Genomic DNA, 57,671 nt, shown 5'->3' on the forward strand with positions numbered 1-57,671 from the left:
AATCAGAAGGCAAAGCTAAAAAACCTCTGATTCCCAACAGTGAATAGAATCATGTCACTGCTACCAATTAAGAATCAGAAGGCAAAGCTAAAAAACCTCTGATTCCCAACAGTGAATAAAATCCTGTCACTGCTACCAATTAAAAATCAGAAGGCAAAGCTAAAAAACCTCTGATTCCCAACAGTGAATAGAATCATGTCACTGCTACCAATTAAGAATCAGAGTCAAGCCAAACCAGTGATTGCCTTCAGTTCAAGCTCAAATTTGAAATTTCGGAGAGAAACAATGTCTAACATCAACAACTACGGAGTAGATATAAACAATAAAACTTTAGCAGAATTGAGCTTCAGCGCAGTGAAAGAACTTAGCGATGAGGTTGCTGCTACTTGTAGTGGAGGTAGTGTAAGTCTATTCCGGGATGGTAACTTTAAGGGAGGGGGTATAAGGTTTTCTAACAGTGATGCCAACCTATCTAATAACAATTTCAACGACGCAACCTCATCTATTGTTATTACAGGGAATCAAAAATGGAGGTTTTATAAAAATGCAAACTTTAAAGGGCCGTCTGTAACTTTGGGACGAGGACGATACCCTAGAGTTTCTGGAGGATTAAACGATTCAATTACTTCTCTCAAACGGATATCATAAATTTGACTTCTGTGCATCCGTTCTAGTAACTTTGCTTAGATAGTAAAATAGCCTCAGAATATTCATTCATTTCTGAGGCATTTTCCTATTTCATGCCTCTGTTAAAACTTCCCTTATTCCCTCTCTAATTTGCAATAGAGATGCCACAGGTGGAGTAAGAGCTTTTGCCAACTATCATCCGATTAACAATCAGAAGGCAAAGCTAAAAACCTCTGATTTACAGCTGTGAATAAACCAATCTCACTGCTACCAATTAACAATCAGAAGGAAGAAAACAAGCTTACCTTCAGTTCAAACCCCAATCTAAAACTCAGGGGAAAAACAATGTCTAACATCAATAACCACGGAGTAGATATGAACAACAAGCAAATCAAAGACCTCTACAGCATCGAAGCTGTGCAAGACCTTTCCCATGAAGCTGCTGCCACTATTAGTGGTGGTGCCTTAGACTTTTCCGACAAGAAGGATGGTGAAGGAGTGCGGCTAAATAATATCACAAACGCACGACGCAGTTTAGGCAGCTTTAACAATAGAGCATCTTGGTACGAGGTGACGGGTAAAAGAGATTGGATTGTCTACACTGGTGAGAAATTCACAGGTAAATCAAGGCGTCTGAAAGCAGGTACAAAAGGTAACTTCACCGGCCCTTTTAACAACGACATCGCGTCTGTCAAACTTGCATAATCAGCTCTGGTCTATTTCATACCGTGTACTCGAATCCTTCAAAACCTAAAAGAGAAAAGAATGCTCTCACCTTCGCTTTTAGCTGAGTAACATTCTTCTCTCCCAGTTCGTAGGGGCGAGGTCGTTTTCGCTCCTACTTTTTCATTCATATCAAGATAGCACAAATAAACGTAAACGGTGTTAACAGTCATCAGTTATCAGTTATTAGGTAGGAAACGGACTCGTCCACCTCTTGTTAACTGCGGCTGGTACTGTTAACTGCGGCTGGTACTGATTTTTTAAACAATGAAATACTACAGCATATTGCAACACAGTGAAGAAGATTGTGGTGCAGCAAGCCTAGCCACGATCGCCAAATACTACGGACGCACCTTTGCCCTCAATCGCGTGCGAGAAGCAGTGGGCACGGGAACGCGAGGAACTACACTATTAGGTTTAAAGCGGGGAGCAGAAACCCTCGGATTCCATGCCCGTCAAGTTCAAGCTACCCCAGAACTGCTTGAGAAATTAAATGAAGTCCCCTTACCAGGGATCATTCATTGGAAAGGCTACCACTGGGTAGTATTATACGGGAAAAAGGGGAAAAAATATGTCATCTCTGACCCTGCCTTCGGCATCTTGTACCTCACCTCCCAGGAGTTAATCGCGGGTTGGAGTGATGGTGTGATGCTGCTGCTGATGCCAGACGATAGCCGCTTCTATGAGCAAGGGGAAGATAAAATTGGCGGCTTTGGGCGCTTTTTTGCCCGCGTCTTGCCATATCGTAATCTTTTGGTTCAGGCGATCGCTATCAACTTCGCGATCGGGCTGTTGTCCCTGGCTTCCCCTTTAATGATGCAACTCCTCACCGATGACGTGCTAGTGCGGGGAGATACCCAACTGCTAACAACGGTGGCAATTGGTGTCATTGCCATGAACCTAATTCAAAGTGCCATTGGTTTAGTACAATCTCACCTGATTGGTCATTTTGCTCAACGGTTGCAATACGGACTAATTCTAGAATACGGCCGAAAACTGTTGCGCTTACCCCTATCATATTTTGAAGCACGTCGCAGTGGGGAAGTCGTTAGCCGGATTGCTGATGTTCATACCATCAATAATCTAGTTTCCCAAATTGTCCTTGGTTTACCCAGTCAATTTTTTGTGGCTCTGGTTTCCTTGGGTTTCATGCTCTTCTATAGTTGGCAACTGACTCTAGGTTCCCTCGCCGCCTTTGCGATCGTCACTCTTGTCAATCTGCTTTTTCTTCCCGCCTTGCGCCAGAAAACCCGCAGCCTGATCGTTAAAGGTACGGAAAATCAAGGCTTTTTAGTCGAAACCTTTCACGGTGTTCAAGTCCTCAAAACCACCCAAGCGACTCCTCAAGCTTGGCAAGAATATCAGACAAATTTTGGTCGCCTTGCTAACTTAGACTGGACTACGATGAAGTTGGAGCTTTACAGCAGCACAGTCACTAGTATTCTTTCGCATTTGACGAGTATTGGCATACTCTGGTTAGGTTCTAGCTTGGTGATTAATCAGACATTATCCATCGGTCAACTGCTGGCGTACAGTGGTATGAGTGGCAGCTTTCTTGGCTTTTTAGAGTCAGCAGTCGGGCTAATTGATGAATTTATCACTGCTCAAATTGTTGTTCAACGCTTGACAGAAGTGATAGATGCTACCCCAGAAGATGAAAATGACTTTAAAAAACCTTGGGCAGAAATTCCTGGCAATGCAGATATTAGTTGTTCTCAAGTTAACTTTCATCATCCTGGTAGAACTGACCTGTTAGAAAATTTTTCTTTAAGTATCCCTGGTGGTAAAGTAATAGCCTTAATCGGTCAATCTGGCTGTGGTAAAAGCTCCTTCGGCAAATTAATTACTGGTTTATATCAGGTTCAATCTGGTAATATCCGTTATGGTTTATACAACCAGCAAGACTTATCTTTAGATTGTTTGCGACAGCAAGTCGTATTGGTTCCCCAAGAGCCTCATTTTTGGAGCCGTTCAATTGTTGAAAATTTTCACTTTAGTTATCCCAACATTAGTTTTGAAGAGATAGTCCTTGCTTGCCAAATTGCTGGTGCAGATGAATTCATTAGCAAATTGCCCGATAAATATCAAACTGTTTTAGGCGAATTTGGTGCAAATATTTCTGGCGGACAAAGGCAGAGATTAGCGATCGCTAGAGCAATTGTTACTGACCCACCTGTATTAATTTTAGATGAATCCACAGGCGCTCTTGACCCAGTAAGTGAAACCAAAGTTTTGGATAGATTACTTAATCACCGTCAAGGTAAAACCACAATTATGATTAGCCACCGTCCTCAAGTTATCAAACGGGCTGATTGGATTGTGTTGCTAGAAAATGGACGCTTAAAAATTCAAGGGACTCCAGAAGAATTACGTCAGATTCCGGGAGAGCATTTAAGCTTTATTGATGAGATTTATCCTTCTCAGAATGGTTTTAAATCTTCTTTGGTTCTGCGGAATTAGTTAATGGTTATTGAGCATTTTACATATACTCAGGATTTATGATTAGTAACTCTCAAAAAATTTTTTTACCCTTAGTTCAAGACAACGACTTTCTCCCACCAATTAGCCGTTGGACTACATTTGGCGGACTATTTATCGTGTTTGCCTTGTCGTTAGCTCTTCCTGTGGCTGCGGTTGTTAAATATAAAGTTACCGTCATTGGGCAAGCGGTTGTCCGTCCTGCGGGTGAATTGCCAATTGTGCAGGCTGCGATCGAAGGACAGGTAATGCAGATTTATGTCAAAGAAAATCAAACGCTGCAAAAAGGAGATATAATCGCCACTATTGATGACTCTCGACTGCAAACGAAAAAAAACGAGCTGCAAACCAATATTCGACAAGCTAGGTTACAACTAATTCAAACCGTTCCTCAAATTAATGCAATAGATAGTCAAATTCGTGCTGAAAACGATCGCACTAATCGGACTATCGCCTCTGCGAAAGCGGAATTGCAAGGACGCGATCGCGATCATCAAGACAAAAATATTACCAGTATCACTGAACTCCAAGAAGCATCAGCCAATGTCAAAATGGCTCAAGAAGAATTATATGCAGGGCAAGCACAGTTAGAATCAGCATTAGCTAATCTCCACGCGACTGAGGCGGCTTTAGGAGCAGCGACATCAAAGCAGAACCGATATGAAAGTGCCGCTAAACAAGGGGCATTATCTCGCGATCAATTGGAAGAAGTACAGCTGGCTGTGAAACAGCAGGAACAAGCTGTACAGGCGCAAAAAGCAACTTATAAGGCCCAAGAAAAAACAAATGAACGGCTAAAACAAGCTGTTTTAGGAGCTATTGCTAAACGCGATCGCGCTCAAGTAGCTCTCAACCCAAGCAATGCAGAGGTAGCAATGGCGACTGAACACATTGCTCAAGAAAAAGCCTCTGGGGAAGTGAATAAAGCAACTTTAGAAAGAGAACGTCAAACACTTATAAAGGAGAAAATTGAAACTGAAAAACAATTAGAGCGCCAAGAGAACGAACTCAAGCAAGCTGAAATCGACCTGAAGCAAACTACTATTACCGCAACAGCAGACGGGATTATTTCCAAGCTAAATTTGAGAAACCCCGGTCAAACTCTCCGTGCAGGGGAGGAAGTTGTCCAAATTGTTCCCAGTCATGCGCCTTTAGTTATTAAAGCAGCTGTCGGTTCTCAGGAAAAAAATAAGATAAAAATCGGTCAAAAGGTGCAAATGCGAGTCACAGCTTGTCCTTATCCCGATTACGGTACTCTCAAAGGCAAAGTGAAAACGATTTCCCCGGATGCTGTTAGTCCGCAAAAAAATGATGCAGATGCTGATACAAACTCTACCCCCAAAGCAACTGCTATAGGCGCTTTTTACGAAGTCACAATTGAACCAGAAAAACTTGCTTTAGGTCGCACTACAAAGAAATGTCAAATTCAATTGGGTATGGATGGCAGAGTTGATATTATTACCCGCGAAGAAACTGTTCTGCAATTTTTACTCCGCAAGGCAAGGTTAATGACGGATTTTTGAAATCGTCAATCGTTATTTTTCAGTTGTAAAGGAAAATTTTATTCAACTAAGGGTTGTGAAATCGTGAAAAATTCCTGACGGCGTTGAATCAACACAACAACACCGCTTGCAACCACAGCAAAGGCAGAAGGAATAAATGGCAACCATAGCCCTTGTTTTAAAAGAGCGATCGCACAAACTCCATATAAAGTGACAACTATCGCAAAGATGGCGCATCCCTTATTTGACAGCGAACGAACGCGCCAAAGAATCAGACTCCCAACTACAGACCAGCCGCATATCCAGAGAATATCGCCCCAGTAAGGCAAAACCCAAAGAATTGGACGTTGGTCTAAAACTGCACTCAAAACTTGGCTAACCATTTGCGCTTGGATAAATACCCCTGATATTTCTTGGTAATCTTGCTGTCCAGTACTGTAGGGAGTTGACCAAGTATCGCTGATAGTGTTAGCTGTCACTCCAATGATCACTACCTTATCTTTAAGTAGATCAGCATTAACTTTATTGCTCAATATATCTTCAAGGGAAACTCTTATAAAATCAGTATTACGGTAATTGACAAGTATTTGATTTCCGCCTAAATTAACTCCTTGTTCATAGCCACCACTGCGACCAGGTTTTAAGCGTTTAAATACTTTAGAGCCAAACTGTACATAATCTTCATTAAATTTAGGTTGAATATTTTCGGAAGATAAGTAACGAGCAGCTAATTGCAACGAGAGCGAATAAGGCGTTGTACAAGTCGAAGAAGGTTCTTGTGCCATCATCAAAATTTGGCGACGCATGATCCCATCTGGGTCTTGAATTGCATCCGTAAAACCCTGGCGTTCTACAGGTACTTCTTTTGGAGGTTTAACACCTTGGGGGTCATATTTACTATCGCGGCTTTTGCAGACAGCAACAACATTATCTTTACTAAGTTCAGTAGAAACCTGTATTGGATTTAATTTATTTGGGGGGTCGGCAAAGTCTCTATAAATATCTAATCCAATAATTCGCGGTTGATACTTTTGTAATTGCTTAAGTAATGTCGCTAAGGTGCTATCCGAAATTGATTTCAACCCTAGCGTTTTTTCTTGTCGAGATTGAATATCTTTTTCAGTGATTTCTACAATTATCAACCTTGGATCTGGGTCTTCATTAGGCCGCAGTCGCAGTATTTGGTCAAAAGTTTGCAGTTCGATTTTCTCAAAGACTCCCAAATATTTCAAACCTATTGTTGAAATAGCCACAATCAAACTACTAAGTAGTACAGTCCTAAGTTTAGATTTTGGTGTCGCAATTTTACCTTTTGTTGGAACTTCACCGACAAATTTAGTATGATCAAAATTGCCACATAGTTCTTGCCACGTAGTCGGAACAGTTGTTGGATTTTGATAGATGACTGGTAACCAACTGGCACAAGGAAATTTATTTTCTAATCCTTGAAGTCTTTCTCGTGCTTCTCGCACAGCCAAGTAAAATGGTTTATTACCTGCAAAGGCGATAAGAAAGTGTTTTAAAAACTCCTGTGCTATGAAATCTGGCACACCTTCCCGCATTACAATCATTTGGGAAATGTTTAAATCAGCTAAATTTCGTGCTAAACCAATTCCGTCACAAGAATTGAAAATTGCCAATTTTAAACCGCGTGTAATTGCTGCTTTAAGAGCATTTTTAAACTGCAAAATTGTCAAATTTTCTGTTTGATTGATGCAAATTTCCCCTATCTCTCCGTCAGCAAGACTAGCGCTATGTCCGGCAAAAAATAGAATATCCCAGCCCTGATTCCATAGATACTCGTCAAGTTTTTGCCGTGTTGGTTCGACAAGAAACGTGGTTTGGGCATCTGTTAAACCTTGTAACAAAGAGCGGTCTTTATCAATATCAATACCAACTCTGTTGCCTAGAATTGCCAAAATTTTGACTTTACCTGTGGGAGATTTTTGTAATACCTGAGGAGATGCATACTGATGATTGCTCAAAGCTAGTTCCGCTTTGGGGTAATCTTCAAAAAAATTCCACAGACGCCAAGGCAACCGATGCAGTAGAACTATATCCGTTTCAATAATGACTCTAATTTCATCATCCCGACTGAGTAGAGTCCGTAACTGCCGCTCAATATTCTGAAATGAGTCAAATTTCAACCAAGCATTGATATTTGCTTGTAGCTGTTGACACACTTGATCGAAGTCATTCACAGAAATATTAGTTATGTCTTGCGAATGTACTTTTATACGTTGATTGCTACCAAAATGTTGATGGACAGCTGCATAGAGTAACTGCCATCTGCGGTAGAGTTCGCTTAGTTCTGGTACTGCTGGCAGACTCCCTGTTAATTTCACGGGTACAAATTGGTTATGATGCCAAAGTTGAGCCGTGACAACAGGAAATCCTTGATTTAAATCTCCTCCCAAGAAGCTGAAGACGACTAGTTTACTCATAAGTTAAGTGAATGCCATTCGTAATTAACTAATGACTAAATGAATGTTAATTCGACTCGGTTGGGCGCGGCTGTGAGAAAACCCGCCCAAGCTAGCTTTTAATAACTAAATCACGAAATTCTCTGTTATCTGGCAACTATCAAGAGCAACCTGGATGCTAAAACATTCTCCCACTTCTGCATCAAAGAGTTTCAATTGCACGTAGATATCTTGAATACTGGCTTGTACTTGTTGAATTATCTCCCCTTGATCTGAAAGTAAAACTAGCTTTATAGTAGCAGGTAAGTAAGGTTCATTATAAGCTGGATGTAGTTGCACGCGAATACTAACTTGTTGGTTAGCCTCTGGTATTAAGGCAACTAATAAAATAACTTTTTGAGCCTCTATTTCCATTCCCAAGTCAATCAGCTTGGCGCGTTTGATAGCGACAGCATTTAACCCAAAAGAACTACGAAAATTAAAAGCTAGGCTACTGGAGTTTGGCTGAAAAAAAGTCTCTATAGCTTGCCAAGAAGCATCGTAAATCTGCTCCAGCCAACGAGTCAGATTCACTTGTACTTGGGAAAATTGCCGCAGCCTTTGTTGGTGCAAACGCTGCCGCCACTGTTCATCCTCTAGTAGCGCTCCCCAAGTTGTAAATGGTACTGCCAGTCTCGGAAATGTTACAGAGGAATTACTTAACCGTTGCACAAGGTTTTCTGCTTGAGCAGTCGATAATTGTGGGAGTGGAGCGATCGCAACTTTCATCTCCTCTGTTCCACAAAATTCGTAGGTCATCCAAAAAGCATTAAGGTCTTGAATTAAATACCGTGCATCTATACAATAAGTCCTATCTACTTGGTCATAGCGTGCCAGTAATTTAAGTTCTTGATGGGTTATGTAGCCCCAAATTCTTACCGACTCGCCATCTGCTGTGACTTGTACTGCTAAATAATAGTCTGCTGCCCAATTTGGAATGTCTACCCATTCTTGAGGAACTTCTAACTCGCTATCATCAATTGCCTCACTGGGAATTAAAACAACTCGCCTTTCCTTTAACAAAATTGCTGTGCCATTGACAAATTCCCAAAAAGCAGGAATACCAGGGGAACTGTACCAGATACTTGCTTCTGGAACATATTCAGCTTTTACCCAATTCAAAAACGCATAAAGGCAAATTTGATTTATGTAAGCACGCCAGCGACTGCTAGGTGTGGCGTAAATTTGGCTTTCTTGCCAAGAACTTGTCTGTAGTAATGGCGATATTTCTAACAATAGTTGTTTCGGGTCTGTAAAAGCAGAACTCATTTTTATTACCTCCTGTCTCATAACGTCAGATAGATTTGCCATACTTAACTTTCAACCATTCTTCCAAAGCGGTACTCATATCTTTAACTAGGTTGGAAGTCACAGAAATATTAAAGGTTTCTTGACTCCATTCGAGCAATTTTTTCAGTAAGGATTCTCTAGCTTTGATCAGCCTGCGAGAAACAGTAGGCTGACTCATTTGTAGGCGTTGTACAATCTGTGGCTGAGTCAGCCCTTCTTGGTAGTAAAGTTTAAGTATCTCCTGGGATTGCACCTCAATGTTTTGTATAGCTTTTAACAAGATGTCTTGAATTTGAAATTGTTGATTTTGTCGGTTTTGGGTATCCTCTTGGGCTATCATGTCAGCGATTAATGAGTCAGAAGATGGATCTGGCAAATCAAAAGTTGTTGTGGCATCATCTTCTGATATCGCTAAATTTAGAGAACTAACAGGTGGATATAGATAAGCACGTATGTAGATAGCTGCCTGGGTTAACCAGTGTTCAATTTTCTCTCTGGTGCATTGTGGAGTAGGTTGAGTTAATTGAGTTTGTCGTTCGCTGTTGTAAAGGTTGACAATAGCTTCCCAAAGCTGGCCTTCTGGTTCTGATAGTGCCTTTGTACCTCCTGGTTGGTTTTGCACATACAGTTCTTGGAAACAAGTCCAGGCTAGCCGATATTGGACAATTACCGTAGGTGATAATCCAGCTTGAGAAAGAGCTTCTAAGAACTGCTTTTTGCTTACTTTGCGTAACAATGCCCAATTTGTGCAAATATCAGCTTCCTTGCGTTGGCGTAAAATATCTTTTAGCCGACTGGGGATTGCCATAGTTGCATAGGCTTTTAAGCTAGAAGATTTTTCTGGGTTAAAGTTTTTGAGAATCGTTTCGATTTCAGCATTAGCCATTTGAAAGTAATCTGCTAGGCTATATTGGCTATGTGTAAATCTGGCAATTGTTTTTTTAGCTGTCCAGTAACTTGGCTCCTGTAAATAAGCAGACAGATGCATTCTGGCAAGGCTATGAGATTGTTCTTGCCAGTGCTTATACCAATATAGTGCCCAAAAGTTTTCTGAGTTAGAGACTTCTTGTGAAGACTCCAAACAATTTTGGATGCTTCGACGCAGTTTGATATCAATCAACCATTTACTGAATCTGCCACTTTCCAACTCAACGAAGGTTGAGAACATCTCCGTAATTTCTTGGCGAGGATGCATAAGCAATTAAAAATCTAAATTGAGCCAACTTCAGTAATTATCACAGGGGTAGATAAATATCTAGCTCAATTTTAGAAGAAAGCAGGTGCGATCGCCTGATCTACAACGCAGTCAGAGTTTTATGCTTTAGTACAGCTGGCTCCTGACTGTGGCACAGGACATAAAACCAGATTCGGGCTAGGACAAACTCGGTTGGATTGGTTAGAGCAGCAGGCAAATCAATCAACTCAGTTGCAAACAAATCTGCTAGGACGAATTGAGTTTTAGCTAAAATACTCAAGTTGCCTCCCAGATTAAGTCCGCATAATTAGTTACGATAAAAGTAGGGAGTAAAAATATGACTTATGCCAAAACGTATCACTATAGCCGAGCATTCAAACATATCTGAATTAGAGAAGCTTTACAAACATGCTAAAGACGGAATAGAGAGTCGTCAGTATCAGATTATATGGTTACTAGCGCAAGGAAAGAAAACAGAGGAAGTACAGCAAATAACGGGCTACAGCAGAACATGGATCTACGCATTGGTGAAAAGGTATAACGAGTTGGGTATTTCTGGTCTATGCGATCGCAGGCAGAAAAATCAAGGTTCAAAGCCATTAATTAAGGATGTTGAGCTTTCCCGGCTCTGGCAGGTTTTACAAGGAAATGCCCCAGATGGAGGGCTATGGAATGGTCGCAAAGTTGCAGATTGGCTTACGTCTGTTACTGGAAAACACATCAGCAGACAAAGAGGATGGGAAATATTACGGCAAATGACTTTTAGATTGAGAGCGCCGCGTCCGTCTCACACTGAAAGTGGCTTGAAATCCAATTAAAAATTACCATTATTCAGAAACTGCAAAATATGTTGAGATGTGATTTGAGGCTGTTCAAGTTGAGGCGCATGACCGCAATTATTGAGCTTTATTAGTTGAGAGTTGGCAATGTCTTGCTGAAATCTTTCTGCATCTTCAGGTGGGAGCATATCATCAGCTTCTCCCCATAAAATCAGTGTTGGCTTGTCAAGAAGGGCAATTCTATTTGCCAAGTCACTATAACCACCAGTTTTGACATAAGAAATCATTGCATCATGCCAACCAGGCATTTCTTGGTGTAGCATCGCGCACTGAATAGCCAAAACTATTTTGGCATTAAAGCTAGGAAAAATACTGCCTAAATTTAACGCCAAAATGTGGCGTTGACGTAGGTATTCTACAGCAAAGAAGTCAAAAGGAGGAAACAAGTATTTGCTAAAGGCGGGAGCGCCAGTGTAACCTAAACTATTAATTAATACTAATGATTTTACAATTTCAGGGTAAGCGAGAGTAAACTCAATTGCAGTTGCACCTCCCATTGATGCACCTACTAGTATGATCGGTCTGTTGATTAAAGTTTTCCAAAAGTCGTAAAGGTGAATTTTTATTGCAGTTGGGCTGTAGCTTATTTCTTTTTGCCTTTGTGTAAAGCCAAAACCTAACAAATCTACTGCCCATGTTTCATTTTGAATGGCAAGTAATGGCAATAAAAGACGGAACTCTAGGATGGAACTATCGAAGCCATGTAGCAGCAGAATTGGTATTCCTCCTCTACCTTTGTGAATGTATGTTGTGAGGATTGGTTGTTGACTGAGGGAGGTTGCAAGAGCAGTTCTCTGGATACTTTGGACGAAAGCGATCGCCTCTAGGTCTGTTAGTTGATTAACTTGTGAGGGTAAAAAATTAGCAAACATTGGAGCAATCTAATAAGGTAAGGGCAGTAGCATTACTAGCGTTGTTATAAAGGTGCTGACGGTATACATCCCTGAAAGCGATGTCTGCGACGGGCTACACCTACGCCTAAAGTTTTAGCAATAAGCTTATTTTTAGCTCTATTGAGAATATATTTTGCTTATTGAGATAATTTGGTCGCCCTGGCGATCGCAGTTGGGAATTTTCATAAAATCAGCTTAACAAGAGCGCAGGCGATCGCTCAACACAAGTCGATTTAATTTATTAGCGATTGCAGATTGATTTAAGGTCAAGTAGAAATCAGTTTTTTACTTGACCACTTTTTGGTTAGGCTGCTAGAGGTGAACTGTCATAGTGTGTTAACAGGTCATCTGGATGATCGTAAATGGCGATCGCATTCTTTAATTGACTATCATCAAAACCACCACAACGAAACGCAATCACGCCAACACCAGCTTTATTTGCAGACTCAACATCGTAGGGAGTATCGCCCAGCATTACAACAGAGGATGGTTGGATATTCAATTTGCTCAAAGCAACTTCGACAATATCTGGGTCTGGTTTGGAAGCTTCGGCATCACTAGATGTTGCCGCCTCATCCTGACTCAGGAGGTCATCAACTTGTGCAGCTTTCAACAATACTGATAGTTCTTGACTCGTTGCTGAACTGGCGATGATTAGACGCAATCCAACAGATAGCATCTTCAATATTAGTTGCCGCGCACCATTGGTGGGAGTCAGATTTGTTACAAACTTGTTGATGATCAGTTCTTTGCGTTTGTCAGCGATTTCCTTACCCTTCCCTTGTTGATCAGAAAGTCCTGGCGCGAACTTAGGAATAACGTGGTCACCTCCCATGCCAATCAGTGGTCGGACTTGCTCGAACTTCACCTCATAGCCAAAGGCAGCAAATGCTTCTACCCAAGCTTGAGCATGGGCATCATTACTGAGAACAAGCGTCCCATCTATATCCAAAATTACGCCTTGATATGCCATTGAGAAATCTCTCGGTTACTTTAGTGTCTCTACCCTACTGAAAAATTGTTGCTATAACCTCTACCTCGGTTGTTACTTCCAATGGTAGAATCATCGTAAACAAACGTATCTTACGTTGAACAGATATGGGGTTGGACAAGCAGCAAACAGAGAAATTCCAGTCAAATTAGATGTAGTACATTAACTTATAACCAGAACTGTCGATAGTCCTCGACATACTGGCGTATGGTCAGGGGTGAATGATTGAGCAATTGCTCTGTATTAGATGTCATGCTGCCCGCCAATCCTAAACGAGCAGTTGTGTAGATTGTCACCATTACTAAAACAAAGTCTATTGGCAACCTTTTGGAGCGCATTTGTCGAACAAACTTTAGCGCATAAGGATTATAACGTATCGGTTTACCTAAAACCGATGTGAAGATTTCTGCGAAATCTGGGATGGTGCGTTAGCCTACGGCATAACACACCCTTGCATTACTAGAATTTAGCGTGATTTCATTCAACGACTGTTACTGAGGCCCCTTCAATTGATGGAGGTATACCGGGTAACTCAAGACAATATCCAGCACCATACACTGTCTTGATATAGCGAGGGTGACGGGGATCTGGTTCTAACTTGGTTCTCAAGTGGCGAATATGAACTCGAATCGTTTCAATGTCGTCATCAGGATCGTAGCCCCAAACTTCTCTGAGAATTTCGCTGGGAGAAACTGTTTGACCGTGGCGTTGCAGCAAGCAGTGAAGTAGCTCAAATTCCAGGTGAGTCAATTTCACCGTTTCATTGAACCAAATTGCCTCAAATCTTTCGGGAACGAGAGTGAGTGAGCCATAGTTGAGAATCTCACTATGCTTTGCTGCTTGGGGAATGCGGTCAGTACGCCGCAAAAGTGCCCGCACCCGCGCCAGCATTTCTTCAACTTCAAAAGGCTTAGTCAGGTAGTCATCTGCGCCAGCATTGAAGCCTTCCACCTTGTTTTGAGTTTGGCTCAAAGCCGTCAACATTAACACCGGAATCTCAGAGGTGCGATCGTCACGACGCAGGCGTTGACAAACGGTAAACCCATCTACTCTAGGCAACATCAAATCGAGCATGATCAAGTCTGGTTGTAGCTGGAGAGCCAGCGCTTGACCTTTGATGCCGTCTTCAGCTTGACTTACATCGTAGCCAGCCATTTCCAAGTTGACGGCAACTAGTTCTGAAATCGCTGGGTCATCGTCTATGACAAGAATCCTCGGCATTCTTAAAAAATTTTTACTACTTGATTAAGGATAAATAACAACCTTTGTATAGATACAAAGATTTTTGAGTCCATTATGAAAAGGTTTTTAAATCTTACATAAATATTAAGATTAAATGACTGTGAAATCAAGACTCAACTACACGAAATCTTATAGTCTATGATGTGTTATACTGCCCCCTACAATCCGTCTTGGTTTTTACAAAACGGTCTGATCATGACTGTATACACGGCCTTGTGGGGAAGACGTTACTGGGAAAGTACTACTCTATTACAAGAACCGTCTTATCACGAAAAAATTTTTACTGGTGGCCAAGGTGTGCCAATTTTTTGCTTGGTTGCTATCCCAGAAAATGCTCATAGCACGATTATCGGTACTTATGGCATTACTGGAGAGTTAGAGACAGAATGGTTTTTGAGAGTGCTAGGACGTAAAGCCTACGCTCAAGGATACGCTGTGGTGTTATTTGATTGGCGTGCCCACGGCAAAACTGCCCAATTGTCGCCGACTTTGACTTCTGATGGACTGTATGAGGGAGAAGATTTTGTTCGCATTGCCGCTGCTGCTAAGGCAATGGGATGTCCGGGAAAATTTTGGTTTACAGGGTATTCTTTAGGAGGGCAATTGGCGCTATGGGCGGTGAAAGTCGCTCTTGAGGTGATTAGGGAGCATGAAGATTTAGGACTAGAAGATAGCGATATTGGCGGTGGTATGGTAATTTGTCCGAGTTTGGATTCGGAGCGATCGCTATCTTATCTAGTTACAAAGCCCTTGGGCAGATATTTGGAAGCAGGGATTGCACAGAATTTAAAAAAACTGGCATGGCGAATACATGATGCCCATCCTGAAAGCATTGATCCAGCAGCGATTGAACGGGCGAATAGTATTTGGGGTTTTGACAATGAACTGGTAATTAAGCAACTAGGTTTTTCTTCTGTGGAAGCATATTACCAAGCTAGTAGTGCTTTACAAATATTGCCGCAAATCTCGAAACCGACTTTGATTTTATATGCTGCTGATGACCCACTTTTTGACCCAGCGATCATACCGGAATTACAACAAGCCTGCGATCGCAATCCCGTAATAGATTTGTTGCTCACTCAGCACGGGGGTCATGTTGGCTATTTGAGTAGTAAAGAGTGCCAACGCCAAGTAGAAGATTCTGACGCTTGGTGGGCATGGAATCGGGTTTTACAATGGTTGGAGCAACAGCGTAATTCGTAATGACGCTCTCTACGAGACGCTACGCGAATGGCAACAAGCAAGCTACGTAATTCGTAATTAAGATTAGTCAGATTAAATCTAATGGGGTATCCTTGGTACGTCCACTGCGTATACAAATGTAAACATGAGAGAGATGGTGAAATAAGAAGCTGGATACAACCAAATCCTAGTTTGATTGCATTCAAACTCTATGCCCTGCCGTATACACTTGCCTACTAATAGCAGCGTGATATTCTGTCCGTAAACATTCTTTAATTATGTTGATTTCTAATTTTTTTACGCCAAGCAATTACTGGCTTTTCAAAACAGAAAAAACCTACTGCTGAAAGAAATGTAGAAAATAATAGCATTAGCAAAATCCATTTTGAATTCCAGCGTATCGCTAGTTTTTCAAATTCAAAAATAACTAAGTAATGAGATAAAAATAATCCGTAAGATAGGTTGCCAAAAAACTCATCAAAATATGTTTTTTTAATTTTTATTAATAAAGGTATTATCAGAATCCCCAATATTAATCCTATTAATACTTCTCGATTGTAGGGCAATATTAAAGGGGTATATAAAAAAGTTGCTGCCAATAATAAACAAGAAAAAATTAATGTGTACTTTACTGGTTGATTTGTAGTAATGTTGTTATTTTTATATAAAAAGCTACCACAAAAAAATATAAATATTGTTCCAAATATTAATCTATAACCAAAATAATCTGTGTTAATAATTCCTAAGTAAGCCATTAAAAAAATCATATATGATAATAAGAAAAAAATCTTTTCTAATTTATATATTAAAAAAAAAGGAATTAAGATATAAAAACATCCTTCAAGACCCAGCGACCATGCAGGTGGAATAATCATGAATTTCTCTCCTATCCAAGGAATCATATAAAATCCCATAGGTATTATCAAAAGATTTTGTAATAATCCAATCCCTGTAGGTTTACTAAGATAATGTGAGTTTAATCCAAAGATAGAATAAATAATTAAAACTACTATTATGTTAAATAAATACTGCGGATAAATTCTCAAAATCCTATCGAGATAGAACCAAACAATTTTTTTAGGATCAAAATAATTTTTAGATATCAAGGCTGTCATTACATATCCACTTATAATCAAGAATGAGATTACGGCTATCACGCCGGGGTTTAAGCCGTTTATAAGTACTCCTGTATGACTTATGGCAACAAAGATTGATAATAGGAAACGATAGATTCCCATTAGACGTCTCCAAAAATAAAATTGTTTAGCATTATTCTAGTATAATTAATCACCAATAAAAACCCAATCCAAGTTAATCTCACACTCCATTCGCAATCCGCTAAGGGTCAGATAGGAGTTTACGATCGCACAAATATTCAGGAGGCAGGAGGGAAAAGGGAAGAGGGTTTTAGCCTAGTTTATCTTTATTTACATAGTTTGGTTTTATTATGCCAACTTAACTTAATTACAAATTACGAGTTATCATGACTGCTGATCATCTCTGGCTACCTGCACCGACAGATTTAACTTTGTTACAGGATGAGATTCATGTCTGGCGGATAGAACTTGACCAACCAGAACCACAGCTGCAAAATTTAGCAGCAACTCTTTCAAGTGACGAAATGGCTCGTGCTGAACGGTTCTATTTTCAGGAACATCGGCAGCGTTTCATCGCTGGTCGCGGTATTCTCCGAACTATATTAGGTCGCTATTTGGGTATCCAGCCGCTACAAGTGGAATTTAATTATCAACAGCGTGGCAAGCCAGTATTAGCAGATACATTTGCCGATAGTGGAGTGGCATTTAACTTGTCTCATTCCCAAGGGTTGGGTTTGTGTGCGGTGAATTGTACTCGCCAAATTGGTGTAGACCTAGAATATATTCGCCCGATGTCTGATCTGGAAGCTCTTGCCAAACGGTTCTTTTTACCGAGAGAATATGAGATGTTGCGATCGCTATCTCCCAACCAACAGCAAGAAATATTTTTCCGTTACTGGACTTGTAAGGAAGCTTATTTAAAAGCAACTGGAGATGGACTATCCCAGTTAGAGCAAATTGAGGTGTCGCTGACTCCTACAGAACCAGCCAAATTACAGATAGCTGAAGACTGGAGTCTTTTTGAACTAATACCTGCTAACAATTATGTTGCTGCTGTTGCGGTAGAAAATTTTGGCTGGGATTTAAAATGTTGGCAGTATTAATCCTAGTCATTAGTTATTCTTCCCCAATGCCCAATGCCCAATGCCCAATGCCCAATGCCCAATGCCCCATGCCCCATGCCCTCTATTTATCTTCCTGCATACTTCTGACAATTTTTGTCACCAGGTTTCTGGGTACAAATCTGACGCTTTTTGCGAGTAGTTTATTGAGAAAACCAGGAATGACAATGGTTTGACCTTTCATTAAGGCGCGAAAACCAACTTCGGCTACTGTTTTTGCATCCATCATCTTCTTGCCTTTGAGCAACTTAGAGTCAGCCATTCCCGTTCTTTCATGAAAAGCAGATGCGGTTGAGCCTGGGCAAAGAACTGTCACAGTCACACCTGTATCTTGTAATTCATTAGCGATCGCTTCTGAAAAAGATAAGATATAAGCTTTAGTAGCAAAATAAACCGCCATCAAAGGCCCTGGTTGAAAGGCAGCAGCCGAGGCAACGTTTAAGATTTTTCCTTCACCTTGCTTTACCATGTGCTTCACGAATAGCTTAGTTAAATGGGTGAGACACACCAAATTTACCTGTAGCATTTCCAGTTCAGCAGCTAGGTCTGTTTCGTGAAATAATCCATAGATACCAAATCCGGCATTGTTCACCAGCACATCAACCTTAATATCGGCGAGTTGCAACTCTGTGAAAATTTCTTCAGGAGCGGTTGATATAGATAAATCCTTGACAATAGTTTTGACAAAATTTCCAAATTTTTCTTGGAATTTAGCTGCAATTTCTACAAGCTTTACCCCGTTTCTGTCTACTAAGACAAGATTGTAATCATGAGCAGCAAAAATACATGCTAATTCGTAGCCAATTCCACCTGCTGCCCCAGTAATGAGAGCAGTTTGTTTGCTCTGTCTTTTGTGTGTTGTGTTCATGTAAAAAGGTTAGTGAATTCAACTTGATGAAGCTGCATTGGATTTACAGTGGTTCTCGCTCTACAACAATTAAGTACGCGTAATATCTGAAACGACGAGAAATGTGTTGAGTTATTACCCTTTCAAATGCTTGTGTGGTGCTTCGGCGTAGCCCGCAGTAGGCATTGCCTTGAGCTTGTTAGATATAGCAGTACAAACATAAATTTAGGACTTATGCATCGTAAAAGTTGAGAATCCAGAAAATTTGGTTATGTCCAACTGCTAGCGATCGCTCTATGTACACGTATTTGATTACTCACAATAGTGGGTAAAATCAAACTTTAATGCCCGACACTAACCATTCTATCCTCGATTGCTTCTGTCAAGGTGTAAGTTCTAAAAATTTACATTATTGAGCATGAAAAAACAGGGCAATTATATTGCCGCTGGTGGTGTATGAGTTGTTAGCTGGCATCTTAAATGTTGGCTGTTCAGTAGTACTGAGTCCTAAAGAACATGGACTAAACAAAAGTTTTGTTTCGTAGTTTCGTAGGGTGTGTTACGGCTTCCGTAACCCACGGAAAGTATCCAGTAGGGTGCGTTACATTCCTAACGCACCCGACGCAAGTTATGAGTTCCTAAGCGATATTCAAGAAACCGCTTTGAATCAAGTAAGCGGTATAAGTCATAAACAATTGAGAGTCAATGGGGGGACAAACAATAGAACTGCCTGCTAGTGCAATCAGGGTATCTTGGCAGCTAATATGGGGTCTTTTAGCTTGTAAATACAAATCAGGAATAGTCAGTTGTTGATCAGACCAACGCTCCAGCAAAAAGGGTCGCAGAGTGTATAAAGGATTGTCCACAGAAGACACATTATTGATTAACTCTGCTTGCCATTCTTCATAGGGAATCATCTTAACTGAATAACCAAAAGAGCGTATCCACTCAACTAGCATTTTCAAGGCGGCGGGTTGGGGATGTTGTAAATTGAAGGCTTTGCCTATGGATTCTTTTTGCCGTGATAGATAAACAACGGCTTTACTTACATAGTCTACAGGAGACATATCCAGCATATAATCTACATCAGGGAAACTTCCCATTTGTAGACAGCCCTTGGTCATCAAATTGATAAAGTCATGTGTGTTACAAATCCCTGTTTTGCTATCACCTGAAATCAGTGGTGGTCTATAGATAGTTACAGGAAGTCCGCGATCGCGTGCAATTTTGACTAACTTTTCAGCTACCCATTTAGTTTGAGAGTAACCAAGGTAAATGCCTTCCCAATGATTGAATTCATCCTGTTCTTTGACAACCTTGCCAGCATAAGCAGGTGATTCAAAAATAGCAACGCTAGAAACGTAATGTACAGGCTTGACTTTTATTTGACAAGCCAGCCTCAAAACTTCTTGAGTTCCTAAAACATTAGCTGCCTTCAGTGCTGAGTAGGGAAAAACATAATTCAACAAAGCACCACTATGATATATAGTATCAATATTGGCAGCTAATTGTTGAAACTGTTCAGAGCCAAGACCTAACAATGGCTGAGATAAATCGCCGACAATCGGAATAATTCTGGAGTTAAATTGTTCCTGCCAAATTGCATACTGTTGGAGATTCTTTTGGAGTTTGCTCTTGCCTTCTTCGGCATTAGCTGCACGCACTAAGCAATATATATCCGCATTAGTTTCCTGTAGTAATTCCCAGAGAAGAAAAGCTCCTAGAAAGCCAGTTCCTCCAGTTAAAAAGATGTTTTTGGGTTCACCTACAAGCACATTAGATGCACCACCAGGATGGATGGTGGGGTCAAGAACAGCCTCGGCACCTAAATTTAGAACCGAGGGAGCAGCGTTGGCATTAGAAGATGCCTGACGCACAACTTTTGTGTCTTGAACTGGTGAACCTTCTTGCACTTCTTCAGCTAAACGCTGTGAAAGAGCTTCAATATTTGGGTAATGCCACAGAAGCAAAGGAGATGGTTGAAATCCTAGTAGTTTTTCTAATTTGCTCACTAGAATCATTGCTTGGGCTGAATCCAAACCATAGTTTTCTAAATGCTCTTTGATGTCTATTTCATCAGTTGATACTTTTAGCAATTCAGCTAAGTTAGATATCAAAAATACTTGAATATCTGCTGCGGTGAAAGACTGTTTTATAGTCATTTTCAAATCTCCAACAATGTAGAACGAACAGGGTGATACTGACTGTAATAATCCGAAGCTTGCAGCCCTTGAATTTTCAAATTTTGGACACGATACAAAAAGGCTGCACCAGTCATAATTTGATTAGCAACATCAACTACCCCACGATTATTAGGCTCAGACAGGTAGGAACCCCGTACCCAGTCATTGAAACCGCCCATTGCCGGGCCACACCAAATTTGATAATCGACTTCTCTACCTTTTTCACCAGAACTAGACCACCGAGAAGATAATCCTAAATACCAGCGGAAAATCAACGCCATTTTCAGTTTAGGATTATTGACTGCTTTACCCAGTTTTTCAGGATTCTTTTGGGATAAATAAGCCGCAGTTCCTTCCCATACTTCCGCAATACTTTTGCGAAAAACTTGTTTTTCTAATTTCTCTCTTTCTGCCAAAGGAATCTCTTCAATTGAATCATAAGCGCGATAGAGTTCAAATAATTTCTGCGCTCGCATGGGGAACATCGTACCCCGTTTAAGAACTTGCAGTTTCACCCCCATTTCAAACATATCTGCTGCTGGGGCCATCATCATATCAGCCATTTCTGCTTGAGCTAATAATTTTTTGGTATGTTCACAAGCCCCAGATTCAACGCATGACTGATTAATTGAACCGGTCATTATATAAGCAGCACCCATCATAAAGGCTGCTAATGCTGATTGTGGTGTACCAATTCCCCCTGCTACTCCGATTCTAATCGGTGTTTGGTAATGATATTGTGCTTGAATTTCATCCCGCAAGGCAATAATAGAAGGCAACAAACAAACCAAGGGACGGTTATCTGTATGACCACCAGAATCAGCTTCGACGGTAATATCATCAGCCATCGGAACTTTGGCTGCAAGAGTTGCTTGTAACTCGGTAATTAATCCTTGTTCCAGAAGTTCTTTGAGAATTCTGGCTGGTGCTGGTTGCAGAAATTTAGTGGCTACTTCTCGGCGAGAAATTTTGGCAATGACTTTATTTTTGATCTCAATTTGATTGGCGTTATTCAACCCCAATCCAGCAACACGGTAATAAACAATGTTGGGGGTCAAGTCGAGAAATGCAGATGCTTCTACTGTTCTGACTTGATATTTAAGGTATAAATCCACAGCCCGGCGTTCAATTGCAGGTTCGTTAGGACTGTGAATTAAATTAAATGCATAAGGCCCTTGAGGTAAAGCTTCTTGAATACGATTTATGGCTGTTTCCAAACGGTCTGGAGTTAAACCACCTGCACCAAAGGAACTCAAAATTTGCTCTTTTCCGAGTGCAATGACCATTTCTTCGGAAGCGATTCCGCCAGCCATTGCGCCAGTAACGTAGGCATATTTCACTCCATGAGAGGAGAGAAAATTCGGATCTCCAAACTGTTGAATACGGATTGGTGCTGCAAATGTTAACAGTTCTACTTGTGCTGTTGTGCCATTATCACCAGGGGACAAATACCCCTCATTAGTGACACCGATTTTTCCGGCAACTTTCACGATGTAGCAGGGTTTATCTAATACCATCAATTTATTTTTGATGGTTTGTTGCTCAAAAGATACAGTTTCTAAAGAACCTTTCCAAACTTGGTTTTTGTTATAAGACCAAGCAGAGAAATTAAGACCATTATCGTGTTTACTTAGTACCGTATCTACGGTTGTCACGGCAGTTATCCCTCGGATTACTAAAGAAGGGGAGTGGGGAGTGGGGAAGAAATATTTTCTTTTTACCGATTAACCTTTTCCCTTCCCCAAGGACATTGATGGTTGAAGTATGTAGACTCCTTACTTTTCACAGCATCTAGAAAACCTCACTTCCATTCCTCTGGCCTTCTAGCTAGGGGAGAGGCTTTGAATTTTCCCCATTCCCTCTCTTCTCTACGAGAGGCTGCGCCAACGAGACGCTGCGCGAATGTAGGGAAGGGGCTAGGGGGTTAGGTTTTTTATTGGTTTTTCCAAATGACATGAAAAGTTAGATGTAGACTATTATCAGGATTCGTCGTTAAGCAAGTTTTGGGCGCAAGTTAGTTGCAATTGAATGATTTCGCTCATTTGCTGACTATAATCTTGTCTAGCTTGTAAAAAAGCTGTGTGCGCTTTAGTTATCTTTGAATTATTCACATTGAGCTTTTGATACTGAGTCTTATTTAAATCGAACATGCTGATGATGCTACTAATTTTTTGAGTGATGACAGGCGGGGAAGAAAGAGGAATTGGCTGTCTAATTGCGCTTGACTCAGAAGATTGTAATTGTTCTTTCGTTTCAAAACCGTTATCAATGATATTTTTCGGTTTTACTTCTTCTGGCTGAGGCAAAATGTTAGGGGAGTAATTTTCTTCTGGGATTATCTGGTTGGAAGTGTTAAGAGAATCTGTGATTTCAGATTGTTGGAGATTAGGTATGTTTAGAGGCTGTTTTTTGAAGCGATCGCTTCTAAGATCCCCAGCAAAATCTTCAACAAGCTTACGATTTTCGTCACTCAAAATTGTAGCCGCAATTGATTTTCCTCCCAAGGTAACTGTTCTCAATGTTGCTTTATTTTGATTAGCGGTTTCTTGGGCTTTGCTGTACAGTGGTGATAAATCCACGTTCACTTGATGACTGAGTAGTTTTGCTAATGCTTTGACCATCGAAGCATGATCATCCATTCCTCTACGATTCAAAGAGACTGTGATGTGTTCTTTGTTGCCGAGAATTTTATCAATCCATCGTGAACAAACGCTACCTGCGCCTGCTTCTAAAAATATTCGCACACCATCACCGTAGACACGATTAACTAATTGCGGAAAATCAAGCTCTTGGCACAATCCTTTAGCAATGTTATGCGCGATCGCTTCACTTTCAAGTGCAATTGGTTGATAATCGGCGGCTGAATAAAAAACAATACCGGGAAGATTTTGGGATGGTAAAGTGTTTACCTTCTTGATTTCCTCGTACTGCGATCGCATCGTCTCACAATGTATCACATGGTCGAAGGGAGCCGGGAAAGCGTTGCAAGCTAAAGTTGTAATCACTCGCTTACAGGCGGCATCTTCACCAGCAATTAATACTTCTTCTGGTGTATTGATTTGAGTTAAGTAAACACGATTCTCATGTTTCAGGCATTCTCTAACTTGAGATGGTGTAGCCATGAGAACATAGGTGTTCCAAAAATTGTTGTTTGGTGAATCTGTTAATCCCCAATATTCACGCACAGCATTTTTCGGCCCAGATAACTTATCGCCAAATAAAGGTGATGAGTTTAAGGTGTTACTTCCGCCCTCAAAATCACTCCAAACTCCTTGGGCAACCATCATACTAGTTTCACCCAAGCTATACCCAAAAACGGATTGTGGCTTGACTTGAAAATCATCTCGAAAAATTGCTGTCATGTATCTAGCAAAGGCAATTTCACTTTCAAACATTGCCAGTGAATCATCTAACAATTGCTTTTCGAGTGTTTCTAGTTGCCTAGTTGTCAATTTAGGTAAACTTCTGGGATAAACTAGCTTTTCAACATCGGCAGCCCGGTTGTAGAGATTGTTACTTTTTAAGTCCTCAAAAACTTTCGGAAATAAACGAAAGACACTGCGACCAATGCCAATATAAGAATTGACTGCTGCGGGATAAACATAAGCAACTGCTCCAGTTTTACCCAATGGTTTCGCTGTGAAATAACTACCTAGTGGTGTTTGCCAATCTGTGCCGTTTTCAAAAGCATTATTTACACCTTTACGGGCAGATTCAATTTCTTTGAGTAAATCTTTTGTGTTACGTCCTGTGATTGATAAGACGTATTTTGTCTCAGATTGCTGTTCAAAATTAGCGAATGTTTCGCTGGCGGTAGCTGATAAAGAAGAACTAGCTTCAATGGATTTTTGAAGATGGTTTAGGATATCGGGTATAGTGGAGCGATCGCTAACTGCTATAGGGAACAGATGAAAAGGCATTTGTTGCAAATATCTGTTATCACGCTCCTCTTGGCTGGGTTCCTCCGATAAGATTAAATGGGCGTAACTGCCATCTATACCCATGCTATTAATTGCTGCTACTCTGCGTGTGCCGCCTTTATCGACAAACCAAGGTCTTGATTCCATTGCCACATAGAAGGGGCTACCTGACCATACTTGCGGTGTTTTGACACCAGACCATTTGGGTGTGGCGGGAATATACCTGTAATAAAGACAGAGAGCGGTTTTGATTAGGCTAGCGATTCCCGATGCTGTATAGGTGTGGCCGATATTGGCTTTGACGCTGCCCAACGCACAGTGCAGACCATTGCCCACTTTTGGATAAGCTTGCAGTAAACCTGTGATTTCGGCTTCATCCTCCTGGGGAACGCCACTACCAAAGACTTCTACATAGTTAACATCTGTGGGTTGAATATCTGCCATTTGGAAAGCTTGGTTGCAGACATTGCTGATAGCTGAAGCATCAGGTTTTACCAGAGCCTTACTGTCAGTAGAATTACCTTGTGCAAAACTCATGGCATCAATAACTGCATAGATGCGTTCGTTATCTTCCTTAGCAGCTTCGTAGCGCTTGAGGACAACAGCACCAGCACCTTCGCCAACCATCCAGCCGTTAGCTTGTTGGTCATAACCCAACGTATTGACACCCGTATTAATTGGTGCAAATTGGCTGCGGAACAAGACATTTTCCACACCACCTGCCAAATCTACCGCACCCACAACGACTGCATCAACTTCACCCGTAGCGAGTAGCATTTGTGCAACTTCCAACGCTTTGAGGGCAGAATTTTCGCCAGAGGTGATGGTGAATGCAGGGCCAGTGAAATTCCACAAAGCTGAAATTCGACTCGCCATGATGTTGGCGATGTGACTCACATATTCGCCAATTTCTACAGGTTGGTGAATGCTATCTTTGACAATGGTTTCCAGTTGCGCTAACTGTTCAGCAGGTAAAGAAATTCCTTGATTTAGTAAGCCGTCCTTAACTTGCCAAGATAAATTCCATCTTTGTTGTAGCTGATGTACGGAAAACTCTGTCTCAGCAGCGATAATAACTGCGACATTACCGCCCTCCTGTAGTTTCGCATCTTTCACGGCGCGATCGCTAACTTTCAGCAGCAATAATTGTTGTGGGTTTAACTTTTCGATTTCATTCGGTGGGATTTTGCACGATAAAGTATCGATTTCAAAATCTTTGATATATGCCCCAACTGGTGCTTTACCATCTGCCAAACCGTACTCTTTCAGGACATTTTCTTGATTTTCTATCCCATGCCATCTTTGAGGGGGTAGGGAAATAAAATGCTGGGTTCCATCATAAATACTGCGTTCAAAAGCATCTAAACCGTTGCAGTTACCAAAAAAAGCATCCATGCCGACAATGGCAATTTTTACAGGTGGAACAGGTGGAGTTGATTCAACTGGTTGTGTTGTAGTTCCTTGTTCTAAAATCAGATGAGAATTAGTGCCGCCAAAACCAAAAGCGCTAATAGCCGCCCGTTTAATTGGTGCGTTATTATTCGGCCATGCCGTAGCTTTTGTAACAATTTTTTCGGCGAAAATTGTACTTTTTTCTGAAGTTAAAGGTTCCGAAACATTGATGGTTGCTGGAATTACAGCATGCGACATACTCAAAATTACCTTTGTCAAGCCAACCATGCCAGCAGCAGTTAGCAAGTGACCTGTATTTGCCTTGGCAGAACCCACCAGAGGGGCAGCTTGCTTTTTACCAAAGAAGGTTTCTATAGAATTGAATTCGGTTGTATCTCCTAGTAATGTGCCAGTAGCGTGACACTCTAAATAATCGATGCTTTTTGGACTAATTTTCGCCTCATTATAAGCTCGTTCAAAAGCTAAGATTTGTCCTTTAGAATTAGGGCTGAGTAGGTGCTTACCTTTGCCATCATTTGAGAGTCCGTTACCGCAGATAGTGGCGAGAATATTATCACCATCTCTAACGGCATCAGAATATCTTTTCAGCATCACCATCCCAACACCATCGGCGGGAATTAGCCCTCTAGAGGACTTATCAAAGGGACGACTGATGCCGTTTTCTGGATATCCTTGAACACCGGAAAATAACATCCGCACGAAGAGGGAATCTGCACAACTTATAGCTCCAGCTAACATGACATCAGCTTTATGCGACCATAAGTAATGAGATGCTAGTTTGATAGCATAAAATGATGACGAACAAGCAGCATCCAGACATAAATTAATCTGGGATAGAGATAGAGCTTGAGCAATGATAGATGCTGGTAAACCAGATATCAGGGCATTGTACAAAGATGCTTTTGTTGCAGTTGGGAGAGTAGCTAAATCAAAGTCTTCATACTCCAAAAGTTCTCTGACAGCAGGGGTAATAGCTTGCTGGTAAATTGGAGAGAATAATTGATTAGATAATTTAGTCGGAAGCGAAAGATTACCTAAAATTACACCACATTTTGAGAGAACAGTTTGATTACCCCAATAACCACTATGCACAATTGCTTGTTTAGCAGCATACAACGACCATTTAAAGGTATTATCTAAACCAGCAACAAATTCTGATGGTAGATTGTATTCACCAGGGTCAAACTGAAAGTTACGGATGTATCCGCCTTTGAGAGAATAGGTTTTATCTAGTGTACCTTTAACTGGATTGTGAAAGATTGTCGGATCTACTCCGATTTCTGCGACTGTTGCAGAGGATGTGGAATCTTTTTGATTAACGATATTCTGCCAGTATTCTTCAGGATTTTTCGCATCGGGGAATAGGCATGATAATCCGATAATGGCTATTTTTTCCACTGCTGATATGCTCCGAGTTTGGGTATTAGGCAAGAGATAATTTAAAAGGCAGGATTTACGCTGTTCCCCAAACTTTGAAGATGCAAGTTATAGCAATCGTAAGATTACTACTAGTTTTGTTTGTAGTAAGCACTTTAGTGCTTATCTTATAAAAGAAGGACTTAAGTCCTTACTACGAACTTTCAACTTGATAGACTACTAACTTCTGAGCAATTTCATTGACCAAATAATGGCGTGGGCACCGAGCATACGCGAATATATTTGTCCTTGACGGTCATGTATGATAAAATCAGCAATTACACTAGTTGCTGTTTTCGCTTTTACTTCACAAGAAACGTAAAAAGGTTTGTTATGTGGTGTAGCTACAAACTGTTCATATTTTTCCACCCTACCAGGTAAACAAGCTTCTTGATGAAAGTGCTGTGTCCAAATCCATAACGCGTGCATACTCAAGTCAATCGTATAAGGATTGATCCATTGCACTGGAAATTGTCCTTGTTGTTTGTCGCTAATTTCTTGCCAAAGACATTCTGTAGTGATTTTTTCAGGACTGATGTTTAAGACTTTTGTGACTTCCTGAAAAGCAGGGCCATGAAATAATGTATCTCCTCCATTTTGATAAAAAGCTTTTCCTCTAGTGGTGATGATGTTATCTTCTTCAAGATTAATTGATTCATAAGGGGGGGAAATGGGGATTTTTTGCTGGAGATTGAGTTGAGCGCTAAAATGATAATGAATTTTTCCTTCTGGGTTTTTACTCAAGATTGTTGCTTTAACTTCGATGTTTTCAAAGCTAACCTTGGAAATTTCTTCTATTTCTAAAATATGTTCCTTTGCTAAGGATTCATTGAAAGTAATCCCCTTCAAAATTTTAAAATTTTGGTGATGGAACAATTTGTAACCTGGATAAAGTTGTTCACAGGTATTGATCATCCATGTCATTGCACAAGTTGCTGGTAAAACTGGAGAACCAGCAATAGTATGATCGTCTAAAAATGGATTAGCTTCCAATGTCATTTGGCGACGGATACGATAGGTTCGTAGTTCTGAATCTAACTCTTTAGCCTGTGGAACTAGTGGACTACCAATAACAACTTGTGCGGTTGCGTGATTGGTATTATCCATTTCTTTCACGAGCATTTGTGCCCCAACTGCAACGGGAATTATTTCGATTTTTCGCTCTTGAAACACTTTCTTTAATTCTGCTGTCACCATTCCACTGTCCCAAGCGCCCCAGTTGATAGCGACTACATGACACGAGGGATAGCTTTGCTTAAATATATGGGCTGATTTGTTCAGAATTTCATTAGCGATCGCATAATCAGATTGTCCGGGATTTCCGTAAAAGCCTGTTACGGAAGAAAACAAAACTAAATGTTGAAGTTCATTAGGGTTGACGCAAGCTAACAGGTTTTCTAAACCTTGAACTTTGGCGGTGTAAACTTTTTCAAAATCTTGCTCTGTTTTCTTTTCAATTAACTTATCAGCTAAGTTTCCCGCGCCGTGAATGATTCCTGTAATTGGGCCGAGATGTTGCACAGCATTGGCAAGTTTTTCTTGTAAAGCTTCCGTGTCTGTAACATCGACGCTGATATATTCTGCTTTCGCTCCGGTTTTTTCAATTGCTGCTAGAGTCTTTTGAATTTCGCGGCTGGAGGTAATTTTGTTATATATCTTTTGCACATTCATGGGTGTCGGCTTCTCTCCTTGAGAAAGAAGATTTTCCATGATGCATTTTTTCAATGCAGATTCGTCAGAATTTTGAGCAAAAGCTGGTTCGGTTTCTAATAGTTCGGAGCGACCGAGGAGGATAAATTTACAGGGTTGCTGTTGGGCTAATCTAATAGTACACTCAGCCGTAATCCCTTTTGCACCGCCGCTCACAACAAAGACTGATGATGGACTAAGCTGGGCTGTTTGTGTCATAGATCCTCTGATATTAATTCGTAATTCGTAATTCGTAATTAAGGCAAGTTGTTTCCTATCTCTTTCTCTGTGTCCTCTGCGCCTCTGCGGTTTTTTTAAACGAACCACAGAGACGCAGAGAGCGCTGAGAGAAGAGATGAAGAGATTTTTAATCGGCAATTAAAGTGACTCGCCCTTGTGAGCCGTAGCCAACCTCACTAATATAAAGATTGGGGTCGTGAAGCTCGGCGATGATGTTTTGTACTGACTGTTTGGCGTCAAGTCTGGGGCTGAGGTCGATCGCACGAGTGAAAACTTTTGGCCATTCCCATCTGAGGGTTTTGGTTAATCCAAATAAACCAGCGCCGATCGCACCGAAGTTGACTTTGTACTCTAAGCCGAATGCACCATCGAGATGAGCAACTGTGCAAAAACAACTACGTCCATGACGTGCGGCTTCGTTGAGGGAAGGTTTGAGGTGTTTCGCCATCAAAAATACGTGCTTGACGATCGCCTTTTCTTGTTCGTTATAGGAAATTGCCCCAGTGTTATTTGCTACAAACATCGGATGTAGATGGATGAAGGCCCCAATCGTTCCGCAGTGAGATGCGATCGCTTGCAATTGTTGTTGAAGATGTTCTTCACTCAAGTTTGCTAAGGTGACGCGGGTTACTCCTGTGGGTAAGGGCGCTTGTTGGGCGATCAGCGATTGGGGAAAGCTTACAACTACTACCTTCCAGCCTTTCTCGATTAGGGATTCAGCTAATTTATAGGTGGTGAGGGAACCATCATCGGTGATTAAACCGATGTGTCCCTCTGGTAGTGTGAAATCCAAGTAATCGGGCTGTGGTAAGCTTCTGAGTTTGACCGGATGGCGCTGGATATTATGCTCTAATTCCGGTGGTTGCTGTTGGACAAACTCAGGCTCAGACTTTTTTTTTTCACCTCCAGCCAACTGCTGTAGGTAATCGACTATTTGACCAATGGTGCGGAGGTCTCCGAGTTCTTCGATATTTGGCTTAGGTAAGTTGGGGTACATTTCTTGCATCGCCCCTAGTATTTCCACCCGTTTGATGGAGTCAATCCCTAAGTCGGCTTCCATGTCCATTTCCAGTTCCAGCATCTCGACTGGATAGCCGGTCTTATCACTGGTAATAGCTAGTAGGTTTTCACCTAAGTCTGCAAATTCATCACTTGTAGCGGGTTCTGGTTCTGGTGTGAATGCGACAACTAGGCTTGGTTCAGGTGAAGTTACTACCTCAACTACTGGTGCAGCCTCTACTAGAATCTCAGTTGCTTGTTGTACTTCGTGAACTGCAATTTCTACAGTAATACTTTTGGAAGCGTGGGATTGCAGATACTCTACAACTTGACCAATGGTACGTTTTTCTGACAGTTCTTCTAAATTCGGCTTGGGTAGGTTGGGGTACATTTCCTGTAGCGCCCCTAAGATTTCCACCCGTTTGATGGAGTCAATTCCTAAATCCGCCTCCATGTCCATATCCATTTCCAGCATCTCGACTGGGTAGCCGGTCTTGTCGCTGGTGATTGCTAACAGGTTTTTATCTAAGTCAACAATATCGATGGTTGCGCCAGATACAGGTGCAGCAGTTGTGGGTGCTGGTTCTGGGGTGAATGCAACAACTTCGTTGACTGGGGGTGAGCTAATTTTGACTACAACCTCGGCTTGGGGTTCTACTACTGGGACAGGTGGCTCGACTACAGGCTCTACTGTCTCAAAAGTAGGGAGTGGGGAGAAGAGATTAGGGAGCAAAGAAGCGGAATTTTCAGCCTTATTAGAAGAGGGAGATACAGAAGTTGCAACTACAGGCTCTACAGCAGTTGGGAGAGGTTCTTGGGTAACAGTTGAGCCATTTTTAGCTACTGGCTCAGTTACAGGTAGAGGCTGGCTTTCTACTATCTTGGTAGTAGTAGGTACTGGTGCATCAGTAACAGTTGTTTCTGTTGTGAATGGGATGAAATTGCTTAGTTTCTCTGTGAGTTGAGTTCCTCCTTCACCAGAGATGATTTGAGAATACTCTTGCTGTATGAGTTGGAAAAAGTTTTTGGTATATTCCAACTGTTCTTGAAGATATTGTTCATGGATGCGTAGGGTTTCACCTTGTTGGGAGTGAAACTGCATCATGCTACGCTCTAAGCTTTCCATGACAACTAGCTTCATTTTGGCAGTTTCGGCTGTTGATTTACTTTCACTCAACAAGGAATTCTGCTGCTGCATCAGTTGGAAAAATGCTTTGGCGTATTCCATTTGATGGTTGAGATAAGTACCGTGAACTTGCAAATTCTCGGCTTGATTTTCCTGGAACTGTGTCAGGAGATATTCTAAACTTTCTAAAAGCTGTTGATAATTTGTAAGTTTTTCTGGCGTTGGTTGCATCTTAGATTCCTGGGCTGGTTGTGAAAAGGTCACAGGATTCATTTGTTGCTCTGTTTGGGTGATGATATTAGAAGTCACACCGTTCATTGTTGGAGTGGATTTCTTATGTCCGTTAGTCTCGATCGCTGCGAGAGTTGGAGTCACACCTGGGCTGCTAAATAAAGGAGTCGCATCAGCATATTCGGGGGTAGGTAATGTGACTTTATGCCCATCCTGCAAAGCTAGAGCGAAGGCATTTTTCGTTTTTTCGGATCTGTAGTTGATGCCGTTTAAACGGACATTTAATGTCTTCTTCGTCTCAATTGGCGGTATAGTTTGGGGAAGTTGGTAAGGATCGAGGTTATTCAAAGCCAAGCCAATTACCCGCAACTGCACAGCTGCTTCTCGCAAAGAGCGATCGCTATTCTTTTGAGTGCTGGGGTTCAAAGATACGGTAATATGTGGGCGATCGCCAAGGATATCTTTTACCAAGTTGGTGAGAATTCTTCTTGGCCCAAATTCCACGAAGCAAGTACCACCGGCTGCATAGATATTTTCAATTTCCTGTTTAAACAGCACTGAATTGGAAAGGTGCGTTTCCAGGATTTTTTGAATACCTTGGGCTTCTTTGGGATACTGCTTGCTGGTGACGTTGCTGTAAACAGGAATTTTGGGACTTTGGAACTTGACTGACTTGGTGGCGATCGCAAAGGATTTTTGAGCAAAGGCGATTAGCGGTGTATGGAAAGCTGCTGATACAGGTAACAATACAGCTGTGTATCCTTTCTCGTGTAAAGCCTCTCTAACTCTCACTATTTCTGCGGTGGGGCCAGCCAAGACAAATTGAGTCGGAGAATTTTGATTAGCGATCGCAACTTGCGGAAAATGTCTCAGCACTGCTTCGACTTTGCTGATCTCTTCTTTGACAGCCAACATACTACCCGCATCATGATCCGGGTCTTCGGGTGCAGCCATTGCTTGACCCCTAGCTTTCACCAGGAACAAGTAATCTTCAGTACTCAAAACCCCCGCAGCCCACAAAGCTGTGAGTTCCCCGAAACTATGACCCGCAACAAAATCTGATTTGAACCCAGCTTGTTGCAGTATGCTGTACATCCCTGCACTCAACACTCCAATGGCTGGTTGAGCGTATTCTGTGCGTTGTAAGGCAGCAATTTGGGCATTCTTTTCTGCTTCCTCAAACACAGGATGAGGAAAAACTATCTCTGAAAGCGGCTGTAAATTATCTTTGATTAACAAGCTATCCATATAGCCATGAAGACGCCGCATCAAAGGAAAATTCATCACCAATTCCCGGCCCATCTCCAAGTATTGCGAACCTTGACCAGAAAATAGAGCGACAACTTTTCCGCCCAACTCCATACCAGAGGCGCGGTAATAAATCCCTTGGGGATGCTCCCAAGATGCTGCTGACCCTTTGTGTTTCAGCCACTCAATGCTAGTTTGCAGCAACTTGCAAGCTTCTTCGAGATTCTCAGCTACAAACCCAAATCTGGCAGCAGACAGGGGAATCTGTGGCGATTTGCATTCCTTGACTAATTGTGCATAATGTGTTTTTGCTTCAGGCGATACTCCTCCGGAGTCACTTCGTGAACGCAACTTAGCTAAAATCTCTTCAGATTTGCTCAACAATTGGTCTACTGTGGGAGCAAATAACAGCACTTCACTAGCATCACTATGTAAGCGGTAAGCGTGGTTTTGGTCGGCTTCATATTCTTCCAAAACGACGTGATAGTTGGTGCCGCCAAAGCCAAAAGAACTCACACCTGCGCGTCTGGGCGCTTCCCCTTCTGGACGAATCCAAGGTCTGGTTTCAGTATTTAGATAGAAGGATGAATTTTTAATGTTGAGTTTGGGGTTCGGCTCAGTGATGTTAATTGTGGGCGGTAATACTTTGTGATGTAAAGCCAAAGCAGTTTTAATCAAACTCGCCGCACCCGCAGCCGCTTTTGTGTGTCCAATTTGTGATTTCACACTACCCAAAGCGATGTGCTGCTTTTTGTGATCATGAACATCAAAGAAGTCTTTTAATGATCCGAATTCTGTCGGATCTCCAGCCATTGTGCCGGTGCCATGTGCTTCCATCAAACCAACAGTAGCGGGAGAGAAGCCGGCATCTTCATAAGCACGTTCTAAGGCTTTAATTTGGCCTTCTTTGCGGGGGGCATAAATGCTCTTATAACGCCCATCGCTGGAGGTACCAATGCCTTTGATTACGGCATAGATTTTATCGTTATCACGTTCAGCATCTTCCAACCGTTTGAGGACAATCATGCCGATACCTTCACCCAGCATCATCCCATCGGATTTAGCATCGAAAGGTTTGACACTCTCGCTAGGAGAAACCGCCGGTGTTTTGCTGAAGGATATGAAAGCCATGATCGTGTTGTCGGTATCAACGCCGCCAGTTAGCATCATGTCAGAACGATGCTCAACTAGTTCGCTAATTGCCATTTTTAAAGCACCGAAGGAACTAGCGCAAGCGGCATCAACTACGCAGTTCATGCCGCCAAAATTTAGGCGGTTGGCAATTCTACCCGCGACTACGTTAGCTAACATTCCAGGGAAAGCGTTCTCATCCCACTTCACATAAGCGCTTTTGATTTTATCAACGATTTTTTGCGTATCCTCATCGGATAAACCACTGCTTTTAAGTGCTTTTTCCCAAATCGGATATTCCAACCTGGCTGAAAGTGGCATTCCTAATTGCTTGGCCATAGCCACGCCTAAGATTACCCCAACCATCTCGCGGTTAAACTCACGTTTTTCGCCATAACCTGCATCTTCCATCGCCTCTTTCGCAACCACTAAACTTAATAGTTGCGATACATCTGTGACTTCCAAAATACTGGGTGGTATGCCGAATTCCATCGGGTTAAAATCTACCTCTGGAAGAAACCCACCTCTTTTACAGTAGGTTTTATCTTCAGTAGTTCTGGGATTCGGATCGTAATAATCTTCGACGCTCCAGTGGGTGGAAGGAACATCAGTAATACAGTCAATCTTATTTACGATATTTTGCCAGTACTCCCGCAAATTTCGGGCTTTTGGCAATAGAGAAGCCATACCCACAATGGCTATAGGATTGTGTTGTAATTGTCTGTTAATTTTGTTGGTTGACACTGATTTATCTGATCTATCTGACTTCATTTTTTTTTCCTCTATAGACCTCATTACAGCCTTTTCACATTTATTGACAAGGCTTTCTAACTCCGCTAAGGCAGTATCAATTGAATAAGCAGACATAGGGCATAGTTAGTACTGTGGATTGTGTAGCTACAGTAATTTCTGTTGCCTACTAAATAATCAAAATCTCTTGTCTTGTAAGCAGCTAGCTATCCTATCTGTGCTAAATGCTTTTCTCAAAATCGACACCACACGACACATACTGCCCTGAGAAAGCCTTAGGTTTATAGGCGATTTTGGCACACAGCGTAGGCGTAGCCCGTCGTAGACATCGCGAAAAAATGTTCTACAACGCTAGACTCTTAATATTGTGGCAATAGGTCAACCAATTTTGGATTTTAGATTTGCAATTTTAGATTTGCTTCCTTCTCGTAGAGAGCGTCCTTACGAGCGTCTTTTAGATTTGTTCCACCCACAATGAGCGGAGCATGAACCAAAAAAATCCAAAATCCAAAATCCAAAATCTCAAATTGGTACGGTCGATGACGTTGTTAAAACTGGTAAAATAGTCTTGGAGTGTAATAACTGCTTGACCAGTGAATTCAATGCATTTGTAATAGTAGAGATTTGGAGCAATGGTATCCCAGTGGAGCGATGGAAACTGAGGATTAGCTAAGGGAAGAGAAACGCTTTTTTCATCCGAAACCGTTTGATTATCTAGGCTAACCACAGCAACGTAGCTGATATTAATGACAACGTTCTGTATTTTGATCAATGTCATAGCCAGTTTCAACGTCCAGGATAATATATTTTATGGGATTTGACCCAGGAAAGTTGACAAGTTCGTTACAGAAAAGACACCACCTTTAATCCGAGCTTATCCTAGTTACAAAAGTAATGAAACGATCACAAAGCAGTTATATTTAGCTATTTTTAATTTCAAAATATTAATTAAATAACTACTTTCTCTAACCACTTTAAAGCATTGAATTAATAAAAAGAATAGCATACTTTACAGAATCTAAATCATTCCTTTAAAGTTATTTTATAAATACCCTATACTCTTACTGATGTGAATTTTGAATAAAATCCAGCATAAAAGTATAATTTATGACTATATAAATGTGTGAGAGATTTACCTCGTTCCCAGTCTCCGACTGGGAATGCCTAATGTACGGTGCCGCCTCAAGACTTGCGGACGCTTGATCCAATTATTTTTTTTGACTGGGCAATCACCCAGCAATTGAGTGTTTTCTTCCTTCTTCCTTCTGCCTCCAGCATAGCTGCCCCCTGCTTTTCTTTGGAAATTAACTAGGACTTACGCAAAAACTCTCTCAAACTCTGATTTCTCTGTGTCGCGCCAGTTGCTACAACGGGGGGAACCCCCCTTCGGGTTCACCAGTCGCCTACGGCGGGAAACCCGCCTACAGCGCTGGATTCACCGCAACGCACTGGCTTCTCTGCGCCTCTGTGGTAGCCTGCGGCAAGCCCTTCGGGTTCAGCAGTCGCTCATGGGGGAAACCCCCAAGACCGCGCTGCTTCACCGCTCCGCGTCTACGTTAATCCGTAAGTTGTGCGTAAGTCCTATTAACAATACAAATCTGTTGTCTAGTAAGTAACAATTCAATGAATATATAGATAAATTAAATAACCATAAGTATTTTTCCTCAGATAAATATCATAATTTAGTCAAAGCTTTTGATTATTTTTCAATATAAGTCAAGTTAAGAAGGAAAGCGGTTATTTATAAAGCAAATGTTAATTTTTAGTATGTTACTTGATAAACATAATAGTTAAATATAGCGGTTCCCAGGTGGATGAAGTATATATCAAAACCTCAGCCCCAACACCTCTTGGAACTCACACAGATGGGAGATAAAGCATAGTTTTACCGGGGTGAGGCTAAAAGAATGTCTTATACTACACAACCTTGCTAAGAATAACCTGTTAGTAATATCAAATCTGCTTAATAACTAACTATTTGTTGGTATTCAATTGGCAGATGTGCGATTAGTAATAAATAAATTTTTCAGTCTCTAATATTACTGTAATGAAATATTTTAGTGAGAGAATCACGACTTATGCAAAGTGAATAAATTGACAAAATCCCAATTTTACGTCATACTTAATGACAAGTTTATCCAAGCTTTGAGTTGATTTTTATTAGCGCTTCCTTGTGATTGAGAGTTAAGTTTTTGGGTTAGCGCTATTGTATTTTACGCTACGGGATTAGATATCAAATTAGGATATAACTTAGGAAGCTTTGAAGTAACACACCATTAATTTTCACGCCACAATAGTGAGTTTGGGCGGCAAAAGCGTACAACAATTCATATAAAACCAATTTAGACGCATCACTTGATTAAGGTAGAAACCCTAGAGGAAAAGCCCTCTTGGTAATTTGCGGATGAGTCTATTCTAATCGACTAAATATAACCAGGCTATCCCCTAAAAAAACAGAATTGGAATGAAAATATGGCAGTAAATAAAGAAAGCCGATTATTCACAAAACCCGTAGGTCGATCGCGAGTAATCTTAGCAGCTTCTCTCACTTTAGCGGCCGGATTAATCACTTTCTATAGTTTGATACCGCTTTGGTCTAAATCGAGAGTTGAGACACAGCAAGCGTTTCCTCCAAAAGCTGCCACTCCTGCGAAAGTTGCTGTGACTGCATTGGGACGTTTGGAGCCAGACGGCGAAGTTACTTCTTTGACTGCTCCGGCTTCTAATAATGGGGTGCGAGTAGAAAGATTGTTGGTGAAAGAAGGAGATGCGATTAAGACAGGGCAATTATTGGCGTATCTAGAAAATTATGGTCGTTCTAAAACCGCATTGCAACAGGCTATAGACCAATTGCAAGTTGCCAAAGCCAAATTAGCGCAGGTGAAATCTGGAGCTAAAACGGGAGATGTCGATGCTCAAAAGGCAGCGATCGCCCGTTTAGAGCCACAATATAAAGGAGACGTTGCCACACAACAGGCGACAATCGACCGCATCCAGGCTGAAGTAGACAATGCTCAAGCGGAGAATAATCGCTATCAGCAATTATACAAACAAGGTGCGATCGCGGCTTCTGTAGCAGATACCAAAGCTCTGCAACTAAAGACTACACAACAGCAACTAACAGAAGCCCAAGCCTCTCTCAAGCGGACTCAAGATACATTCCAAGAACAACGCAAGCAGGCACAAGCTACACTCACGGGCATTAGTGAAGTGCGTAGTGTAGATGTTCAGGTGGCACAAACCGAAGTCAACAGTGCCACAACTTCTGTTCAACAAGCAAAAGCCGACTTGGATTTAAGTTACATCAAATCTCCCATAAATGGCAAAATTTTGAAAATTCACGCCAAAACCGGAGAAGTCATCAGCACCAGCAGAGGATTTGCTGAAATAGGTAAGACATCTCAAATGTATGTGATTGCAGAGGTGTATCAAACCGATGTTCAAAAAGTGCGTGTAGGACAAAAAGCCACCATTACCAGCACTGCATTTACTGGAAAATTACAGGGAACTGTGAAAGAAATTGGTTGGCAAGTTGACAAGCAAAACATCTTCAGCCTCAATCCAGGATCAGATACAGACCGCAAAATAGTTGAGGTAAAAATCTCTCTTGATAATCCCGCAGATAGTAAGCGCGTGGCTCGTTTAACTAACTTACAAGTAGATGTTGCCATTCATATTTAGTCATTTGTCATTCACAAATGACAAATAAGAAATAACAACTAACAAATAAATTCATGATTTTCAAAATTCCTTTAGGATGGCTACAGCTAGCCCAGCAAAAAGTTCGTTTAGTAGTAGCTGTAGCCGGGATTGGTTTTATTGTGCTGCTAATGTTTGTGCAACTTGGTTTTCAAGATGCTCTCTATTCCAGTGCAACCGCAGTGCATCAGAATCTCAAGGGGGATTTATTTGTAGTTAGTTCGCAATATAAATCTTTGACCTCAAATCAAAGCTTTTCACGGACTCGTTTATACCAATCTCTGGGGTTTGATGGGGTAGAGTCAGTTAGCCCCATGTATTTGCAATTTGCCAAACTAAAAAATCCGGCAACTGGTGAGAAATATTCAATATATGTTATTGGTTTCGATCCAGGTAAACCTGTGATGAACATCCCAGAAGTTGATAAAAATTTAGATAAACTCAAAATTCCTGATGTCGTGCTTTTTGACCGGAGTTCTCGTCCAGAGTTTGGCCCAATAGGTGAAAAATTTAATCCGGGAGATACTGCACAGACAATTGAAATATTTCCGTTCAATTCATTAATTGGCTATAGAGTCAGAATTGGTGGTTTATTCAGCTTAGGGCCTTCCTTTGGGGTAGACGGAAATTTAATTGTCAGTGACTCAACTTTCTTAAGGATAAATCCCAATAGTCGTCCGGCAGATATGATAGATATCGGTTTGATTTCCCTCAAACCTGGTACTAATGCAGAAACAGTACTGAAAAATTTGCAAGCAAGTTTGCCTAATGATGTCCAAGTTTTTACACGTCAAGGCTTCATTGATTTTGAGAAAAAATATTGGGCAGTCAGAACACCCATTGGTTTTATACTTAACTTGATGTTGACAATGGCTGCGGTTGTTGGTGTAGTTATTGTTTATCAAATTCTTTACAGCAATATTGCTACACAGTTCGTTGCTTACGCCACTTTAAAAGCCATAGGTTATGCCAATAGATATTTATTAAATGTGGTATTTCAGCAAGCTTTGATTTTGGCAATTTTAGCTTATATTCCAGGATTCCTTACTTCTGTCTTGTTATATAGCTTTGCAGCAGGAGCAACTAAATTACCAATAGTTATGACCACTAATAATGCACTGATTGTCTTAACTTCAACAGTATTAATGTGTATAACCTCAGGAGCGCTTGCTATCAACAAACTCCGCTCCGCAGATCCGGGAGATATTTTCTAGCTGATTCTTAGCAGCAAAATAATCAAATTATTTTGCCATGATATAGACTCCTAACTAAGCATTATTACAGCCTTTTCGCAGAAAATTTGTTCTTTATATAGGAATCGTAAATTGTTTTTGAAAAAATCTAAGTAGCCTTGTAGGGTGTGTTAGACGGAAGTACCACACCAAAAGCTTAAAATGGTGCGTTACTAACACAGCCTACGTAGATTTCAAAAATCAAATCCGAGTCCTATATCAATTTTAGATTTTAGATTAAAAGTCTTTACAAAAATCCAATTTTGTAGAATCTCAAGTCTTCTATCTAACAAACCAAATTCACCTATTTAACAATAGTCCCGACTTTATGAACCTCAAAAACAAAACCCTCCTAATTACCGGGATTGATGAACTTGTCGGTTTGCGTACAGCTGAGTTAGCCATAGCACAAGGAATGAAGGTTCGTGGACTGCAAAGTTCTACAGAACAAAACAAACAATTACAGCATTTAGGTGTTGAGGTAATTATTGGTAGTATCACCGATTCTACTATTGCTCAAAAGGCTTGTCAGGGAGTTGATATCGTTTTACATACAGATCAAATTGCCCAAGAAGCCGGCGCAATTAGCCATTTTCGTGATGTCAATGTTGGCGGTACTGTCAACATCGCTAAAGCTGCTAAACAGGCTGGTGTCAAAACATTTGTGCATCTATCCAGTGTGATGGTTTACGGTTTCAACTATCCTAATAGTGTTACAGAATCCGGGCCACTCTCTGGTGAAAATAATCCCTACTGTCAAACGAAAATAGAAGCCGAAACAGCACTATTAGAACTGAATAATCCCTCAGATTTTGGCATCATCATTATTCGAGCCGGAGATATTTACGGCCCAGGAAGTATTCCCTGGATAGTCAGGCCAATTCTGATGATGCGTCAAAAATTATTTGCCTATGCCAACGATGGTAAAGGAGTAATCAATCATGTATATATAGATAACCTGATTGATGGCATCTTTCTGGCGATAGAAAAAGAAACCTATGGTGAAATATTTAATATCACCGACGGACAAGAAACTTCGTGGAAAGAGTATTTCATGCGTTTAGCAGCAATGGAAGGTTTACAAGCACCCCTTTCATTACCGAAAGATGAAATCAAGTTGTTTCTAAAGCTACGTGTTCAAGGACAAAAACTTTTTCGGCAAAAAGTTGATATCTTACCAGAGTCTATAGATTTTATGACTCGTCCTTATGCTTGTTCTATTGTCAAAGCACAAAGCCTGTTAAATTATAAACCAACAATTGACCTAGAATCAGGTATGCAGCTAACACATGAATGGCTGCAAAAAACAGATATCCAAAAGCTGGTCAAATAGTCCACAGATTTTTGTAATCATTGTTGCATCTGTCTAAGAATTAGCTGCAATTAAGCTTGAAGAAGAATTCAGAAGTCAGAATTCAGGAGTCAGAATCAATCAGTCGGGGATTCAGACCCGCGACTGATTGAAGACCACAAAACAAGAAAATTTGGTGGGGGTGCAAAAACGCCGATTATTCATCCGCCAGTCGTACAGAATACCTTTCCTGTATTCTGACTCCTGACTCCTGAATTCTGTTCGATAAAATAATCTCCAGAATAGTAGGTTGGGTTGAGCGACAGCGAAACCCAACAAAACCTTGATAATGTTGGATTACCCTTTTTCTGTCGGAGACGCTACGCGAACGGGAAGCAAGCTACGTTCCTCAAACACCACTTGCTTTAAGTCGGCACCGCCCAACGCAGTGGCTCCCCAACCTACTAAATTCTGACTTCTGAATTCTGACGTTTCATCTACCTAACAGTTATCTGCAATTAAGCATAAAATAACCCCCAAATTTTTTGAATACTTGTTTTCTATGAGTAGTAATCAGCCACGCTTGAGCATCGGATTACCTGTATACAATGGTGAAAAATTTATCAAAGAAGCCATAGATTCACTCTTGGCTCAAACCTTTGAAGATTTTGAGCTAATTATTTCAGATAATGCATCTACAGATAAAACTGAGGAAATTTGTAGAGCATACGCCGAACAAGATAAACGTATCTGTTACTACCGCAATGAAAAGAATATCGGTTGCGCTCGTAACTTCAATCGCGTCTTTGAATTGTCTTCAGGTGAGTACTTTAAATGGGCAGCCCATGATGATCTACATGCTCCAGATTTTATCAAGAAGTGTATTGAGGTGCTTGACCAAGATCCGACGATAATCTTGTGTCACTCCCAAGTATATTTCATTGATGAACAGGGGGATTTTCTCCAAAACTACGATATCAAACTCAAGGCAGATGCACTAAAACCACACGAGCGTTTTCACGAATTGCTGACCAAGCATTTATGTTATCAATGTTATGGGGTAGTTCGCGCCAGTGCCTTGAGAATGATACCGCCGATGGGTGGTTATGGTAATGCAGATGGAATTTTCTTGTTAAGACTTGGTATTATTGGGAGGTTTTATGAAATCCCTGAATACCTGTTTTTTGCCAGAAGTCATCCGCAACAATCAATGAGTATGTTCTTTCCCAATTACTTGTTGTTTGCTGACAAAAATCAAAAATCCTTATTGAGTATGCTGCCTGATTTTTATGCATATACAGTATGGTTTGATTCAGCAAAGAAAGGACAAATTTTATTGCCACATTGGAGAATACTCTGGGAGTATGTACTCTCTATATGGCGTAGTCCCATGAGTTTGAATGAGCGGCTGTGTTGTCATAGAAGTCTACATCAGCAGTTAAAAGGCACAGAATATCTTTTGCTGAAAGATTTCCTAATAGTGCTGCAAGGACTTTGGAAAAGTTGGCAACCAGCATCAATTCAAAAACAGCAAATCACATTTTAAACAAATCACTTCAAAAAGAAAAGTTTGCTGTCGCAGCTTTTTATCATCTCCAAAATCACCTATTCTGACTAGAAAACTATGTTCAAACTATCTCAATTGTCTCGTGTTTTGGTTGCTACTTTAGTGAGCATCAGCTTTGCTAAAACAGTGAATGCAGAGCCAACTGCAACACTTAGTGTAGTTGTAAATGGAATACATCACCAAAAAGGTGAGATTTGCTTGCGACTTTACCCAAGTGAACGAGGATTTCCGACGAGTAGTAGTAGTGAAGATCAAAGTGGCTGCGTTAAGATTACTGGAAGTTCTGTAAAAAAAGAATTTTCTGGCTTGAAGCCTGGAACTTATGCTGTCGCCGTGGTTGACGATCAGAATGGCGATCGCAAACTCAATAAAGACTTTTTCGGTATTCCTAAAGAAGGTTTTGGGATTTCTAAAAATCCCACTGTGTCCATACAAACAGGTTCACCAAAGTTTCGTGATGCCAGTTTTGTTGTAAACAAAAATACAACAGTCAACATTACCATAAAATATTCGCTGGATTCCTAAAGGGAATAGGGAACAGGTTACAGGGAATAGTCTATAGCCTGTAACCTGTTCCCTGTCACCTCTGTTTCTTGAGAATTACGGTTTAGATCACACCTACATATAAACAAGCCGAGATTCTACCGGAGATTAAAAATTTAATGGAAGATTTGGCAACATTTCTGTCTAAGTCTTTGATGAGTTGGGTGGTTATTCAGGTGTGTTTAACGCTTGTCTTTATATGGTATCTGCGCTCATCTAAAAAAAACTTATTACCAGATAACCAGTTGCCCAAAACAGCAGTGATTCTTTGCTTACGCGGAGCCGATCCGTTTTTGCCTAGATGTTTGCGATCGCTCCTAAATCAAAATTATCCACAGTATGATTTAAAGTTGATCGTTGATAGTCACGAAGATCCCGCTTGGAAAATTGCCAGTGAAACGATCACAGAGCAAGAAGCGACTAACGTTCAAATCAGCCCTTTGAGAATAGTACGCAACAATTGTAGTCTCAAATGTAGTTCTTTAGTGCAAGCTGTGCATGAGTTGGACGATTCTTACAAGGTGGTTGCTCTAGTAGATGCTGATACTATAGTGCATGTGAATTGGCTGCGAGAATTAGTCAGTCCTCTAGGGGATGCCAAAGTGGGGGCAACAACAGGTAATCGTTGGTACGTACCTACAGGTAAGTATTGGGGATCTTTAGTGCGGTACACCGGCAATGTAGCTACAGTAGTGCAAATGTTTCTCTTCCAGATTCCTTGGGGTGGAAGTTTGGCTGTGAAAACAGAAGTGCTTCGCCAAACAGAACTGCTAGATAAGTGGGGACAAGCTTTAGGCGAAGATTTTATGATGCACAAGATCCTCAAAAAACATGGGTTGCAGGTAAAGTTTGTGCCTTCGCTGTTGATAGTAAATCATGAAGAGACTAATTTATTCAACTTAATAGACGATCTCAAGCGTCTAATGCTGTATTCTCGATTGTATCACCCACGTTGGTTGGCTTTAGTTAGTGAAGCTGTTTCTAGCATTTTGTTTCCTACTATAGTCGTGATCTTAATTCTAGAGTCGTTGTTAGAGGCAAAATGGGAAGCTGCGACTGTCTTATTAGGCTGCTATGGAGTCTATACTGTCGCATTACTTTTGGTAATGCTGGTGTTGGAATTAGAGATACAGCGAGTGGTTCGCTCTAATGGCCAGGCGAACGCAAAATTATCAGCTATTACAATCATCAAAATGTTAATTGGGATTCCCCTGACACAGTGGGTTTATGGGTTAGCGATGCTATCGTCATTGTGGATTTCAACAGTCACTTGGCGCGGTGTTTCCTATCGGGTTAAAGGGCCCTGGAATGTCCGCCTAGTAGAATATCGCCCTTATCAATGGTTGGATCAGCCTATTGATAGCAAGGTTTCTCTTTGAACTGAATTGCTAGAGATGAACTAGGGTATGAAAGTTCTTACACTAAACATTCCCTAGTCTTCAAATTAGATTATCTTATATTTAGTAGAACTATATTAGCTATAACCCTTGTCAAAATACACGCTTTTCTTTGTTGATTACCAAAATGTATTTGCATTAATGGCAAGGGTTTAGGCAAATATATTAAGGGGGATTTTGACTTAGCATTTTGGATGTTTTGATAGTTTCTAATCCAGGTTTATATAGCGGTTTGCAGTTGAGTCTAATACACGCCTAACCCCCAACCCCAACCCTTGTAGTGTTGGGGAGTAAGCCTCAAAGCCTCTCAAGAGCAGCAGAGAGGAATGGAAGTGAGATCAGAGTCTATTGCACACAAACGAGCGATCGTTATAAACATCCACTTCACAATCGACAATTTCGGCTATTTGAAAATGCGTAAATCCTTAGTCTAACTGTATTAGCGTAAATTTCTGAGCCAAATAATCAAGATGCTTATGAAACATTTGCTGCGTAAATCCTAAGTTAAAACCAGCAATTTCGTGAAAGATTCCCCTTTTCTATGACTAAGCAAAAACTTCGCATTGCACTGTTTACAGGATTGTATGCTCCTTTCTTGACTGGAGTTTCGGTTGCAGTACACCAACGAGTTCGTTGGTTGCTAGAGCAGGGACATGAGGTTTTTCTAATCCATCCCCAAATCAACGATCGCTACCCCAAAAATGTTGGCGATCGCCCCATGCCAGGTTTGGAGGAAATTCAGTCTTTCCCCAACTTCTCTGCTTACGCATTCCCTACAGAACCACTCATATTATATAAGTCTCTTCCTCAACCATTGCACTATCGACATTGGAGCGATACCAAATTGTTGGAGAAATTCAAACCCGATATTATAGTGGTTGAAGAAGCGGCGCAAATGAGAGGTTTATACTCATTTTTCTTGCAAGGTTATGGTCGCCCTATCGGCGTTGAATACGCAAAACGAACAAGAACCCCAATAATATCCCTCTTTCATACAGATATCGTTGCGTATATCAAATATTACTTTGGAGATAGGTTCTTCAGCTTAGTTCGTCCGATCATTCCCGTTTTAGTCAAGCAGTTTAGTGAGTCTTATGACTTCAATTACTTCTCTTCTAAAGAACAACTCACTAAATACGAAGAACTGAAATGTCAACGGGCGGAATACGTCGCTTATCAAGGCATCGATTGCGAAAAATTTCACCCGCGAAACATCTGTTACAACCCAATTCCTAATGACAACCGACCGACTATTTTGTTTGTCGGACGCATCACCCCGGAAAAGAATGTCAACCAATTGCTTGATATATTTCCGCTGATTGCTGCCAAAATCCCTGATGTCCATCTGGTGATTGTTGGTAGTGGCCCTCTAGATGAAGAGATCCGTCAGCGTGCCCAAAAGTTTGCATCCGGTATTACCATCTGGGGTGAGTCTCACGGTACAGAACTTTTGGGTTGGTTTGCCAGAGCAGATATTTTTGTCAACCCCTCCGTTACCGAAAACTTCTGCACTACAAATAACGAGGCGTTAGCGTCTGGAACCCCTGTAGTTGCTGTTGTTGCACCCTCAACCTCAGAACAGGTATTTCCTGGTCGCAACGGCTTTCTTGCCCAACCTAACAATCCTACAGACTTCGCCCAAAGGGTGATTGCGATTCTAGAAAATCCCGATTTGAAAGCAGATATGACTAGGCAGGCTCGCCCCTCTATACTTGACTTTGATTGGTCAGCATGTATGCAAAAATTAGAAGACAAACTTTACCAGATCGTTGAAGGATCACAGAAGGTGGAGGTAAGTACAGGCAGTATAAAACCACAGCGATAACAAATACAGCGATCGCTAGTATTTACAGTACTAGCGATCGCTAATTAGTGACTTTGACTAAGGCTGTTAGTTAAAGGGTGCGTAGGCATAGCCCGTCGTAGACATCGCATTAAAATGAAACCAGAGTTCAACGACTGGGATAACAATGGAAGTTTTTCAACTTAGCACAATTGTTGATGCGTCGGGACATTTGCATCTTGATATCCCAACACAGCTAGCGCCTGGGCAGGTGAATATCGTGGTTGTTCTGAATCCAGTTGCATCAGATAGCACACAGAAATCTAATTATGATTTTTCTGATCTTGCGGGTAAATTAGTCTGGGAGGGAGATGCATTAGCGATGCAAAGGGTGTTGCGGGATGAGTGGTAGTCGCTATTTGTTGGATACAAATGCGATCGTAGCACTGCTACAAGGGAATTTACAGCTGCTGCAACTTTTACAAAATTCTGATTGGATCGGGATTTCGATTATTAGTCAAATTGAATTTCTAGCATTTTCTGGGTTGAGTCAGGGAGATCGCCAACTTTTTCAGCAATTTATCCAACGAGTTGAAGTTGTTAGTTTAATAGCTGATGATACGGTGTTAATTGAGCAAATTATCTAACTTCGTCACTCGATTTTAGATTTTGGAGAGAGCGATTTTGGATTAACCTCTCCTTACAAAGAAGAGGCTTAAATATTGAAAATTTTCTTTTTCATCTCCGTAAACCCAGAGGCTTGAAACCTTTTTTAGATTCTAGATTTAAATTTTAATTCTTCAATCCAAAATCTAAAATCTAAAATTGTCTCGGTCAGCAATATCGGCTAAAACTACCCGACGCAATCATCGCAGCGATGGCGCTTCAGGCAACTGCGAACCTAGTAACAGCGGCTCAGTAATTTGCGAAAGTATTAACATTAACAGTTATTAGCTGGTAGCGATCGCTCTTTTATCTTCTTCACTACCCCAGCTAACTTTAACGCAAGCTAAAACCGAGGTGGGGTGATTTTATTATCCTCTTGCATTTTTGTGTTTGCATCGTTGTGCTATGTAAACGCAACTTAGTGCAATGCGATTGTTTTGCCTCACAATGCCATTGCATTGACTTACAAAAATTAATCGACTCTATTAAGTTGTGCGATAAAATCTACAATTGGGTCAAGCTAGTTTTAGTACTTTGCCACCCATGCAAGATTGGCATACTAAACAATCCCCACGCCAAACCCGTAATCAACCCAAAAGACGTAACCAGATAGTTATTAAAACTCCAGAAACCGAAAACCTGCGCTGCCAATTCCAAAGGATAAGCCATCATCAGCACACTAGCTAGCGCCGCACCACTCCAGCCATACTGACTTAACCAGTAAAATCCCTTACCACCAGTTAGCCCATACAACAGACGAGTAATCAGTAAACCCGTGACAGTGCCGTAGCAGCGCATACACACAGCCATAATAAACGGAGATGCCAAATCTAACCCCATAGATGGTTGCGGACACACATGATTACCCATGAAATAAATGATGTCCGCAATCCCAGCCAGCAAAGACACACCTGACGCAGCCAGAAAGGGAGCCACAGGCGGGCCAAAAACCATCCCCGCCAACATAAAATCAGCAATCAAACTGACCCAATTAACCTGCAACTCTTCACTGAAAGCTACTCTTGTCATTCCCTTTCTTACCTTCGCGCCCTTTGCGTCTTCGCGGTTCGTTCTCTTAACCTACCTTATTAACATAGGGACTTGTCAACTTATCCAACTGCTGAATTAACAGACTGAGAAACAAACCCACATCCGTCACCACACCCACCGATTCCACAGAACCGCGATCGCTTAACTTAGTCACCACAGCTGGATTAATATCCACACAGACTATTTTCACCCCCGCCGGAGTCATATTACCCACCCCAATGGAGTGCAGCATTGATGACAGCATCAAAATCATGTCCGTACCTTCTAGGTGTTTAGCATATTCCTCCTGTGCTTGAATCAAATCCATTAGGGTATCAGGCAAAGGCCCGTCATCCCGAATCGATCCAGCAAGCACAAAAGGCACATTATTGTGGACACACTCATACATCACGCCACTTTTAATTGCCCCCGCCTCCACAGCTTTGGGAATGCTGCCATAACCACGGATACTATTAATTACCTTGAGGTGATGGCGGTGTCCACCATGCACGGCGACACCCCGCTTCATATCCACACCCAAGGAAGTGCCCATGATATTTTGCTCGATGTCGTGAACTGCGATCGCATTACCAGCGAGCAACGCCTGTACGTATCCTTCCCGAATTAGTTGCGCTAGGTGTTCACCGCCACCAGTGTGAATCACCACCGGGCCAGCCGTGACAACTACTTTACCACCAGCATCGCGGATTTTCCGCAATTCCCAAGCTACTTGCTCAACGACCAATTCCACGCGCCGTTCGCTGGAAACGCCCGCCGACATAAAACTGAATTCTTGCGTGCTGCGTAGTTCCCGCGATTCAGTTTTGCGGATGGTGCGGATACCTAATACGTCTACAATTACTTGTTCGCCAACTTTTAAATCGCGTAGTATTTTACACCGAGCGACTAAGCTATTGGCAGTTTGAGTAATTGCGATCGCGCCATCCATCCGTTGATTTTCCACCTTTACCCACTGACCATTAATTCGGACTTCGGTGGGATAAATCGTACTGACGTAGAAATCATCGGGCGCTACACCAGCTTGGATCACAGGCTCCAGTTTAGCGTCTCGCTCATCATGCGGTAAATTTACAGCACCCAAATCAATCAACAGCGAGATGATTTCTTCCATCACCTCATGGTCTGGTGCTGATACCCTGACTTCGGCAGCTGAGGTACTTTGGCGCTGTTCTCCCAAGTTGAAATTTAGGACTTGGAAGCTTCCCCCGGCATCTATAATTAAATCCAAAGCGCGGTTAATTAAGCCTGAATCCAGCAAGTGCCCTTCCATGCGAATGACGCGGCTTTCTACCGAAACATTGGCATGAATTTCATCTCTAACTGGTTCTGTCACCCGCAGAGTTAAGCATTTAGCCGCGCCTCCAGCTTTCAGAAATTCCGTAAGTGGTGTTTCCAGCACTTGGAAACCTGCATCTGCAAGGCGAGTTTTCAAAGCATCACTCGCCTTGTTCATGATCACGATGCCATCCACATTCACCGTATTACAAGCGAAATTGACTGCATCGGCTTCTTCAATTGCGATTCGCTTTTCTGCTGCGACTCGCATTTCAATTAAGCGGTTGGAGTAAGAATCGAAAGCGCCTGGATAGTATAGCAAATAGCCATTTGTTAGGGGACAAAAGCAGGTATCCAGGTGATAAAAACGTTCGTCTATGAGTCGTAGAGAAAGCACCTCAATATCCAGCCATTTAGCTAGATAAGGGTGAGAATCTAATTCCGACCGGAAACCGTATCCCGCCCATAACCAGCGTCCTTCTCGATCCAGCAGTGCGTCCCCTGCTCCCTCAAAGGGCAAATCTTTGGGAAGTTCATTGACTGTATAACCATTTGCCTCAAACCATTGTTTGAAGAAAGGCTCCTCTCCCTGACGTTCTTTGTGTAAAAAGCGACTAAGTACGACGTTATCCCCCAGGACTAAGCCAGCGTTGGCGGTGAAAACCAAATCAGGCCAGCCTTTTTCAGGTGGTACTAAGTCTACAACGGCGTGTTGTTTAAGGATCTGGTGTAGTCCCTGCCACTGTTCCACGGCGCGATCGCGCGATGATTTGTGAATATTCCCTTCCATCCAGGGATTAATCACATAGTCCACGTCGTAGTGGTCAGGAGGACACATTAAAAAGCGAATACGGGAAGTCATAAAAATCTTACAAGCGTTTTAATATGCTACAAGCCTGGGATACAGATTTTTGATTTTTATTTGGTAAAATCTGCTACTAAAGCTTCTATCTTTTGATAGTTGAAGGCTTTACAAAGGCTTTCGTTATCAATTCTATTACTGGAAGATAGGAATAAGTAGATAAGGTGGCAAAATGACATGGATCTGTTGCAATACGGTTCGGTTAAGGCAAGAGATGCGATTAGCGGCGTGTCATCAAAAAACCTTATCCGAACCGGATTGGGATCTGGTAACATTGGAACCAAAATGACCGCTAAGAAAGGATTCTAGGGAGAAAAATAAGATTTTACCATCGTTTATTAAGGCTTTGAGAAGATTCAAAATGGGTGCATCCCAGTTTTTATTATTCGATGAAATAATAAAATTTAATCTGTCATTGCGTTCGCCTCCGGTCTCTTAGAGAGGAGGAACGACGGAAGATTGTTAGATTTTACACTCATTGGGATGCTCCCATTGAAAACTGCATGAAAAAGCAATTGTCATCGAACTGGCTTATTTCTAAATCTTGGTTACGCTTTTTAGTGATCATTTTATTAGTAATAGGTGTATTTTTTCGCTTCGCTAATCTTGACAAAAAAATTTATTGGGGTGATGAAGTTTTCTCATCATTACGCATATCTGGCTATATGCACTCAGAAATGAATGAGCAGTTAAGTAATGGTCGTTTGATCAGCAAAGAAGATTTGCAAAAATACCAGTATCCCAATTCTGAGAAAAACACAATTGATACAATTAAAGGGGTGATTTTAGAAGACTCGCAGATTTTGCCGCTATACATCTTGATGGCCCGGTTTTGGGTAGAATGGTTTGGCAATTCTGTAGCAGTAATAAGAAGTTTTTCGGCATTCATTAGTCTGCTCACCTTTCCTTGTATTTATTGGCTATGTCAAGAACTATTTGAGTCTTCACTAATCGGGTGGATAGCGATCGCCTTGGTAGCCGTTTCACCTATTCATGTCGTGTATGCACAAGAAGCGCGAGCATACAGTTTATCGATAGTAGCCATCTTAATATCGAGCGTAGCATTGCTGCGAGCCATGCGCCTGAAAACAAAGGTTAGTTGGTGCATTTATGCCGCAACATTATCACTAGGGTTTTATACTCATCTATTTTTTATCTTGGTTGCTTTTGCACAGGGAATTTATGTAATTGCAATCGAACGCTTGCGATTGAGTAAAACATCGATTTATTATCTGCTATCATCGCTTGCGGGGTTTATAACTTTTGTACCTTGGATTTGGATTCTTATAACCAACCCTCAGCCAGAAGCATTAACTTGGGCGAATAGTAAACAAACATTATTTGCGTCAGCTGCAAGGTGGGCTGGTATTTTTAGTCGGACGTTTCTTGATTTAGGTATTAGCCCTAGCGATCCAGGAAAACTTAAGATTGCCTTAATTCCTTTTGTTTTAATTATTTTAGTTCTGATCATCTACTCAATTTATGTTCTCTGTCGAAGAACCTCTAAAAAAGTTTGGTTATTTGTCTTAACCTTGATTGGATCTCTAGGGCTTCCTTTACTGGTACTGGATTTCGTCTTTCAAAAGCGATACGCTACTAGTCGATATACACTTCCTTCAGTTTTAGGTATACAGTTAGCTGTTGCTTACCTATTTACCACTAAAATCACGTCTATTTCTGCTAAAATTTGGCAAAAAAAGCTCTGGTCACTTGTAGCATTCATGGTAATTATGGGCGGAGTTATATCTTGTCTGCTCCACTCTCAAGCTCGGATTTGGTGGAACCAATTACCTGAAAAGTACCAAGAATATCCTCAAATGGCTAACATTATTAGTCAAGGTAATAAACCGCTTTTAATTAGTGAAGCTGAGAACATACTTCCACCAATACAAATACTTGGTTATTTAGTTGATCCAAAAGTCCGATTTCAACTTGTAGAGAAAAATCAGCTACCAGAGGTTATTAATGGCTTTACTGACATATTCTTGTTCAAGCCCTCTGACTTCTTAAAAGCTGGAATTGAGAAAATTTATAACTCAAAGTTACAGCAGATAAACGACTTGCTCTGGAAAATAACAAAATCCACTTAAGGGACTTGCAATTAAAAAATATCCAAATTGTATGCGTTATAGCGGTTCCTAGTTACATGAAGTACATATCAAAACCTCACCCCCAGCCCCTCTCCTTAATAAGGAGAGGGGAGATAAAGCACAGCTTTATCGGGGTGAGGTTAAGCTGTACCCCATTCTTATTAGGAAGCGCTATATGCTTTTGGCTAACGCACGATGACAGGCTAGATCAAGATGGTGGGTTACTTCGTTAACGCACCCTACAAATAAATTACCCAATCTTGTGGGGTGGGCATCTTGCCCGCCTCTGTATACGGGCGGGGGAGACGCCCACCCCACAAGAAGTAGTTGAGTATTTTTTTATTTGGAAGTCCCTAAACCAAAGATACCGGCGCATCTAGCGGTTGGGAGACTGCAAGGCGGAAACTAAAAGCAGACAATTGGCATTTAAATATCGCTCGCAGGTTAAAAATTAACATCAATTAGCCTGATAAGTGGCACAATGAGATCCAAAATATACTTTAATTAAATTCATGATTTAAGTATATATTCTTATGGCTGCGGCTTATGTCATCGCCTCTTGAGCGCCCGCTAAAATTTGAAATCAGACTGCCATCTTCCCATCCTCAGTTATTAGAAGGACTAGATATATGGCTGCGTTTAGGTTTGATATCCGATAACCAAGTTAGGCAGCTATGCCGAGATTTTCTGGTGTGCGCGGTGGTGTTGCAACCCCACCCTGAAGCTGAAACAAAGATAGCGTTTGTAACTTCCGACGCTGTGGAGCAGTTGCCCGTAGCAGCTTTACAATCTAGCAGTCGTAGACAACCGCAACAAAAACCAGCTAAACCCAACTTTCTCAGCACAATGTTGCAGTCCTTGGGGGCAGAACTGAGCGTCCGTTGGCTGCTTTTTCTAGGAGTATTTCTGGTAGTCGTGTCCTCTGGGGTACTGGCTGCGAGTCAGTGGGAGAGATTTCCCGCTTCTGGACAGTATGGAGTTTTATTTGCTTATACTTTGAGTTTTTGGGGATTAAGCTTCTGGGCGACTAGGCAAAACAACCTCAGATTAACGGCTCAGACATTGCTGATTGTCACCCTTTTGTTAGTCCCAGTAAACTTTTGGGCAATGGATAGCTTTCGATTGTGGCAAAATCCTCTGGATTGGATTGTAGTTGCGATCGCCTGTCCTGCCCTTACTGCTATTACTGTTTTACTCTCCAAAAATCGGACTATTTTTGCCAATTTAGATAACGATAAATTACCTCTAGCAAATATTCTGGGGCTGAGTTATCTGCATTGGGGTTGGCAATTGCCAGGATTTCCCTTGATTGCCGTTTATGTGGCAATGATCGGCACAACTATCATTACCGTTTATCACAATTACCAACAGCGTAATCCGATCAGCGAGGAAGATCAGCGCGAACGCCATAGATTAAGTATTGGTTTATCTGCTGCTGTAATTATTTATGCTTTGATAGTGCTGCTAATGCGGGCGATTTTTGTTGCCAGAGTAGATGTCACGCAGTTAGGGTTAGCTATTGGTATTTGCGGCTGGTTGGCAACTTGGTTAGCAGGCGAAGCAGCAAAAGCACAGGAAGTAACAGTAATATCCCCCTCATCTCCCACCCTGCGGTCAGCTAAAGCTACATCCCCCTTACTCTGGGAAAAACTCGGTAGCATTTTACTCTTCCTGGGTTGGCTGGTTTCGGTAGTGAGTTATCCCTGGCAAGCGATCGCTGTAAGTGGTTTGGGTTTATGGTTTATGGGAAGTCGCTTGCGGCGGCACAGTTTAAAGATTGACTTCGCGGCGGTTTTTGTCATCGGCTTACAGACGATTTGGCTGTTTTGGCGGTTAATACCTGATAACTTACAGAAATGGGCGATCGCAACTGGCACCCAACTCACCAATTCTCAAAATGAACCTGGGGCGTTGCTGGGGATAGCTTTATTTCCCTATGTAATTTTGATGGTGGCGCTCACAGATAGCCTGTATCGCACCGAAAAGCGAGAATTGGCTAAATTTGGCGAACTACTCACCCTCTTATTTGGAGCTTTTTTAACAACGATCGCTCTGATAAATCCCACATTGCGATCGCTAAATCTGCTATTTTCTACAATCACTCTCGCATTCGTCACTCAACGCCGCTCCCCCTCTTCTCTTCCCCTGGTATATCTAACTCACATCATCGGGGTGCTGGCGTTTTGCTCTACCCTTAATTGGCTCTTCCCAAGTCTGAGTCAACAAGCTTGGGCAAGTATTTTACTAGCTCTGATGGTTGCAGAATGGGTATTTAGTCTTAGTGAAGGACTATGGCAACGTAGTGGATGGGACATCGGTTTAGGACTAGCCGCCGCTACTTTTTTCCGATTGTGGATAAATGCAGAATCATCTTGGTATGGCATAGCTGATAGCCAAGCTAATTGGGGAGTCATTTGGCTAGTTACGCCTATAGCTCTTACGGGTGTTGCCAATTGCACAATTATAGAGCGTCGCCTTACTAGCCGTTACTTGAGTGTCTTGGCTGTGGGAGTTGCCCAGCTACTTACTTTACAACTACCAGAAACCAGATTAATCGGTTTGGCTGTGGGTGTTGGATTGATGTTTGCAAATACGCGCTATTTGCGAAACCAAATATCGGCGGTAATTACAGAAGGATTTCTTCTGAGTTTTATTGTGGCGCTGCTATGGATGGGTGTGCTTGGTTTACCTCGCCTCGCGCTACCAGGTTGGTTTGTCGTAGGAGCGATCGCAACCCTAACTCTATGGTTAGCGCGGACAGTTCTGAGCCGACGCGGTAACGAATTAGCAGTTATATATGCAGCCGCCAGTGATAAATGGGCGATCGCATTGTGTGGTTTTGAGTTGTTTGGTTTAACACTGCACTCAATACTGATTTACTCAGGGTTTATTACTTCAGGATTTTTCTACTTAGTCGCCACTGCTATCACCTTGACAGCCATTGTTTATCGCAGTTGGCGGGAACCGACAAATTGGGCATTTTATGGCATCGGTTGGTGTTTAGAACTATTGACTGCCGAAGCGCTGGGATTTGGGGAACGTTCAACTGTTAAGATTGCAATCGCTAATATTGCCTTGGGTTTAATTGCTCAACTTCTTGGAGAGTGGTGGCGACGACGACATCAATTAGAAAGGCTTCCGAGCAGTTTTCACATTTTGCCATTAATTTATGGTGCATTCAGTGTATTGCTGCGTTTGAACACCTTCACCGAGTGGACAGGTTTATATTCCTTGGGTGTAGCTTTAATTATCATTGGCGTCGGGCGACGGCGCGAGAACTTTAAACCCCTGCTGTACTTAGGAATCATTGGCGTATCTATTTCTGCCTATGAACTTTTGTTCTATCAAATGTTACAAGCTTCAGGAGGAGAATTAGGTGATGGATTGATTGCCATGTCTGCCCTTGGTGCCAGTATCATGTATGCTTACCGCATCTTGTCGCCTTGGCTTGTCAGCTACTTACGCCTAACTCCCCAAGAACTCAGAGGAATCGCCCATATTCATTGGGCTTGGAGTAGCTGTTTATTAATGGCTGCAATTATTACTCCCATTGGACTTAACCGTTTAGTAGGATTGGCAACAGGGGTATTTTTGATTCGTTATGCCATCTTTCAGGGAAAAAATTCGCGCACTTCCCCCAGCATCTTCGGAGGAATCACAATAGGCGAAATGTGGGTTTACCTGGGCTTATTAGAGGTAGCCGGCATGAGGATTTATTGGCGGGAGACAGCAGTAGGGAAATTTTGGGCTGGGCCATTAGTTCCTTGGAATGGTGCGATCGCCTGTGTGGTAGCCTATTTTCTATACATTCTACCTTGGGAAAATTGGGGTTGGTCTAAAAGACCTTGGCAACAAGCCGCCTACATCATACCACTGATCATTTTATGGGAAACCAGACTGCAAACTTACCCCATTACCTTGATAATCGCAGCTGGATTCTACATCTTCCTGGCAAAGGTGGGTGAAAACATCCGTTTTACATATATTAGTGTGGCGTTGATTGATTGGGCACTTTACCGTTGGTTTTATGAATTACGCCTGACTGATACTTTGTGGTATATAACACCAATTGGGTTATCACTGCTTTATATTGCTCAAGTAGATACCCAACTGAAGCTACCAGAGTATAAAACCGCTCGTCATATTCTGAGAGTGCTAGGTAGTGGTTTAATTTGTGGGTGGGCAATTTTATTTAATCAAAATACAGCCTGGATACCGGGAATTTTCAGCCTCATCGCCATTTTTGCCGGATTAGCTTTACGAGTGCGGGCTTTTCTCTACATTGGTACAGCCACTTTTTTGATAACTACAATCTATCAATCGGTAATTTTCAGCTTGCAGTACTCTTTCTTAAAATGGGTTGTTGGCTTGCTAGTTGGCATCTTACTAATTTATATTGCCGCCAACTTTGAAACCCGTCGCGCTCAAATAACTTCCTTAATTCGTAGTGCCATTGATGAATTTCAATCATGGGAATAGGGGATTAATTCATAATTCATAAGTCATATCATGTCCGCCAAATTACCCATAATAAAAGAACCCCACCCCCTAAGAGCAGGCTCTAAGAGGTTGTTTGAAAAGTGTTTCACTGTGACTTTAGGTACTTTTAGATCCCCCCTAACCCCCCGATAAATTGGGGGGAACCGGAGTCAAAGTCCCCCTTTTTAAGGGGGATTTAGGAGGATCTAAAACTTTTGATACCAACAAGAGGACTTTTCAAACATCCTCTTAGGGGAGAAAAAGCATAGCTTTTATAAGGCAATTTAGTCTCTTAATCTTGTACCCTTTGCCCATACAGGAACATTATCACCTCTATAAATTACCAAGTTACCATCATCTTGAACTTGGAGACTACAATTAGAACCAGGCGTAGTAAAAGTTGCCCAGGTGGGGAGTGCATTAGAATCATAAATGACTAAATTGCAGTCGTATTGCATGACAATGTTGTTAACTTCAGTGTCAAAAGTGCCTGATTCCCACAGAATAGTGTTGTTGGATGAATCATAAAGAATAAAGTCTCCATCACTTTGCAGTTCGGCTATATATTGCTGATTAGGTGAAATCAAGTAATCACCTGGGGATAATAATTCACCTGTATTAAGGGTAGATGTACCTGTACCCGCCAGAGCCTTGTTTTGTTGAATAAGCAAAGCAGATGGTGATGAAATTGCAAATGCTGCTGTGAAACATAGAATTTTAAACAGTTTAGATAATTTCACAAACGTACCTCCAATGAAGTTCTGTTTTCTGCAAATAGTGCTGAGATGCGATAGCGATAAGTTCGCGCAATTAACTAGTCCTTCCTCACACTGGTGGGAGGAAAACTATTGCGCTTTTAGAGGATGTTTGTAAACTTGTTTGTGATGTATCAAAGGCTTGTA

Annotated in this window: 36 protein-coding genes and 2 pseudogenes; 20 read left to right on the forward strand and 18 right to left on the reverse strand. The window is 41.5% G+C overall.

Annotated elements, in window-relative coordinates; all coding sequences use genetic code 11:
- Nucleotides 1–285: 285 nt before the first annotated feature.
- The 4 genes from HWQ23_RS28825 (at nucleotide 286) to HWQ23_RS28840 (ending at nucleotide 5,351) form a co-directional block, all read left to right on the forward strand.
- Nucleotides 286–648: a beta/gamma crystallin-related protein gene (locus HWQ23_RS28825; protein ID WP_292836432.1), complete on the forward strand. Its 363-nt coding sequence runs from the start codon at nucleotides 286–288 to the stop codon at nucleotides 646–648.
- A 324-nt stretch (nucleotides 649–972) separates the two neighbouring features.
- Nucleotides 973–1,332 carry a hypothetical protein gene (locus HWQ23_RS28830; protein WP_292836435.1) on the forward strand — a complete coding sequence of 120 codons (360 nt, stop codon included), beginning with the start codon at nucleotides 973–975 and terminating at the stop codon, nucleotides 1,330–1,332.
- Nucleotides 1,333–1,617: 285 nt separating this feature from the next.
- Nucleotides 1,618–3,810, forward strand: coding sequence for a peptidase domain-containing ABC transporter (locus HWQ23_RS28835; protein ID WP_292836438.1), 2,193 nt, complete (start codon nucleotides 1,618–1,620; stop codon nucleotides 3,808–3,810).
- A gap of 38 nt (nucleotides 3,811–3,848) precedes the next feature.
- A complete protein-coding gene (locus HWQ23_RS28840; RefSeq protein ID WP_292836441.1) occupies nucleotides 3,849–5,351 on the forward strand; it encodes a beta-barrel domain-containing protein in 1,503 nt (500 codons plus the stop codon).
- A 38-nt stretch (nucleotides 5,352–5,389) separates the two neighbouring features.
- Here the strand turns inward: HWQ23_RS28840 and HWQ23_RS28845 are convergent, their stop codons facing one another.
- From HWQ23_RS28845 to HWQ23_RS28855, 3 genes are all read right to left on the reverse strand, one after another.
- Nucleotides 5,390–7,774 (reverse strand): CHASE2 domain-containing protein, encoded by a 2,385-nt coding sequence (locus HWQ23_RS28845; protein WP_292836444.1) that lies wholly within the window; start codon nucleotides 7,772–7,774, stop codon nucleotides 5,390–5,392.
- A gap of 105 nt (nucleotides 7,775–7,879) precedes the next feature.
- Nucleotides 7,880–9,061, reverse strand: a complete 1,182-nt coding sequence (locus HWQ23_RS28850) for a DUF1822 family protein (protein ID WP_292836446.1) — start codon at nucleotides 9,059–9,061, stop codon at nucleotides 7,880–7,882.
- A 25-nt stretch (nucleotides 9,062–9,086) separates the two neighbouring features.
- The gene (locus tag HWQ23_RS28855) at nucleotides 9,087–10,277 is read right to left on the reverse strand and encodes a sigma-70 family RNA polymerase sigma factor (protein WP_292836448.1); all 1,191 of its coding nucleotides are present in this window, start codon (nucleotides 10,275–10,277) and stop codon (nucleotides 9,087–9,089) included.
- 117 nt (nucleotides 10,278–10,394) lie between these two features.
- Between HWQ23_RS28855 and HWQ23_RS33760 the strand changes: the two are divergent.
- A pseudogene (locus tag HWQ23_RS33760) lies at nucleotides 10,395–10,538 on the forward strand (CRISPR-associated endoribonuclease Cas6); the annotation flags it as partial.
- An 83-nt stretch (nucleotides 10,539–10,621) separates the two neighbouring features.
- Nucleotides 10,622–11,077: pseudogene (locus tag HWQ23_RS28860) on the forward strand (helix-turn-helix domain-containing protein); the annotation flags it as partial.
- Between the two features lie 14 nt (nucleotides 11,078–11,091).
- Here the strand turns inward: HWQ23_RS28860 and HWQ23_RS28865 are convergent.
- The 4 genes from HWQ23_RS28865 to HWQ23_RS28880 form a co-directional block, all read right to left on the reverse strand.
- Nucleotides 11,092–11,988: an alpha/beta fold hydrolase gene (locus HWQ23_RS28865; protein ID WP_292836451.1), complete on the reverse strand. Its 897-nt coding sequence runs from the start codon at nucleotides 11,986–11,988 to the stop codon at nucleotides 11,092–11,094.
- A gap of 325 nt (nucleotides 11,989–12,313) precedes the next feature.
- Nucleotides 12,314–12,982 (reverse strand): HAD family hydrolase, encoded by a 669-nt coding sequence (locus HWQ23_RS28870; RefSeq protein WP_292836454.1) that lies wholly within the window; start codon nucleotides 12,980–12,982, stop codon nucleotides 12,314–12,316.
- A 185-nt stretch (nucleotides 12,983–13,167) separates the two neighbouring features.
- Nucleotides 13,168–13,338, reverse strand: a complete 171-nt coding sequence (locus tag HWQ23_RS28875) for a hypothetical protein (protein WP_292836457.1) — start codon at nucleotides 13,336–13,338, stop codon at nucleotides 13,168–13,170.
- Between the two features lie 139 nt (nucleotides 13,339–13,477).
- A complete protein-coding gene (locus HWQ23_RS28880) occupies nucleotides 13,478–14,221 on the reverse strand; it encodes a response regulator transcription factor (protein ID WP_292836460.1) in 744 nt (247 codons plus the stop codon).
- Between the two features lie 159 nt (nucleotides 14,222–14,380).
- Between HWQ23_RS28880 and HWQ23_RS28885 the strand changes: the two genes are divergently transcribed.
- Nucleotides 14,381–15,445, forward strand: a complete 1,065-nt coding sequence (locus tag HWQ23_RS28885) for a YheT family hydrolase (RefSeq protein ID WP_292836462.1) — start codon at nucleotides 14,381–14,383, stop codon at nucleotides 15,443–15,445.
- 251 nt (nucleotides 15,446–15,696) lie between these two features.
- Here HWQ23_RS28885 and HWQ23_RS28890 read toward each other — a convergent pair whose 3' ends face one another.
- Nucleotides 15,697–16,662 carry an acyltransferase family protein gene (locus HWQ23_RS28890; protein WP_292836464.1) on the reverse strand — a complete coding sequence of 322 codons (966 nt, stop codon included), beginning with the start codon at nucleotides 16,660–16,662 and terminating at the stop codon, nucleotides 15,697–15,699.
- A gap of 245 nt (nucleotides 16,663–16,907) precedes the next feature.
- Between HWQ23_RS28890 and hetI the strand changes: the two genes are divergently transcribed.
- The gene (gene hetI, locus HWQ23_RS28895) at nucleotides 16,908–17,624 is read left to right on the forward strand and encodes a 4'-phosphopantetheinyl transferase HetI (protein WP_292836466.1); all 717 of its coding nucleotides are present in this window, start codon (nucleotides 16,908–16,910) and stop codon (nucleotides 17,622–17,624) included.
- 82 nt (nucleotides 17,625–17,706) lie between these two features.
- Here the strand turns inward: hetI and HWQ23_RS28900 are convergent, their stop codons facing one another.
- From HWQ23_RS28900 to HWQ23_RS28930, 7 genes are all read right to left on the reverse strand, one after another.
- On the reverse strand, nucleotides 17,707–18,510 hold the full coding sequence (locus tag HWQ23_RS28900) for an SDR family NAD(P)-dependent oxidoreductase (protein ID WP_292836468.1): 804 nt from the start codon (nucleotides 18,508–18,510) through the stop codon (nucleotides 17,707–17,709).
- A gap of 617 nt (nucleotides 18,511–19,127) precedes the next feature.
- The gene (locus tag HWQ23_RS28905; RefSeq protein ID WP_292836471.1) at nucleotides 19,128–20,651 is read right to left on the reverse strand and encodes a thioester reductase domain-containing protein; all 1,524 of its coding nucleotides are present in this window, start codon (nucleotides 20,649–20,651) and stop codon (nucleotides 19,128–19,130) included.
- Nucleotides 20,652–20,653: 2 nt separating this feature from the next.
- The gene (locus HWQ23_RS28910; RefSeq protein WP_292836473.1) at nucleotides 20,654–22,327 is read right to left on the reverse strand and encodes a PfaD family polyunsaturated fatty acid/polyketide biosynthesis protein; all 1,674 of its coding nucleotides are present in this window, start codon (nucleotides 22,325–22,327) and stop codon (nucleotides 20,654–20,656) included.
- A gap of 324 nt (nucleotides 22,328–22,651) precedes the next feature.
- A complete protein-coding gene (locus HWQ23_RS28915) occupies nucleotides 22,652–27,403 on the reverse strand; it encodes a PfaB family protein (protein WP_292836475.1) in 4,752 nt (1,583 codons plus the stop codon).
- Between the two features lie 198 nt (nucleotides 27,404–27,601).
- Nucleotides 27,602–29,329: an SDR family NAD(P)-dependent oxidoreductase gene (locus tag HWQ23_RS28920; RefSeq protein WP_292836477.1), complete on the reverse strand. Its 1,728-nt coding sequence runs from the start codon at nucleotides 29,327–29,329 to the stop codon at nucleotides 27,602–27,604.
- A gap of 148 nt (nucleotides 29,330–29,477) precedes the next feature.
- Nucleotides 29,478–34,952: a type I polyketide synthase gene (locus tag HWQ23_RS28925; protein WP_292836480.1), complete on the reverse strand. Its 5,475-nt coding sequence runs from the start codon at nucleotides 34,950–34,952 to the stop codon at nucleotides 29,478–29,480.
- Between the two features lie 337 nt (nucleotides 34,953–35,289).
- Nucleotides 35,290–35,613 carry a hypothetical protein gene (locus HWQ23_RS28930; protein WP_292836481.1) on the reverse strand — a complete coding sequence of 108 codons (324 nt, stop codon included), beginning with the start codon at nucleotides 35,611–35,613 and terminating at the stop codon, nucleotides 35,290–35,292.
- 571 nt (nucleotides 35,614–36,184) lie between these two features.
- Here HWQ23_RS28930 and HWQ23_RS28935 point away from each other — a divergent pair.
- The 10 genes from HWQ23_RS28935 to HWQ23_RS28980 all read left to right on the forward strand — a co-directional run bounded on the left by HWQ23_RS28935 (nucleotide 36,185) and on the right by HWQ23_RS28980 (nucleotide 46,994).
- Nucleotides 36,185–36,451: a hypothetical protein gene (locus HWQ23_RS28935; RefSeq protein ID WP_292836482.1), complete on the forward strand. Its 267-nt coding sequence runs from the start codon at nucleotides 36,185–36,187 to the stop codon at nucleotides 36,449–36,451.
- A gap of 856 nt (nucleotides 36,452–37,307) precedes the next feature.
- Entirely contained in the window at nucleotides 37,308–38,516 is a 1,209-nt protein-coding gene (locus HWQ23_RS28940) for an ABC exporter membrane fusion protein (protein ID WP_292836483.1), read from the forward strand.
- A gap of 53 nt (nucleotides 38,517–38,569) precedes the next feature.
- Nucleotides 38,570–39,748 carry an ABC transporter permease DevC gene (gene devC, locus HWQ23_RS28945; RefSeq protein WP_292836485.1) on the forward strand — a complete coding sequence of 393 codons (1,179 nt, stop codon included), beginning with the start codon at nucleotides 38,570–38,572 and terminating at the stop codon, nucleotides 39,746–39,748.
- A 346-nt stretch (nucleotides 39,749–40,094) separates the two neighbouring features.
- Nucleotides 40,095–41,099, forward strand: coding sequence for an NAD-dependent epimerase/dehydratase family protein (locus HWQ23_RS28950; RefSeq protein ID WP_292836487.1), 1,005 nt, complete (start codon nucleotides 40,095–40,097; stop codon nucleotides 41,097–41,099).
- A gap of 520 nt (nucleotides 41,100–41,619) precedes the next feature.
- Nucleotides 41,620–42,603 carry a glycosyltransferase family 2 protein gene (locus HWQ23_RS28955; RefSeq protein WP_292836489.1) on the forward strand — a complete coding sequence of 328 codons (984 nt, stop codon included), beginning with the start codon at nucleotides 41,620–41,622 and terminating at the stop codon, nucleotides 42,601–42,603.
- Nucleotides 42,604–42,681: 78 nt separating this feature from the next.
- On the forward strand, nucleotides 42,682–43,149 hold the full coding sequence (locus tag HWQ23_RS28960) for a DUF2141 domain-containing protein (RefSeq protein WP_292836490.1): 468 nt from the start codon (nucleotides 42,682–42,684) through the stop codon (nucleotides 43,147–43,149).
- Nucleotides 43,150–43,286: 137 nt separating this feature from the next.
- Nucleotides 43,287–44,546: a glycosyltransferase family 2 protein gene (locus HWQ23_RS28965; RefSeq protein ID WP_292836492.1), complete on the forward strand. Its 1,260-nt coding sequence runs from the start codon at nucleotides 43,287–43,289 to the stop codon at nucleotides 44,544–44,546.
- Between the two features lie 559 nt (nucleotides 44,547–45,105).
- Nucleotides 45,106–46,389 carry a glycosyltransferase gene (locus HWQ23_RS28970; RefSeq protein WP_292836494.1) on the forward strand — a complete coding sequence of 428 codons (1,284 nt, stop codon included), beginning with the start codon at nucleotides 45,106–45,108 and terminating at the stop codon, nucleotides 46,387–46,389.
- Between the two features lie 145 nt (nucleotides 46,390–46,534).
- Nucleotides 46,535–46,759 carry a hypothetical protein gene (locus HWQ23_RS28975; protein WP_292836497.1) on the forward strand — a complete coding sequence of 75 codons (225 nt, stop codon included), beginning with the start codon at nucleotides 46,535–46,537 and terminating at the stop codon, nucleotides 46,757–46,759.
- Nucleotides 46,749–46,994, forward strand: coding sequence for a PIN domain-containing protein (locus tag HWQ23_RS28980; RefSeq protein ID WP_292836500.1), 246 nt, complete (start codon nucleotides 46,749–46,751; stop codon nucleotides 46,992–46,994). Before HWQ23_RS28975 ends, HWQ23_RS28980 begins: the two co-directional genes overlap by 11 nt.
- Nucleotides 46,995–47,517: 523 nt before the next feature.
- On the opposite strand, the gene HWQ23_RS28985 is transcribed toward HWQ23_RS28980, so the two are convergent.
- Both HWQ23_RS28985 and argZ read right to left on the reverse strand, forming a co-directional pair.
- Nucleotides 47,518–48,042 carry a DUF2085 domain-containing protein gene (locus tag HWQ23_RS28985; RefSeq protein WP_292836503.1) on the reverse strand — a complete coding sequence of 175 codons (525 nt, stop codon included), beginning with the start codon at nucleotides 48,040–48,042 and terminating at the stop codon, nucleotides 47,518–47,520.
- 46 nt (nucleotides 48,043–48,088) lie between these two features.
- On the reverse strand, nucleotides 48,089–50,200 hold the full coding sequence (gene argZ / locus HWQ23_RS28990) for a bifunctional arginine dihydrolase/ornithine cyclodeaminase (RefSeq protein WP_292836506.1): 2,112 nt from the start codon (nucleotides 50,198–50,200) through the stop codon (nucleotides 48,089–48,091).
- A gap of 503 nt (nucleotides 50,201–50,703) precedes the next feature.
- On the opposite strand from argZ, the gene HWQ23_RS28995 reads away from it, so the two are divergent.
- Together HWQ23_RS28995 and HWQ23_RS29000 are read left to right on the forward strand one after the other, a co-directional pair.
- Entirely contained in the window at nucleotides 50,704–52,290 is a 1,587-nt protein-coding gene (locus tag HWQ23_RS28995) for a glycosyltransferase family 39 protein (protein WP_292836509.1), read from the forward strand.
- A gap of 546 nt (nucleotides 52,291–52,836) precedes the next feature.
- A complete protein-coding gene (locus HWQ23_RS29000; protein WP_292836512.1) occupies nucleotides 52,837–56,769 on the forward strand; it encodes a DUF2157 domain-containing protein in 3,933 nt (1,310 codons plus the stop codon).
- 284 nt (nucleotides 56,770–57,053) lie between these two features.
- Here the strand turns inward: HWQ23_RS29000 and HWQ23_RS29005 are convergent, their stop codons facing one another.
- Nucleotides 57,054–57,509 (reverse strand): hypothetical protein, encoded by a 456-nt coding sequence (locus HWQ23_RS29005; RefSeq protein ID WP_292836514.1) that lies wholly within the window; start codon nucleotides 57,507–57,509, stop codon nucleotides 57,054–57,056.
- Nucleotides 57,510–57,671 lie beyond the last annotated feature (162 nt).

Origin of the sequence: Nostoc sp. JL33 (genome assembly GCF_017114985.1) — a bacterium.
Classification (GTDB): Bacteria; Cyanobacteriota; Cyanobacteriia; order Cyanobacteriales; family Nostocaceae; genus Nostoc.

Excerpts from the sequence above, each read along its gene's own strand:
- HWQ23_RS28825 (WP_292836432.1), top strand. The coding sequence starts at position 286 with ATGTCTAACATCAACAACTACGGAGTAGATATAAACAATAAAACTTTA.
- HWQ23_RS28830 (WP_292836435.1), top strand. The coding sequence starts at position 973 with ATGTCTAACATCAATAACCACGGAGTAGATATGAACAACAAGCAAATC.
- HWQ23_RS28835 (WP_292836438.1), top strand. The coding sequence starts at position 1,618 with ATGAAATACTACAGCATATTGCAACACAGTGAAGAAGATTGTGGTGCA.
- HWQ23_RS28840 (WP_292836441.1), top strand. The coding sequence starts at position 3,849 with ATGATTAGTAACTCTCAAAAAATTTTTTTACCCTTAGTTCAAGACAAC.
- HWQ23_RS28845 (WP_292836444.1), bottom strand. The coding sequence starts at position 7,774 with ATGAGTAAACTAGTCGTCTTCAGCTTCTTGGGAGGAGATTTAAATCAA.
- HWQ23_RS28850 (WP_292836446.1), bottom strand. The coding sequence starts at position 9,061 with ATGAGTTCTGCTTTTACAGACCCGAAACAACTATTGTTAGAAATATCG.
- HWQ23_RS28855 (WP_292836448.1), bottom strand. The coding sequence starts at position 10,277 with ATGCATCCTCGCCAAGAAATTACGGAGATGTTCTCAACCTTCGTTGAG.
- HWQ23_RS28865 (WP_292836451.1), bottom strand. The coding sequence starts at position 11,988 with ATGTTTGCTAATTTTTTACCCTCACAAGTTAATCAACTAACAGACCTA.
- HWQ23_RS28870 (WP_292836454.1), bottom strand. The coding sequence starts at position 12,982 with ATGGCATATCAAGGCGTAATTTTGGATATAGATGGGACGCTTGTTCTC.
- HWQ23_RS28875 (WP_292836457.1), bottom strand. The coding sequence starts at position 13,338 with ATGCGCTCCAAAAGGTTGCCAATAGACTTTGTTTTAGTAATGGTGACA.
- HWQ23_RS28880 (WP_292836460.1), bottom strand. The coding sequence starts at position 14,221 with ATGCCGAGGATTCTTGTCATAGACGATGACCCAGCGATTTCAGAACTA.
- HWQ23_RS28885 (WP_292836462.1), top strand. The coding sequence starts at position 14,381 with ATGATGTGTTATACTGCCCCCTACAATCCGTCTTGGTTTTTACAAAAC.
- HWQ23_RS28890 (WP_292836464.1), bottom strand. The coding sequence starts at position 16,662 with ATGGGAATCTATCGTTTCCTATTATCAATCTTTGTTGCCATAAGTCAT.
- hetI (WP_292836466.1), top strand. The coding sequence starts at position 16,908 with ATGACTGCTGATCATCTCTGGCTACCTGCACCGACAGATTTAACTTTG.
- HWQ23_RS28900 (WP_292836468.1), bottom strand. The coding sequence starts at position 18,510 with ATGAACACAACACACAAAAGACAGAGCAAACAAACTGCTCTCATTACT.
- HWQ23_RS28905 (WP_292836471.1), bottom strand. The coding sequence starts at position 20,651 with ATGACTATAAAACAGTCTTTCACCGCAGCAGATATTCAAGTATTTTTG.
- HWQ23_RS28920 (WP_292836477.1), bottom strand. The coding sequence starts at position 29,329 with ATGACACAAACAGCCCAGCTTAGTCCATCATCAGTCTTTGTTGTGAGC.
- HWQ23_RS28925 (WP_292836480.1), bottom strand. The coding sequence starts at position 34,952 with ATGTCTGCTTATTCAATTGATACTGCCTTAGCGGAGTTAGAAAGCCTT.
- HWQ23_RS28930 (WP_292836481.1), bottom strand. The coding sequence starts at position 35,613 with ATGACATTGATCAAAATACAGAACGTTGTCATTAATATCAGCTACGTT.
- HWQ23_RS28940 (WP_292836483.1), top strand. The coding sequence starts at position 37,308 with ATGGCAGTAAATAAAGAAAGCCGATTATTCACAAAACCCGTAGGTCGA.
- devC (WP_292836485.1), top strand. The coding sequence starts at position 38,570 with ATGATTTTCAAAATTCCTTTAGGATGGCTACAGCTAGCCCAGCAAAAA.
- HWQ23_RS28950 (WP_292836487.1), top strand. The coding sequence starts at position 40,095 with ATGAACCTCAAAAACAAAACCCTCCTAATTACCGGGATTGATGAACTT.
- HWQ23_RS28955 (WP_292836489.1), top strand. The coding sequence starts at position 41,620 with ATGAGTAGTAATCAGCCACGCTTGAGCATCGGATTACCTGTATACAAT.
- HWQ23_RS28960 (WP_292836490.1), top strand. The coding sequence starts at position 42,682 with ATGTTCAAACTATCTCAATTGTCTCGTGTTTTGGTTGCTACTTTAGTG.
- HWQ23_RS28965 (WP_292836492.1), top strand. The coding sequence starts at position 43,287 with ATGGAAGATTTGGCAACATTTCTGTCTAAGTCTTTGATGAGTTGGGTG.
- HWQ23_RS28970 (WP_292836494.1), top strand. The coding sequence starts at position 45,106 with ATGACTAAGCAAAAACTTCGCATTGCACTGTTTACAGGATTGTATGCT.
- HWQ23_RS28975 (WP_292836497.1), top strand. The coding sequence starts at position 46,535 with ATGGAAGTTTTTCAACTTAGCACAATTGTTGATGCGTCGGGACATTTG.
- HWQ23_RS28980 (WP_292836500.1), top strand. The coding sequence starts at position 46,749 with ATGAGTGGTAGTCGCTATTTGTTGGATACAAATGCGATCGTAGCACTG.
- HWQ23_RS28985 (WP_292836503.1), bottom strand. The coding sequence starts at position 48,042 with ATGACAAGAGTAGCTTTCAGTGAAGAGTTGCAGGTTAATTGGGTCAGT.
- argZ (WP_292836506.1), bottom strand. The coding sequence starts at position 50,200 with ATGACTTCCCGTATTCGCTTTTTAATGTGTCCTCCTGACCACTACGAC.
- HWQ23_RS28995 (WP_292836509.1), top strand. The coding sequence starts at position 50,704 with ATGAAAAAGCAATTGTCATCGAACTGGCTTATTTCTAAATCTTGGTTA.
- HWQ23_RS29000 (WP_292836512.1), top strand. The coding sequence starts at position 52,837 with ATGTCATCGCCTCTTGAGCGCCCGCTAAAATTTGAAATCAGACTGCCA.